The following is a 57,671-nucleotide window of genomic DNA, read 5'->3' as shown; positions in this document are numbered from 1 at the left end:
CCCCTACAATGAACAGCTCATGATTTTCGCCCAGCGCCCGGAAGCCACGGCCTGCGCGGAATACGATCTTTGGAATAAGCAGATGCGCCGCTATGTGCGGCGAGGCAGCAAGGGCATCGCCCTTGTGGATACCAGCAGCGACCAACCCAAACTCCGATATGTATTCGATGTTTCCGATACCAGCGGCGGCGAGAACTCTCGCCGCCCTTATCTTTGGGAATACCGGCAGGAGCATCGTGAGGTGGTATCTGCGGCGCTGGAACAGCGCTTCGACGTTTCCGGTGAAAACGGACTTGCCGATCAGATGGAGCGTGTGGCGGCGCAGCTTGTAGATGAATACTGGCACGACAACTGGCGCGATATTGTCGGCATCGTTGACGGTTCCTTTTTGGAGGACTATGATGAGTTCAACATCGGAGCCGCTTTTCGGAACGCCGCCGTTGTCAGCACCACCTATGCGCTGCTGTCCCGCTGCGGGATGCAGCCGGGAGATTACTTCGAGCATGAGGATTTTCTGAATGTCTTTGATTTCAATACCCCGCAGACCGTCGCCGCTCTTGGAACGGCCATCAGCCAGTCCAGCGAGCTGGTGCTGCGGCAGATCGAAGTCACCATCAAGAATTATGAGCGCGAGAAAATCGCGGAAAGGAGCGAAAGCCATGAGCGAACTGACCTACACCCGCAGCGGGGATTATCTGATTCCCGACCTGAGCCTGACAGAGCAGCCGCAAGCCCCGCTGGGCAAGTACGGCAGGATGCGGAAGGATTACCTGAAGGAGCATCGTCCGGTGCTGTGGAACAGCCTGCTGCTGTCCGAGAAGCTGTACCCCCATCTGCGGGAGATCGACGAGGCGGCGAACAACCGGCTGGAACAGATGATGCCGGAGCTGATGAAGTCGGCGGGCGTGACGGAATCGCTGAAAGCCAGCGACCCGATGAAGTGGGTAGGGCTGATGAACACGCTGAAAGCGCAGGCCGAGGAAACGATCCTCACGGAACTGGTGTTCAGCTAAATATGTTCGATGCCCCTGCTGGGGCGCAGATGTCCTTCTTCCCCTCAGAGGCAGAACAAATTCAATCCATCGCAGAAGCGGAGAGTGTAACACCCTCCGCTTTTTCTATGTTCATTTCTCAGGATGATATTGACCACATCCTGCGCGCGGGCGGTAATGCGGATGCAGCGCGGATGAAAATTGCTGCGGAATTCTCCAAGCAAAAACCTTTAGAGGATTGCGCGGCATTTCTGAAAGCTCTTTACTACGGCGGCAACGGCCTGATTACGGATAACGGCAGGCTTTCCGCATGGTACGGGGACGATGGTATCCATATTGCAACCGGAGATACCTCTCGCTATCTTCGTTCTGCCCAAGTGATAGGCTGGGCAGATGCGGCGGAGCGTATTGAGGAGCTTCTGGACGGCGGCGCATTTGCCACCAATCTTGAGGTCACGGAAGCCCCGCGCTATGAGCGGCTGGGTATTGCTGTGGATGTCTGGAACCTTTATCACGATTTCTCGGATGAAGCAAAGTCGCTGGGGTATCTGTCCTGCTTGGGTAATATCCATAGCACCAGCTTTCCAGAGGAAACGGAGCGTCTGACGGACGATCTGCTGAATCCGGCGTTCCGGGATAGGCTCCTGTCGGAATACAAGGTATTCATGGACGCTTACCGCGAAAACCGTGCGCTGCTGCGCTTCCATTACCACAAGTCGCAGGCACTTCTCACACGTTTGGAAGATTTGTCCCTTCCGCGAAAGGAATTCCGCTCCGATATGGAGGCTATTCCAGAAACCGGCAGGTTTATCACCGAAGATGAAATTGCGGCTTCTCTTGCAAACGGGAGCAGCTTTGAGGGTGGAAAGACCCGCATCTATGCGTTTTTCCAGACTTCGCACACTCCCAAGGAGAATGCCGATTTTCTGAAAAAGGAGTACGGCATCGGCGGGCATACCCATGCCGTATCCAGAGAAAGCGGCAGCTATGAAGATCACGGCAGCAAAGGCATTGTGCTGAAAAAGAACGGCTGTGCAGACATTCAGATGAATTGGAACAAGGTCGCTTCGCGCATCTCGGAGCTGGTTCGGTTGAATCGCTACCTTACGCCGGATGAGCAGGCAGCCTATGACAAGGAAATGGCGCAGGACGCCATGCGGAACGCGGTTTATAACGACTATAACGACGTAAAGGCGGCGCACCCCGATGAAATTGTGCTGTATCAGGTTGGGGACTTCTTCGAGCTGTATGGCGAGGATGCGCGGGCAGTTGCAGATGATCTCAGCCTTGAGCTGACGCGCCGCAATTTGGAGGGAGTAGGCCGTGTTACCATGTGCGGCTTCCCTGCAAAGGATTTGGAGAAATACGTTGAAAAGCTGCGGGAAAAGCATGATGTAACAATTTCGCGCATTGGCGATTCCGGCCATGAACACACGGCATATACGCTTCCGTCCATCGACCACGAGGCAGAACAGGCCATCAATGCTTATGAAGCAGAGTTCGGCGCGGACGGCACAAGGGTGATCCGCGATCCTGCCGCCGACGCGCCGCAGCCCACGGTACGGGAGCTGTTTGACGGGTACAAGCTGACCGTTGGCAACGCGCTTTCCAAAGATACGGCTTTTGTCAATGCCTGCCGCAATTCAGACCGCCAGAACGCTTATCTGGAGGGAGCGGACGCTATCCGTCGTATTGTCACGGCATCTGATGATCTCCAGCTTGTCCGCCTGTACTTTGATATGCCCGCGTTCCATAACCGGCTGCATCAGGAGCTTTTGGAGGAACTGTATCCCACGCTGGCAGCGACGGTCGCACCCTCTCCCTATCAGATCACACAGGAGGACATTGACAACGCGCTTCTGGATTGGCACAACAACCTAAAGGGCAAGCAGGAAGTCGCACTATATATGCAGGCGCATGGGCGAGAACGCAGCACCGCCGCATGGCTGGCTGCAAAATATGGCTGGGAAGATAGCAAAACTCCCATGTATATCCATGTAGGAAACGCCGAGCCGGTGACGCTCACATGGGCGCAGGTACAGCGGCGGTTGGCACAGCTCATCCGCGAGAATAAATTTTACGATGAGAATGAGCGACTGCGGTTATTTTCACCTGACCGATACTCCATTCGTCTGCATCCCGGCGAGGGCGGAATTACCGGCATTTGGGATGAGGTGTTGGAACGGTTCTGCGGAGATGGGGAACAAACGCTCCGCTTTGCAGAACAGAATAACGCCATTGCTTACTTGGATGGCATCAAACGAGATATGGGAATTGAGCTATCCCCTCCGGCGTTTACAACACCGCTTGGCTATACTTATCATATTGGAGATCGCATTTCATCCATAGAGTTAGACCACATAGCAGCAGTCGGCGTTATCGCGCGTGTAGATGAAGATCACGTCTGGCACACGTTACCGAACGTACCCGGACAGGAACCTGTCAGCATCGACCGCAATTCCTTTGAACGCTACCTCGACACCAGATATTTCGAGGTTTCTGAACCGGAGCCGCAGCGCGTCATTGCGGCGCAGCACACAGAACAGCCAACCCCGGAGACGCCGCAAGCGGTTCAAAACCTTATGGGGCAGCGCGTGGAAATTGATGGTAAGCTCTATAATGTTGATTCCGCAGATGAAACTGTCGCGCATCTCAGCGTCGTTTCATCCTCCAGCGAGAGCAATCACGATCCGGAACACAGAACCGAACCGGTTTCTGCTGTCCTCACACGAATTGCAGATCAGGGTCGTGAGCTTGCGCCGAATATTTCGGCATATCAGGCACTTCGTGCAGAGCATCCCGAAAAGCTCATCGGTGTCCGCGTCGGAGAACGGCTGCTTTTTTATGGCGCGGATGCAGAACGAGCCGCCAGCGCTTTGAATCGCCGCCTGCTGCAACGCGATATTCCCGGTATGGGCGAAACCGCTGTGACCGGCTATGATTTTGGACAATGGGCAAGCGCCGCAAAGCGGCTGCTGGAGCATGGACACAGCTTCGTGTTTGCGCAGCCAAATGAAACCGACGGCTATGATGTTATCAACGAGGCCGATGCCAAGGAGTATATCCCCATTGGCATGGAGCTGGAGATTGACGGACGGAAGTTTGTCATTGACAGCGTGAATTTCGGCGCAGATGAAGTATCTCTGCGCGATGTGACTTTTCAAAACAGGCAGGGCTTTCCCATCTTCCGCGCTGAACACATTGCGTTTGTACGCTCGTTTGTTGAAGAACAGGAACAGGAGCAGCCGCAGCCCATCACCAAACCCGTCGCGTTCTATCCCGCCGAGAAAACACACTTGCCCTACGACATAGAAATCCAGACGCTGCACATCCCGGAACCGGAGCATGACCCGCCCTCTGTGGAACCCGCCGAGCCTGAACCTCCCGCCATGAGCGAGGAAGAAGCGCTGATTCTGGAGCAGGAAGGCCGAGCGGCACTCTCGGAAATGGGCGAGTTTGTGCCTGATTTTGATGATGCCATCTCTCAGGCTGAGATCGACGAGCCTCCCGCACACCGTCCTGCGGTATCTATCCCCATTGACGGCGAGTGGCAGGACTTTCCCAGCGTCGCCGCTGCGGAGCAGGCCGCTTATGCTGACTTCAAGGCGGCAAGCCGCCGCAACGCGCAGAATTTCCACATCACCGATGATGCCCTCGGCGTCGGCGGCGCAAAAGCAAAGTTTCGGGCAAATATGGCGGCTATCCATCTCCTGCAAGGGCTGGAGTTTGAGGGCTTACAGGCCAGCCCGGAGCAGCAGGAAATCCTCTCCCGCTATGTGGGCTGGGGCGGTTTGGCTGATGCGTTCGATGAAAATAAACCAAACTGGTCGGACGAGTTTGCAGAGCTGTACGCCACACTTTCCCCGGAGGAATACGCTGCCGCCCGTGCGTCCACGCTGAACGCCCACTACACCAGCCCTACCGTCATCAAGGCGATCTATGAAGCGGTCGGCAATATGGGCTTCCAGACCGGTAACATTCTGGAGCCGTCTATGGGCGTTGGCAACTTTTTTGGCCTGCTGCCGGAGCAGATGCAGGGCAGCAAGCTCTACGGCGTGGAGCTGGACAGCATCACCGGACGTATTGCCAAGCAGCTTTATCCCAAGGCGGACATTACCATCGCGGGCTTTGAAACAACGGACAGAAAAGACTTTTACGACCTCGCCGTGGGCAACGTCCCGTTCGGACAATATCAGGTAGATGACCGGGCTTATAACAAGCTCGGTTTTTCCATTCACGACTACTTCTTTGCCAAAACCCTCGACCAAGTGCGTCCGGGCGGCGTGATCGCGTTCGTGACCTCCCGCTACACGATGGACAAGCAATCGCCCGAAGTCCGCAGGTACATCGCGCAGCGGGCGGAGCTGCTGGGTGCCATTCGTCTGCCCAACAATGCGTTCCGCGCCAATGCCGGTACGGATGTGGTTTCGGACATTCTCTTTCTCCAAAAGCGTGACCGTCCCATTGAGATCGAACCGGATTGGGTACACCTCGGCCAGAACGAGGATGGCTTTGCTATCAACCGCTATTTTGTTGACCACCCGGAGATGATTTTAGGCAGGCAGACCTCCGAAAGCACCCAATACGGCAAGCAGGATTTCACCGTTGTCCCCATTGAGGGGCTGGAGCTTGCAGATCAGCTCCATGATGCCGTGAAAAACATTCGCGGCACCTATCAGGAGGCGGAACTGCCAGAGCTGGGCGAGGGCGAACAGATCGACACGTCCATCCCCGCAGACCCCAATGTGAAAAACTACTCCTACACCGTGGTGGACGGCGAGGTGTACTACCGGGAAAACAGCCGCATGGTCAAACCGGAGCTGAACGCCACCGCCGCCGAGCGTGTCAAGGGCATGGTCGCGCTGCGGGATTGCGTGAATGAGCTGATTGCCCTGCAAATGGACGAGTACAGCGCAGAAAGCCGGATTCAGGAAGCGCAGACCGAGCTAAACCGCCTCTATGATGCGTTCTCCGCAAAACATGGCCTAATCAATGACCGTGCGAACCGTCTTGCGTTCTCTGACGATTCCTCTTACTACCTCCTGTGTTCACTGGAAGTGCTGGACGACGACGGAAAGCTGGAGCGCAAGGCGGATATGTTCCACAAGCGCACCATCAAGCAGCAGCGCAGCGTAGATTCTGTGGATACCGCCAGCGAAGCCCTTGCTGTCTGCATCGGAGAAAGAGCCTGCGTCGATCTCGACTTCATGGCCTCCCTCATGGGCGGCAGCGAGAAAATCCCGCAGATTGTTGAGGATTTGAAGGGCGTCATTTACAAGGAACCCAACAGTGGTCCGTTTGACTTGCAGGACGGCGGCGAGCATTGGGCAAAGGGCTGGCAGACGGCGGACGAATATCTCTCCGGCAACGTCCGGCAGAAGCTCCGTACCGCGCAGCGCGTGGCAGCGCGCGACCCATTCTTCGCTGGGAATGTGGACGCCCTGATTGCTGCCCAGCCGAAAGACCTTGAAGCCAATGAGATTGAGGTGCGGCTGGGTGCGACATGGTTTGATAAGAAGTACATCGAGCAATTCATGTACGAAACCTTTGAAACGCCCCGCTATCTGCGCGGACAGATCGAGATCAGCTATGTCCCGTACACCGCAGAATGGCAGGTTTCCCGCAAGAGCATGGTGCGCTACAACGATGTGGCGGCATTCACCACCTACGGCACAGACCGCGCCAGCGCCTACCGGCTGCTGGAGGATGCGCTGAACCTCCGCGATATTCGCATCTACGATACCATTGAGGACGCAGACGGACGGGAGCGCCGTGTCCTCAACGCCAAGGAAACCACCCTTGCCGCGCAGAAGCAGCAGCTTATCCGGGATGCGTTCAAGGACTGGATTTGGAAAGACCCGGAGCGGCGCGAAACGCTGGTACGGCAATACAACGAGGAAATGAACAGCACTCGTCCCCGCGAGTATGACGGCAGCCACATCGTTTTCTCCGGTATGAACCCGGAAATCACCCTCCGGGAGCATCAGAAAAACGCCATCGCCCATGTGTTGTACGGCGGGAATACGCTGCTGGCACACGAAGTTGGCGCGGGAAAAACCTTTGAAATGGTAGCCTCTGCGATGGAATCTAAGAGGTTGGGACTGTGCCAGAAATCCATTTTTGTCGTGCCGAACCATCTGACGGAACAGTGGGCATCCGAGTTTCTGCGGCTCTACCCTTCGGCCAACATCCTTGTCACTACCAAGAAGGACTTTGAAACCCACAACCGCAAGAAATTCTGCGCCCGTATCGCCACCGGCGACTATGACGCTGTTATCATCGGCCACTCGCAGTTTGAGCGTATCCCCATCAGCCCGGAGCGGCAGGAGCGGCTCCTTCATCAGCAGATTGAGGAAATCACCGATGGCATTCAGGATACCAAGCTCGCAGGCGGCAACAGCTTTACCATCAAGAGCTTGGAGCGCACGAAAAAGGGACTGGAGGCGCGGCTGAAAAAGCTGCAAGCCAGCGACCGCAAGGATGATGTGATTTACTTTGAACAGCTCGGCGTAGACAGGATGTTTGTGGACGAGTCGGACAATTATAAAAATCTTTTCCTCTATACAAAGATGCGCAACGTGGCAGGGCTTTCCACCACCGATGCGCAGAAATCCTCGGATATGTTCTCCAAGTGCCGCTACATGGATGAGCTGACCGGCGGGCGCGGCGTGGTGTTTGCCACCGGCACCCCGGTTTCCAACTCCATGACAGAGCTTTATACCATCCAGCGCTATTTGCAGCATGACCGGCTGCAAGAGATGGGTATGGGCCACTTCGATTGCTGGGCAAGCCGCTTTGGTGAAACCACCACCGCGCTGGAGCTTGCCCCGGAGGGAACCGGCTACCGGGCAAGGACGCGCTTTGCAAAGTTTTTCAACTTACCCGAATTGATGAATCTGTTCAAAGAGGTTGCCGACATCAAAACGGCGGATCAGCTCCACTTACCCACGCCGGAGGTTGTGTATCACACCATCGCCACCAAACCCACGCAGATCCAGCAGGACATGGTGAAAGCCCTCTCGGAACGAGCGTCCAAGGTACACAGCGGTGCGGTCAGCCCGGATGTGGACAATATGCTCAAAATCACCTCGGACGGACGCAAGCTGGGGCTTGACCAGCGCATCATCAATCCCATGCTCCCCGACGAGGAAACCACCAAGGTCAATCAGTGCGTGGCGAACATTCTCCAATACTGGCGCGACGGCGAGGAGGAAAAACTGACACAGCTTGTGTTTTGCGACATTTCTACGCCAAAGTCCACGCCCTCGCAGCGGGCGGCAAAGGCTTCCCCCGGTACGCTGGACAGCCCGGAAATCCATGCGCTGGAGAGCGCGATTTCATTGGAGGAAAGTGCGGAAACGCCGTTCACGGTCTATGAGGATGTGCGCCAAAAGCTCATTGACGCCGGTATGCCCCCGGAACAGATCGCGTTCATCCACGATGCCAATACGGAGGTCAAAAAGCGGGAACTGTTCGCAAAGGTACGCAGCGGTCAGGTGCGCGTCCTGATGGGCAGCACGGCCAAGATGGGCGCAGGAACCAACGTACAGGATCGTTTGGTCGCACTTCACGATTTGGATTGCCCGTGGCGTCCCCGTGATCTCACACAGCGAAAAGGCCGCATTGAGCGTCAGGGCAATCAGAACAAGCTCGTTCATGTCTGCCGCTATGTGACCGAAGGGACGTTTGACGCCTACCTCTGGCAGACCGTTGAGAACAAGCAGAAATTCATCTCTCAGATCATGACCTCAAAATCCCCGGTTCGCTCCTGTGAGGACGTGGACGCTACGGCGCTGTCTTTTGCGGAGATCAAGGCGCTGTGTGCCGGTGATCCCCGCATCAAGGAGCGTATGGATTTGGACATTGAGGTGTCCAAGCTAAAAATTATGAAGGCAGACCACAACAGCAAGCAATTCCGATTGGAGGACAGTCTGCTGAAATACTTTCCGGAAAAGATAGAAGAACACAAGGGCTTTGTTCGTGGGCTGGAGGCGGATATGCAGACCCTCGCAGCGCATCCGCTCCCGGCAGAGGGCTTTGTCGGCATGGAGATTCGCGGCGACCGGCTCACCGATAAGGAAAACGCCGGTGCCGCGCTGCTGGACACCTGCAAGGAGGTTAAGGGCAAAGACCCGGTACAGATCGGGAGCTATCGCGGCTTTACCATGTCCGTTGCTTTTGATTCCATGTGGAAAACGTACACGCTGACGCTGAAAGGCCGGATGACCCATCGCGTTGAACTCGGTTCGGATGCCAGAGGCAACCTTGTCCGCATCGAGAACGCGCTGGATAAAATGCCGGAGCGTTTGCGCAGCGTTCAGGAGCAGCTTGAAAACCTCTATAACCAGCAGGCGGCGGCAAAGGCCGAGGTCGGTAAGCCGTTTCCGCAGGAGCAGGAGCTGGCCGCGAAAACGGCGCGGCTCATTGAGTTGGATATGGAGCTGAATCTGGACGGCAAGGGACAGCCGCAGCCTGAGCAGGCGATTGCAAAATCGGCGCGGCCTTCCGTTCTGGACAGGCTGAAAGCGCCGCCTGTTCATGGCGCACCGGAAAAGCCCCACAAGAAAGAAATGGAGGCACGATAATGAAAAATCTCCCCGTTTACAAACACCCGGCATCCTATGCCAGAGAGCATGACGAGCTTGCCGCCTACCGCGCATCCAATCAAGCGAACACGGCCTGCAAGGAAGCGATTGAAACCGCCATCCGTGACCACTACCGGGATAACCGGCTGGATACAGCGGCGGTCGATCAGGTGGTGCAGCAGTTCGGCTATGACCGCGCGTTTCATATCCTTGCCATCACCGTCTGTCAAGCGGATTGGGACAGGCGCTATTCTCCCGACAACCGGGCATGGGCAAACGCCATGTCCATCCCCGCCAATCCTGACGCATGGGGTACTGACCGCAACTGCTATCTGGCCGTCAACAGCCATCCCGGTCTGGTCGATCTGTTTCTCAGCCAGACCCGCAAAGCCTACGCGCAGGAGCGGCAGAAAGCCTCTGTCCGGGACAAGCTGAAAAAGCCGCCTGAAACAACTTCGCCGAAAATTTCGGCGAAGTCCAAAGCCCCGGAGCGCTGAGCGATGGCAAAACGCAAGCGGGATATTCAGCTTAAATTCCGCGTCACGCCGCAGGAACGGGAAATGATCGAAACAAAGATGGCGCAGTTCGGCACCACCAACATGGCGGCGTATCTCCGCAAGATGGCGATTGACGGATATGTGGTGAAGCTCGACCTTCCGGAGCTGCGGGAGCTGGTGTCCCTGCTTCGGTATTCCAGCAACAACCTCAACCAGCTCACCCGCCGCGCCCACGAAACAGGCCGTATCTACGAAACCGATCTGGAGGACATTCAGCAAAGTCAGGAACGGATATGGACGGCGGCAGAGAAAATCGTTTCCTCGCTGGCGGCGCTGAAATAAGTCGCAGGGGCGGCGGTCACTCCGCCGCCCCTGTTCACACAAAAGCAAAAGCCCCGACGCAAAACAGCATCGGAGCTTCTACGGTTCCAGATTGTTTTCATCAAACAGCGGCGAGGCAAAAAAGCTGCTCAGGTCGATCTCCAATCCCTGACAAAGCTCGTGGATGATCCGCAGCTTCATAGACGGGTATGCGCAGTTCACAAGATTACCGATGGTGGACTTCGGTACGCCGCTTTTCATATAAAGCTGATACTGCGTCATGCCACGCTCCTGCATCAGCTCAACCAAACGCCTGCTGACGGCTTCATTCAACTGCAAGTACCACACCTCCCGTCCCTGTAACTGTACCAATATTATATTTCCCATCTGGAGAAAATTAGTTCAGGTAGCTGTACTAAAGAAGGATTATGTGATATGGTTAGATGTCGGGCAAAAGGCGAAAACTATTCGTATGACTTTGCCGCATCCTTGCAAAACACCAATGGGCAAAGTATTCTAATATCAGAAAAAGATTTGACTGCTTGGAAAGGAGCTGCGGAACGTATGCTGACAAACGAAATTGTGCTAAAAGTATTTTCTGACTACCTCAACCGCGATACGGATTTTGAAGTTGTCCTGACCAGCAGAGGCTACACGGTCATGGGTTTTGACAACCACCGTCAGGACTGGAACACCGTGGACTTTTGCCCTACGCCCGAAGCGCTGCGGGATTCTTTGTTAAACGCCTATGAGAGCTTCCGCGAGCTGGAGATCACGGGCGGTGATCGTGATTTGACCGAAAAGGAAGAAGAAAAGCTCGCCAAAGAGCGTGACGCGCTGACCGCACTTTGTGAAAAGGAGGCCGCAAAATGTTCATCCTGAAAATTCTCTTTGCGCCGCTGTCGCTTATCCTGTCCCTGTTCGTTTGGCTGTGCGCAGGGCTGCTGTCCTGCTCCGGCTTCGTGTTCAAACTGGCAAGCGGACTGCTCTCCCTGCTGGCTTTCGCCGTGCTGATTACCTACTCCGTAAAGAACGGCATCATCCTCCTTATGCTGGCGTTTCTGATCAGCCCGATGGGACTTCCGCTGCTGGCTGTGCAGGGGCTTGGCAAGCTGCAAGACATGAACACCGCCATGAAAAACTTCATTCATAGTTAAAACACAAGCCGGGGCGAACGCCTCGGCTTGCTTTTCTAAAATCGTTGTTTACTTTCTTGCTAATATCGGATATAATATTAGCAAGAAGGAAGTGATAACATGACCGCCTACGACCGGCTTGATCTGCTTTTTCAGCAAAACAATGGGATCGTCAAAACCGCGCAGGTTTTGGAAATCGGTATTTCCAAGTCCACGTTTTACGCCTACGCCAAGCAGCACGGCGTAGAGCAGGCCGCGCACGGTGTTTATGTTTCGCCTGACGCATGGACGGACGCCATGTACCTGCTGCACCTTCGCTGTGCGCAGGCCGTATTCTCCCATGAAAGCGCGCTGTTTTTCCATGACCTGACCGACCGGGAGCCGAATCCGTATTCCATCACGGTCAAGACCGGCTACAATCCTGCCAGCCTGCAAGCAGACGGCATCAAGGTCTACACCATCAAGAAAGAATTGCATGATGTGGGGATCGTCACGATGAACACGCCCTTTGGCAACCCGGTTCCCGTCTATGATATGGAGCGTACCATCTGCGATCTGATCCGCAGCCGCAGTGGAATCGAGATGCAGACCTTTCAGGATGCACTCAAGCAATACGCAAAACGAAAAGACAAGGACTTGCGGAAGCTGATGCGCTATGCGCAGATGTTCCGTGTTGAAAAACTGCTTCGGCAGTATTTGGAGGTACTCTTATGATTAAGACTGCACGGCAGCTCAAAGACCTGATACGCAATCTCTCCAAGGACAAATCCGCAGATGCGCAAATCCTGATGCGCAATTACATGATGGAGCGCTTTCTGGAGCGCATTTCTCTTTCGGAATATCGGGACAAGTTCATCCTTAAAGGCGGGATGCTGGTGGCTGCAATGGTCGGCCTTGACGCCCGCTCCACGATGGACATTGACGCGACCGTAAAGGGTGCGACGGTCGGCATCGAGGACGTGGAGAACATGATTGCCTCCATCATCTCCGTACCGGTGGACGATGGCGTGGGGTTCCGGGTGAAGCGCATTTCCGAGATCATGGACGAGGCCGAGTATCCGGGCATCCGTGTCAGCATGGAAACGGAGTTTGACGGCGTGATAACGCCGCTCAAGATCGACATTTCCACCGGCGACGCCATCACGCCCCGCGAAGTGCGTTACAGCTTCAAGCTGATGCTGGAGGATCGTTCCATTGAAATTTTGGCGTACAATCTGGAAACTGTTCTGGCTGAGAAGCTGGAAACTGTCGTGTCCCGCGCCACCACCAACACCCGCATGAGAGATTTCTATGATCTGCACATTCTGAGCCAGCTCCACGGCCAGAGCATCGTCCCAGCCGATCTCCGTGCGGCGCTCATTGCAACGGCCAGGAAACGCGGTACAGAGAAGTATCTTGCCGACGCGCCTGCGGCCTTTGATGAAGTTGAGGCCGACCCGAACATGGAAAAGCTGTGGCGGGCTTATCAGAAGAAGTTTTCCTATGCCGCCGACCTGTCGTGGCATACGGTCATGGAATCCATCCGCAGCCTATATGAACTGGCACGGGAGTAATAGAGAGCAGCAAATCGGAATTTATATATAAAGGAGAATATTGATGAAACTGTTTTTATGTTCGCACTTTTCAAGTGTAGGAAGTCTGATAAAGGAAGAAATTGAAAATAAAAAAGTCGCATTTATTCCAACAGCTTCGCTGCGTGAAGGCTACACCGGTTATGTCGGCTCGGCTCGAAAATTATTCAAAAAGTTGGGAGCAATCGTAACTGAAATTGATATTTCAACGGAGGCTTATTCAACGATACAGTCTGTTTTTGAAGATGCGGATGTGATATATTTTACCGGCGGAAATTCTTTTTTCCTTATAGACCAGCTCCGTAAAACGGGAACGGATGAGCTGTTGAAGAAAGAATTGGCAAAGGGAAAACTGATGATTGGTGAATCGGCAGGTGCGATTATATGCGCTCCAAGCATCCAATATATCGAGCAAATGGATGAAAAGCCGGAGGACTACTCACAAGAAGATGATGCAGGGATTGATTTGATTGATTTCTATGTTCTTCCGCATTATCTTACAGCACCATTTAAGAAAGTTACCGAGAAAATAATGACTGAGTTTTCGGATTTGAATCTATGCCCAATTAACAACCGTCAGGGAATTGTAATTGATGGTGAAGATTCAAAGGTTATTTGCAAAGACTAATTTGAAAATTCCAGTTTGTCGAACTATCAGTTTGCTTTTACCTCTTGCAAATTAACACATTTCAAACGGTCTGCTTCGGCAGGCCGTTTTACTTTTCAAGGAGGTGTCCAACATGGCAACCACACGCCTGATGCCTCTCCACACCGGCAAAGGCCGCACGGTGGGACAGGCCATCAGCGCTATCATCGACTACACCAAAAATCCGCAAAAGACAGACGGCGGCAGGCTGATAACAAGCTGGCAGTGCGACAGCAGGATCGCCGATGCCGAGTTCCTTTTCGCCAAAAATCAATACACCCAAAAGACCGGCAGAGTGCGCGGCGAGGATGATGTGATCGCCTACCATCTGCGGCAATCCTTTGTTCCCGGAGAGATCACACCAGAGGACGCGAACCGTTTGGGCTGTGAGCTGGCCAAGCGCTTCACCAAGGGCAATCACGCCTATATCGTCTGCACCCATATCGACAAAGCCCATATTCACAATCATGTGATCTGGAACTCCACCGCACTCAGCCAGACCCGGAAATTCAGAAACTTTTGGGGCAGCAGCCGCGCCGTGCGGCGGCTCAACGATACCATCTGCATCGAGAATGGCTACTCCATCGTGGAGAATCCAAAGCGCCACGGCAAGAGCTACAACAAGTGGCTGGGCGACAAAAAGAAGCCCTCCCACCGGGAGCGAATCTGCGCGGCCATTGACGATGCGCTGACACAAAAGCCCGATAGCTTTGAAACGCTGCTGGAGCAGCTGCGGCAGGCCGGGTATGAGATCAAGGGCAAGAAAGTCCCGTCCCTGTTAGGCGGCGAACAGAAAAAGTCCATTCGCATGGATACCCTCGGTGACGGCTATACTCCCGCAGATCTCCGCGCGGTGATTGCAGGTGAAAAGGCGCATACGCCGCGAAAGAGCGCCGCACCGCCAGTCAAACCGCAAAAGCGCAGCGGGAATCTGCTGGTGGACATTCAGGCCAAATTACGCGCTGGCAAGGGTGCCGGTTATGCGCGTTGGGTGACGTTGTTCAACCTGAAACAGATGGCACAGACGGTGGCCTATCTGCAAGACCATGAGCTTTTAGATTACGCCGTTCTCTCGGAGAAAGCGGCGGCAGCGTCCGCTCACTTCAATGAGCTTTCCGCAAGGATCAAATCTGCTGAAAAACGCATGGCCGAGATTGCGGTGCTGCGGGAGCATATTGTCAATTACGCCAAGACCCGCGATACCTACGTTGCCTATCGCAAGGCAGGGTACTCCAAGAAATTTCTTGCAGAGCATGAAAGCGAGATCACGATCCACAAGGCCGCAAAGGACTATTTTGATGGACTGGGCTTCAAGAAGCTGCCCACCATCAAGGCGCTGAATACCGAGTACGCCGAGCTGCTGGCGGAGAAGAAAGCGGCCTACGCCGAATACCGAAAAGCCCGTGAGGAAATGAAAGAGCTGCTGACGGCCAAAGCCAATATCGACCGTATTCTGGAGCTGGACAAGGAGCAGGAGGAAGCGAATGAACGACGGGAAAAAGAGGCGGAGCAGCGCTGAGCTACCCGCCCACAAGCGATTTGCAAAATCGCGCAGCCGCAGGATTTATCCTGCGTTCCAGAACACACATTTTGTGTTCTGCGGGGATTGGGGCAGCGCCCCAACAAGCATGAAACAGGCGGGCTCCGTGTAAACGGAATCCGCCTGTTTTCGCAAAGTGGGTACCGCTTTGCATTGCTTGCCAGTTTCTTGTTCCCGTTCGTAACCCCTCTGAAGCCGTGGTTTTCGATGCCGCATATAGCGTAACGCTTCGCCTCGCACGCGGCCGGTTGACCGTGTCTGCGTCTGCGCCTCGTCGTACCCGAACTGCGCGACATGGCACTCTGCCCCTGCGGGAACGTCCCTGATTTTTTCTGTAGCAGCTTGCATTCGTGCTGAAAATTGACTTTCAGGCGTAAATCGTGTAAACTATATTAGTACATTAGTCACTGCTAACCGAAAAAAGGAGGGCATCCAATGACAAGCGAATACATGAACAACCTCTATCGGGATCTGCTCTCCAATTCACCGCAGACCGTAACGATCCCGATTCCTTCTGATATGGGAACCGGACAAATTGCGCAGGTGGTGACAAAACAGGGTGCCGTTGTTTCAGACTGGAAGATGAATTATTTTTCTGACATGAATGTGCGCGGGATTAACAGCGAGGACTATATTCAAATGCTGTTCTGCCTGAACGACGGCGTGTCGTGGAATATTGCAGGCAGCAGAGAGGGCGCTTGTCTTGCAAAGGGAGAATCCTGCATTTACCGTGGACACGGGAAAATGGAGTCTCTCTGTTATGCGCAAAACAGCGACTTCTATTTTAAGAACATCAAAATTCCCGTTCCATATTTCAAACGTTTATTACAGGACTACTTCGAGGATGGCGAGATTACCGTCTATGAAAAGAAACTGCTGACCGGAATTTCAAAGGTGAGCATAACGCCCTATATGGAGCATATTTTCGCAGAGTTACAAGACTTTACACATTATCGGGGTGGGCTTGGGTATCTGTTTCTGGAAAGCAAAATCCACGAATTGCTGTCAGTATATTTGAGCGAAGTGTTGGAGCTGCGAATCCTCTCGCCGGAATACTGCTGCATATCAAAAAGTGAACGTGATTGCATCATCGAGGCAAAGAGAATCATTGACAGCGAGCTTGCCTTTGCGCCAAGCTGTGAAGGACTGGCAAGGCAGGTTCAAATCAGCGTCTCTAAATTATCAAGGGGATTCTCCATGATGTACGGCATTTCGGTTCATGCGTATGTTATTGAGCAGCGGTTAGAGCGAGCCGCAGGATTGTTATTGGAGAGCAATATGAACATTGGGCAGATAGCGGTTCTTGTGGGTTATACAAAGCCCAGCAACTTTTCTGCTGCATTTAAGAAAAAGTATGGAGTTATGCCAAAAGATTATCGAGAGGCCAGCCGAATCAAATAGGTGCTTTGCATACCCAAAATAAATACCGATTTTGGGTAGAATGAAATTGCTTTTGGGTTGGATATTGGACATGAAATTGCTAAAATGCGTGGTGTGGTTAGAACACTCTAACCACACCACATTTTCATTTTCTCAGAGGAGGATACTGGTATGAGTTCCCAGAAAAAAAGTTCCCGGCTTGAGGGAAAAGATTTAATTACTATCGGCATCTACACCGTCATCTATGTCGTGATTGTTATGCTGGTGGCGATGCTTGGCTTTATCCCCATTTTTATTCCGCTGATGGCGGTACTGTGCCCTTTGATTGGCGGCATCCCCTATATGCTGTATGTTACAAAGGCTAAAAAATTCGGGATGACTGCAATCATGGGTTTCCTGATTGGCCTAATCATGGTGTTCTTCGGCAACGGCTATCTTACTATGGTAACTGGTCTCGTTGGCGGCCTGTTGGCCGACGTGATCCTGAAAAAGGCGGACTACAAAAGTGCAAAGAGTACAGTTCTTTCCTGCGGCGTGTTCAGCATCTGGGTGTTTGGCAACTTTGCTCCCATTTTCCTGAACCGTGAAAGCTATATGGTAATGTTGACTGAAGGATACGGCGCTGAATATGCAGCTACCCTTAATACATATATGCCTATGTGGATTGCGCCTATTCTGCTGGTTGCCTGCTTTGTGTTTGGCCTTGTCGGAGGTGTGATTGGGAAAGCTATTTGCAAAAAGCACTTCCAGCGTGCCGGTATTGCATAATGGCGCGGGAAATTCTGCTCAGCAAAAAAACAGAACAAGGGTTACGGCTCGATCCGCGTACAAAACTGTTGCTCATCTTCATCATAAGCATTTTTGTCATGGGTGGAACAGGCGGAGAAGCTATGGGGCTGATCCGCCTTGTTCTTTGTACGGTTCCGGCTATATTGCTGCTTACCTCGAAACAATGTGCAAAAGCTGTGGGCTATATTGCTGTGTTTTCTGCTTTTTATGCTGTTCAAATTTATGTTTTACCGCACCTTACGGGAATATTGAATTTCCTCGTTCTGTTTACAACAGGATTCTTCTGCCGAATCCTTCCCAGTGTTGCGATTGCTGCCTATGCAGTGAAAACAACAACGGTCAGTGAATTGATTTCCGGCATGGAAAGAATCCATATGCCTAAAGAAGTGACGATCCCCTTAACGGTCATGTTCCGCTTCTTTCCAACTGTCTTTCAGGAGTCAGAAGCAATCAGTGACGCTATGAAAATGCGTGGGATTAAACTTGGAGGGAAAAAATCTTCAAAAATATTGGAGTATAAGCTGATCCCGATGATTACCTGCTCCGTGAAAATCGGTGAGGAACTTTCCGCTGCGGCAATTACCCGTGGCCTCGGTGCTCCTGTCAAACGCACAAACATTTGCCAGCTTAAATTCAATTTTGCCGATGTGGTGCTGATCTTGTTTTGTTGCTTTGTAGTGTTTTGGGCGATTGCTTCCCCGATAATTTCCGCAGGAGGGATTTTGCCATGATAGATTTTCAAAATGTTTCTTTTTCTTATGGTGAAGAATCCAGCGGCGGAGGGATTAGAAATGTCAATCTCACCATAAACACAGGGGAATTTGTTTTACTCACGGGAGAATCCGGCTGTGGGAAAACAACGATTACCCGTTTGGTAAACGGGCTGGTGCCTCATTATTACGAGGGCAATTTAGAGGGTGATGTCCTTCTGGACGGAAAAAGCGTATCAGATACGCCGCTTTATGACTTGGCTGCTATGGTGGGATCTGTATTCCAGAATCCCAAAAGTCAGTTTTTCAACGTGGATACGGATAGTGAATTAGCCTTTGCCTGTGAAAATTTAGGCTATCCCCAGGAAGATATCCTGAAAAGGATTGACCGTACAGTTTCCGATTATCATATTGAAGATTTGATGGGGCGAAGCGTGTTTGCTCTGTCCGGGGGCGAAAAGCAAAAAATAGCCTGTGCTTCATCAAGTGTATTGCTACCGGGAATTATGGTCCTTGACGAACCATCTTCTAATCTGGATATGGCTGCTATTGATGACCTGCGGCAGGTCTTGAGCCTCTGGAAAAAGCAGGGCAAAACAATTCTGATTGCAGAACACCGCCTTTACTACCTTCACGATCTTGCAGATCGTGTGCTGTATGTAAAAGATGGGGAGATTGAACGGGAATACACGCCTGCTGAATTTGACAGTTTATCGGATAGCACTCGAAAAGAAATGGGGCTGCGGCCGTTTTCTCTCTCGAAGTTGAAACCCGCGAATCAGTATCAGGCGCATACAGCTAAACTGATGGAATTTCAAAATTTCTGCTTTGCGTATAAAAAGCGGGAACCGGAAAGCCTCCATATTCCGAGTGCTGAACTGCCTGTTGGAGAAACGATTGCCATTATCGGCCTGAATGGCGCTGGAAAATCTACTTTGGCCCGCTGTATTTGCGGACTGGAAAAGAAGTGTGGCCTTTTGCAGGTTGACGGGAAAACCCTTGATTGGAAAGCCCGGCTCAAACATTGCTACATGGTAATGCAGGATACCAGCCATCAGCTATTTACCGAAAGCGTGATGGATGAAGTGCTTCTGAGCATGGACAACGAGGATGAAACTGTTGCAGATGAAATCCTTAAACAGTTTGATCTGCTGGAATATAAAGACAGGCACCCGCTTTCTCTTTCCGGCGGGCAAAAACAGCGGGTAGCGATCGCATCTGCCATTGTGAGTAACCGGGAGATCATTGTGTTTGACGAACCAACCAGCGGGCTTGATCTCAAACATATGTGGGAAGTTGCGCGGAGTTTGAAGTCACTCGCGGATCAGGGCAAAACGCTTCTTGTTATTACGCATGATCCGGAGTTGGTGATGGCGGGATGTTCGTATGTAGTCCATATGGAAAAAGGGCAAATAAAAGAAAGCTATCCATTGGACGAATCCGGCAGTAAAAAGGTTTTGGATTTTTTCCGAATCCGCCAGTGAATTTTAGAAATTATGAATGTCAGGGCCGCCTTGACTGGACAGAAAGATAATGATAAGAGGCCGCTTTACTTTGGCGGCCTCTTGTTTTTGAAGCACAGACAGTACGGCTCAATATAAGGAGGGCTTATGTTCAAAAAAATCTTTGAGTACGCAGGGCCATATAAGAAAAATATGTATGTGGCCACGGTTGTCGTACTGGTCAGCGTTCTTATGGGCGTCCTGCCTTTTGTGCTGGCCTATCAGGTCATTTCACCATTGGTTATGGGCGATTCTGTTGAGACAGAATTTGTTTTATTGCGTGTTATAGGGGTTTTGATCTGTCTTGTTTTGCAGGCGGTTTTATATGGATGGGGATTATCAATTTCTCATAAAGCAGCATATAACACATTGTTCCGGCTGCGGGTATCTCTGCAAGAGAAGTTTGAGAAACTTCCCCTTGGCATTGTGGAGGAAAAAGGGACAGGGACAATCAAAAAGCTGTTTGTCGATGATGTGGACAGCTTGGAATTGCTCCTTGCTCATTCAGTCCCGGAGGGTATCGCAAATTTGCTGATCCCGCTGGTGATTTATGTTGCTATGTTTTGTGCGGACTGGAAACTGGCTCTTATGTCTTTGGCCTCTATCCCGATCAGCCTGCTCTCCATGGTCATTATGTACTCTGTTGGAATGAAGCGCATGGGTCCCTACTATCAGTCTGCACAGAAAATGAACAACACGATCATTGAGTACATCAATGGTATGGAGGTTGTCAAGGTTTTCAACCGGGAGAGTGAATCTTACGAGAACTTCCGCAAGGATGTAACGGACTATCGGGATTATACCTTGGCATGGTATAAGGCCGCCTGGCCCTGGATGGCGATATACGGAAGTCTGCTGCCCTGCACTGTTATTCTGACTTTGCCTCTTGGGGCATGGTTTGTTCTCTGTGGCATAAGCACTTTACCTGATTTGATTTTAGTCCTCTGCCTTTCCCTCAGCATTGGGATTCCTCTCCTGAAAGCACTGGGCTTTATGGAGACGATTCCGAATCTGAATTATAAGATCACGGCACTTGAACAGATGTTAAATGCGGCACCGCTGCAAGCTGCTGAGGATGATTTCCACGGACAGGATTTTAACATTTCTTACGATCATGTTTCCTTTGCGTATCAAACGACACAGCCTGGCCCAGATGGGAAACCGATAATAGCGGAAAACGAAGTCCTCCACGATATTACCCTTGTGGCAAAAGCAGGACAAAAAACTGCCCTGGTTGGTGAATCCGGTTCTGGCAAGAGCACCCTTGCAAAACTGTTGATCCACTACTATGACCCGCAGAAAGGGAGCATTTCCATTGGCGGGCAGAAACTTTGTGATATGAGCCTGGAGGCATTGAACAGCCGCATTTCCTATGTGGCTCAGGATCAGTACCTGTTTAACACCTCCCTGCTGGAAAATATCCGTCTTGGACGTTTGGATGCTACCGATGAGGAAGTAATGGAGGCGGCGAAGAAAGCCCAGTGTATGGAGTTTCTGGAAAAGCTGCCGCAAGGTATTCACTCCATGGCGGGCGATGCGGGGAAAATGCTTTCCGGGGGGCAGCGCCAGCGAATTTCCCTGGCGCGAGCAATATTGAAGGATGCCCCGATTGTAGTGCTTGACGAGGCCACGGCCTATGCTGATCCAGAAAATGAGGAAAAAATGGAGGCTGCTATTGCGGAGCTGGTGAAGGGAAAAACCTTGGTAGTTATCGCTCACAAACTTCCCGCTATAATGAACGCAGATCAAATATGCGTTATGGATCACGGAAAGATGGTGGCAACCGGAAAACATCAGGAGCTGATTCAAGCTTGCCCAGAATACCAAAAGTTGTGGAAAGCGGCTCAGGACAGCGCCGAGTGGAAAGTATCTACTGCAAAGGAGGGAAGATAAATGTTTGCATTGATTTCAAGAATCCTGAACCTCTCCGGGAGGTATAAAAGCCGTATTCAGGCTGCATTTCTATGTGCATTTGTCGAGTCCATTCTCTCCAAAATGCCGATCTTCATGGCGTTTATTGTCTTTGCCGGGTTTGCTGATAATACGCTGACTGGAAAGACCTGTCTGTTTGTCGGACTTGGATTATTAGCTGTTGTAGTGGTTCAGACAGTGGTTCACTATTTGAGCGACCGTCTGCAAAGTGCCGCTGGATTTATGATCTTTGCTGATAAACGGATGGAGTTGGGAAATCATTTAAGAAAAATGCCGATGGGTTACTTTACATCGGGGAATATTGGCAAAATCAGCTCTGTTCTCAGTACGGATATGGTTTTCATTGAGGAAGTTTCTATGAGTACCATTGGCAACATGATGAGCTATATGCTGTCTACTTTGGTTTTAGCTGTTTTTATGTTCGTACTGGATTGGAGACTTGGGCTGATTGCGGTAATCATTACCTTGCTGGCATCGCTGGTTGCAAAATATATGAATAAGGTTTCCTTCAAGGAGGCTGTCGGGCGTCAAAACCAAAGCGAGAATTTGACGGATGCGGTCTTGTCTTTTGCTGAAGGAATTGGGGTTATCAAAAGTTACAATCTGCTCGGAGAAAAATCTGACGAATTAACGGAAAACTTCAAAAAATCAAGGGATGTCAATACGAAGTTTGAGCAGAAAATGACACCGTGGACCACTGGCTTAAACATTCTCTATGGCGTGGGTATTGCCGCTATCTTCGGTTTATCCGTTTTTTTACATCAGGAAGGCGTACTCTCCCTGGCTTATCTTTTGGGCGTGCTGCTGTTTGTCTTTGATCTCTTTGGACCTCTGAAAGCTCTTTATGGAGAAGCAACCCGACTGACCGTGATGAATGCCGCATTAGACCGCATTGAAGCTGTTTTGGACGAGCCCGAACTTCCCGATAACGGAAATCAACATATTCTGTCACAGGCACAGCCGGATCAGCCAGAAGTACAATTTAGCGATGTGGCCTTCGCCTATCAGGACAAGGAAGTCCTGCACAACATCAGCTTCTCTATGCAGAAGAATACCATGACCGCACTTGTGGGACCGTCTGGCGGTGGCAAATCCACGATTGCGAACCTTCTGGCGCGGCTGTGGGATGTGAAATCCGGCAAAGTGACAATCCGTGGTACAGATATTCGGGATGTACCTCTCGCCGAACTGATGGAACAGATCAGCATGGTTTTCCAGAGGGTGTACTTGTTCCAGGATACCATTTACAACAATATCAGCATGGGTAAACCGGACGCTACCGAGGAAGAAGTCTATGAGGCTGCAAAAAAAGCCCGCTGCTATGATTTTATCATGGCGCTGCCAGATGGATTCCAGACAGTCATCGGTGAAGGCGGCGCTACTCTGTCCGGCGGCGAAAAGCAAAGAATCTCTATCGCCCGCTGCATTTTGAAGGACGCACCGATTGTCATTTTGGATGAAGCGACTGCAAGTGTTGATACCGATAATGAAAGCTATATCCAGGAGGCAATCAATGAACTGGTAAAGGGTAAAACATTGCTTGTGATTGCACACCGCCTGAATACCATCCGTCAGGCAGATCAGATTTTGGTGATCTCCGATGGACGGATCAGCGAACAGGGAACCCATGACGAGCTTATGGCAAAAGCCGGGATTTATCAGGATTTTGTAAATATCCGTAAAAAGTCCTCCGGCTGGAGCCTTGCATAAAGGAGACAATAGTGATGATTCATGCGTCCGGAGAGGATTATCTGGAGGCTGTGCTGGTTCTTCAAAAGAATCACGGTGCTGTCCGCTCTATTGATGTTGCACGGCGTGTTGGAGTTTCAAAAGCCAGTGTAAGCTATGCGGTGTCGGCTTTGCGTGAAGGGGGCTTTTTAACGGTAGATAGTGATTACGTTTTGCATTTGACCGAAACAGGCCGGAATGTTGCCGAAAAAATTTATGAGCGGCATCAGTTCTTTACAGAGCAATTTATCGCAGCTGGCGTTGACCCTGAAATTGCAGAGCGAGATGCTTGCCGGATTGAACACGCCATCAGTCAGGACACCTTTGAAAAGATCCGGGATGCACACAAACAGGAAAAATAGGATACTAATGCCCGTCGTTCCAACTGTGCGGACAAGAGCAGCCAGTGGGGAAAATATAAGCCCACTGGCTGCTCTACATGAAAGACAATCATCGGCCCTTTTGTTTTCCCCTGTACATCACTTCAGCTTATCTGCGCTCATGCACAGGTCTATGTACCGTTGCGACTCTTCTTCACCCTTTCCTGCAAAGTAATCAAGAACGCACTTGGCAACGGTCTGCGGCGCTCTATCGTGGAACACGATTCCATCCAGACTGATGTCCATTTCTTCTGAGATCAGCGCAACCGTTTCAAATTTCGGATTGCTCTTGCACTTTTCAATCTCAATGACAGTTCGGGTACACATATTAAGCCGTTCCGCTAATTCGCGCTGCGTGATCTTTTTCTGCTCCCGCTTTTCGCGAAGCTTTTGGGCGAACAGGTCAAGAAAGTTCATTGTAAATCACCTCTACTACATTGTAGAGTGAGCCTCAATTCACTTAAATACACATGAAGCTCACATTGAATGAGCCGCAAATCACATTCAGCGAGTTGGAGGTAATTTTATGATGTCACGGATGAACAGGAGATACTGCTAAGGCCGCTCGCGGTCATGTAAAAAAGCATAAGCACCGATTAGCCGTCCACTTCAAAAAGCACGCGGCTATCCCCCAGACGAGCTGCACTCACGAAAGCGAGTTGCAGCTCTCTTTTTATGCGGTTTGGTTCATCCGTGATTTAGCCCCTCCCGGTACAGTATTCGTTACTCATGTTTTCACTCGCACGCAAGGCGCTCGTTCAGGTCATCATGCCTGTTCGAGCGCCTTTTTACGTTTTCCTGTCGGCTGTCGTTCTCCGCCGGTGTTGGTCTGGTTCACCACCCACCCAACACCGAAACGGAGGACATATTATGTTTAACAGAAAGAGCAGCTATGCGCTGAACAAGAAAGACCCCAACGCTATCGTTTACATGGATGCCAACGAAGCCATCATCCGCCTGACCCGCGAGGACTTTGCCAGCGAGGAAGAATTTCTGAAATGGAAGTCCCTGTCGGATGCAGACTATCATGCTTCCGAGAAAGAGGATCATGTCTACGCTAATCATACCCTTGCACTGGACGAGCTTTCCGAGGAAGCAGCATCTATTCCCGCTGCGGATATCTGCATGGAGCAGGCGCATGACCGGGTGGCGGAAATCCGCCGTAGCACCCAAAAGGTTACGCAAATCAGGAAGCACCTGACGGACACTCAGTTCCGCAGGATGTGGATGTATTTCGTGGATGGAATGACGATTGACGAGATTGGAAAAGTCGAAGGCGTGTCGCATCAGGCTATTTCTCTCAACATTACAGCAGCAATCAGAAAAATCAAAAAATATTTCTGAGGTTTTTCAAAAACACCTTGCAAAAGTGGCCCAAAATCGGCGATAGGTGAAGGGACATTCTCCACGAAGCCTTTCGTTGAACGTTGAAAACTGAATAGACCATGATGCAGGCACAAAACCCGCGTGATAGCGGCATAAGGTGCGCCGCCACGACGATGGCTTCAAGGAGGTGATTCCGGAAAAGCCATCCGAGCGATCTACGCAGCCTTAGACCCGATTCGGCAAATCGGGCGCGATGACAGCGCGGCGGATAATGAAACTTGCTCACGCCCTCCCACAGACTTGAGGGGGAACCCTGCGGTATGCGCCAGCTCTTTGAGGCAGCGGTATCGTGGAGTTATGACAGCCCTGCCAAGGGCGGCCTGCATCATGCCCACTATCCGGGGCGCGTGGCAAATAGGATGGATCTTCTCAAATGGACAAGCAGAGCGGCTGCGCCGGTATTCGCCATTATGTTATGTGGCTCCAATTCTACCCGCGCAGCCGCCTCTCAAAGTCAGATACCATGCGCTGACGGCCTTTCCGTCAGCGCATTCATGTGACCTTGAGGAAACCCACCAAACCGAGAAAGGAGATCGCCATGATGCAGCCGACGCCAAACGAAACCCAAATCCACACGGATGAACTGGTGGACATCCGGGAAGTATCCGTAGACAAAAATCTTCCCAAGGAAGAACGCATTGTCGCCTTTATCCGCCAGATCAAAAATCCTTACCGCTTCCGCTGCGGCGATTTTGTGGTAAACGCCTGCTTTGCCGGGAACGGCGTTACGTTGGAGGAATGTCTGCAAGGCATTTTGCGCTGAGCGACATCCTCGCTTTTTTCCGCAGAGAGTGCTATGATCGGTGTGGAAAAGGATGAAAACCTAATAGCCAGATAACCACTCTTTTCATGCGGGAGCAGTCCGGGAGAAAGGAGTGCTTTTTCATGCCTAAATACAAAGCTACCGCTTACATCCGCCTGTCCTACACCGACGATCATTCCAGCGAAAGCGACAGCGTTTCCAATCAGCGCAAGCTCATTGAAAACTTTGTAGAGCGTAACCCGGATATTGAGGTCGTTTCCGAAAAGATCGACGATGGATACAGCGGCATCATCTTTGACCGCCCCGCGTTCAAGGAAATGATGCAGGATGTCACCGATGGCAACATCAACTGCGTCATTGTAAAAGACCTCTCCCGCTTAGGGCGCGAGTACATCGAAACAGGCCGGTATCTGCGCCGGGTATTCCCGGCCTACGGGGTGCGTTTCATCGCTATCACCGACAGCATCGACACCGCCCACGACAGCGGCGATGATCTGACCGTATCGGTCAAGAACATTATGAATGAAGCCTACTGCCGGGACATTTCCATCAAGACCCGTTCTTCTCTGGACGTGAAGCGGCGCAATGGCGATTTCGTCGGCGCGTTCCCGGTGTACGGCTACATGAAAGCCGAGGACAACAAGAATTTGCTCGTCCCTGACCCCTACGCTGCCTGCGTTGTCTGCGACATTTTCCGTATGCGGCTGGAGGGCGCAAGCGCCTCCAAGATCGCATCTGAGCTGAACCGGCTGGGTATTCTCTCCCCGCTGGCGTACAAGAAGAACAACGGTCTGCCCTACGCGAAAAAGGGCTACGCGGACAAAGCCGACTGCAAGTGGTCAGCAACCACCATCATCCGCATCTTGCAGGACGAAACCTATACCGGAACGCTGGTGCAGGGCAAACAGGGTACGCCGCATTACAAGATCAAGCAGATGGAGCAGCGCCCCGCCTCCGAGTGGGTGCGCGTCCCGGATGCCCATAAAGCGCTGATTGCCCGTCAGGATTTTGAGCTGGTGCAGCGCATTAAGGGACTGGATACCCGGACTTCTCCCAACGAGGATACGGTTTACCTGTTCTCCGGTATTCTGATCTGCGGGTGCTGCGGAAGCCGCATGACCCGCAAGACCAACCGTGCGAACGGCAAGGAGTACCACTACTATTATTGTCCAACCGGCAAGAAAAAGGGCTGCGCCCATCCGGTCATGCTGAAAGAAAGCAGCCTGATCGACTGTGTGCGGGACAGCCTGAAAGCCTATATCGGCAATATTGCTTCTCTGGAGGCGCTGCTGACCGGCATTGACCAGACCAGCATCAATCAGGCGCTTGCCAAGGAATACAGCGACCACATCACCGACAACGAGCGCCGGTTGGAGCAGGTGCTGGAGTTCAAGGCACGGCTTTATGAGAGCCTTGTGGGGGGTATGCTTACCAAGGAAGAATACGCTTCCTATAAGGCAAAGTACACCAAGCAGGCCGAGGACATCCGAGAAAGCGTCCGCGTTCTCAAGGAAAAACTCACGGAGGTGCTGGAAAACCGGAGTGAGCGCAACCGCTGGATTTCACAGTTTACGCAGTTCTCCACGCTGGAAACCTTAGACCGCAGGGCGCTCATTCACATGGTACAGAGCATCCGCGTCCGTGGGAAGAAGGAGCTGGATATTACCTTTACCCATGAGGACGAATACAAAAAGGCGTTGCAGCTTCTGGCGCTGGCAGCGCAGCAGAAAGATTACGAACAGAGAAAGGTGGGCTGAGCATGGCAAGGAAAAGCAGAAAAGAAACGGCTGCGGTGGCCGTGCAGGAGGCTGACGCCGCTTGCCGCGCCGCGATCTATGTCCGCCTTTCGGTGGAGGATACCCACACGCACAGCGTATCCATTGAAACCCAGCAGATGATTATTGCCCGCTATCTGGAGCAGTACCCGGAGATCAGCGTGTACGATACCTACATTGACAACGGCGCGACCGGGACAAACTTCCACCGTCCGGGCTTTCAGCAGATGCTCTCAGATATTGAGGCTGGTCACGTCAACTGCGTCATTGTGAAAGACCTCTCCCGTTTGGGGCGGAACACCATCGACACCGGCTACTACATTGAGCAGTATTTCCGCATCCGCAACATCCGCTTTATTGCGGTCAATGAAAACTTCGATACCGTCGCCCCGGAGGACGCCCATTCCGGTATCATCATTCCGCTGCGGAACATGATAAACGAAGCCTACGCTTTGGACATTGGGCGAAAGATCAGAGCGCAGCAGCGGCAGGCCATGAAGGACGGCAAGTTCATCGGGGCGCGTACTCCCTACGGCTATCTGAAAGCCGAGGACGATTGCCACCAGCTTATCATCGACCCTGTTGCCGCCGTTGTGGTGCAGCGGATGTTCCGCTGGGCTTCCGAGGGCGCTGGCCTCAATACCATCGCCGTGCGGCTGAATGAAGCGGGCGTTCTCACTCCCAGCCACTATAAGAAGATGCAGGGCAAGATCACCCACGAAAATTTGCTCGGCAGCGGCAAGTGGCAAACCCGAACAGTCGGCGTTATTCTCCGCTCCGAGGTCTACACCGGAGATCTCGTTCAGGGGCAGACCAAAACCGTGGATCACCGGCAGGTCAAGGCCGATGCCGAGGAATGGACGGTGGTACGGGACACCCACGAGGCCATCATCAGCCGGGAACAGTTCGCGGCGGTGCAGGAAATACTCAATCAGACCGCCAGCCGCGCCAAGGCACGGGAGGTCAAAGCCTACACGCCGAATCTTCTCAAAGGCAAGGTGTTCTGCGCCCATTGCGGCGGCAGCCTGCACCGGCAGAGAAACATCCGCAAGAAGTCCGACGATGTGTACTTCTACCATTGTCTGAGCCAGAGCCGAATCAGCAAGGATGCCTGCCCCGGCGTGACCATCCGCGAGGATGCGTTGCTGGATATGTTGGCAGATATGCTTCAGGACTCGCTTGATACGGCGCTGGGGCAATACACCCTCTCTCTTGCGGAGCTGCCCCGGCAGGCCGCTGACCGCGCTGAGCTGCGGGAGAAGATCACCAGCCGCAAACAGGAAATCCAGCGGCTTCGCAGTATCGTGCGGAGTTTATATGAAAACCTCGTCCAAGGCGTTCTCACCAAGGATGAATACTTTGACTACAAGGAGAAGTACGAAAGCCGCATTGCCGACCTCGCCGTGGAAATGGAACAGTTGGAGGACGGCCTGCGAACGATGGATGCTCAAGCAGAGCAGCACCGGGTGCTGGAACAGGATGCCGCACAAATCAAGACCGACCGGGCGCTGACCGGCGCACTCATCGAGCGGCTGATCGACCGCATCGAGGTGTCCCATGATAAGCAAATCACGGTGCGCTATCGTTTCCAGAGCGAGTTTGAAACCTATGCGGAGGTGCTGGAACAATGCAGAAATATGTGATTGCTCTCTATATCCGCCTCTCCATTGAGGACTACAAGTATGACAGTCTGAGTATCGAAAACCAGAGTCTTGTCCTCCACGAATATGCGGCCTCCATGCCGGAAGCCCTGAACGCGGAGATCATGGAGTTCATCGACAACGGGTACAGCGGCACGAATTTTGAGCGTCCGCAGGTACAGAAGCTCATTGAGCTGGTGCGGGCCAATCAAATCGACTGCATCATCGTCAAGGATTTTTCCCGCTTCGGGCGAAACAGCATTGAAACCGGCTACTTTATCGAGCGCGTGTTCCCGCTGTTCCATACCCGCTTCATTTCCATCAGCGACGATTTTGACAGCAGCAAATTCAAGGGTGACACCGGCGGCATGGACGTAGCATTCAAGTATCTCATCAGCGAATATTACAGCCGCGATATGTCCATCAAGACCAAGAGCGCCAAGTACGCCAAGATGCAGCGCGGCGAGTATCAGAGCAAAATCTGTCCCTATGGCTACCGCAAAAGCGCCGATGGCAGAATGGAGCCTGACCCGGAGGCCGCTGCCGTTGTGCAGCTCATCTTCCAGCTTGCCGCCGAGGGCATCAACGCCACCGCCATCACGCGAGAGCTGTTCCGCAGAAACATCCCCACCCCCGGCCAGTACAAAGCGGCGCGAGGCAATCACACACACGATATTTCCCGCTGTCACGGGATTTGGAGTACATCCACCATTCTCCGCATTTTGGAGGACGAACGCTACACCGGCGTGTATGTGATTGGCAAGCGGGCAGTTCTCGAAGTAGGCGGCAACAGAAGCCGCCTGAAGGACAGAGAATCATGGTACATCATCCCCGACCATCACCCGGCCATCATTGAGAAAGCCGTGTTTGATACCGCGCAGGCCAGTCAGCTCCGCTTTTCACAGCCCAACAAAAAGAAGCGGGACTACCCGCTGAAGGGCAAAGCCTTCTGCGGCTGCTGCGGCCATGCACTGTCCCGCACCATGCAGAAAACCTCGTATTATTACTGCCGCCATTCCGAAGCAGACGAAGAAAGCCGCTGCCACAAGATGCGCCTGAACGCCGCAGAGCTGGAGCAGGCGGTATTCCTGACGCTGAAAAAGCAGATGGAAGCCGCCGCGCCACTTGCCCCTGACGGTACGCTCCGGGTGGATGCTTCCGTACCGGAACGCACCGAATATGAGCAGCAGATCGAGGCACTGCAAGACGGTAAGCGCGCCTTGTATGAACGCTATCTCATGGGCGAGATTGACCTGAACACCTACAAGGCGGAAAAGACTGCGTGTGACGAGCTGCTTTTGAAAACGAAAAACGCCTATGCCGCAGTATTGGCACAGGCGAAGCAGAAACGGGACGAACAGGCACGGCAGGACAGCCGCATGGAAGCGTCCAAGGCAATTTTCGATGCGGACACGCTGACCACCGAGCTGGCCGAGCTGCTGATCGACAGGGTGCTGGTGTACCCCGACAAGCGCATTGAGATCGCATACAAAATCCAGGACATTTTTGATTGAGGTGGCAGTCATGAAAATTGCTTTCTATTGCAGAGTGGACGGACAGGGCTTTGGCTTTGTCCTCCCCGATGAAGCTGACAAGCTCCGCGAGTTTTTCGCCGAGCATCAGGATAAGCCTGCGCTTGAAAATCCATCAAGCGCAAGCTAAAAATTTTTGTCGTGTGCTTGACATACGGGTGGCGCAGGCCGTGGAACGTGATCAGCTCGTCGTTGGTGCCCATGAGGCCGTTGGTCTCCGAGAACGTCTTGAACGCCCTGCGGATGTAACTGGTGGTGGCGAAGGAGCCGTCCGGCCGCGACACGACGTAGCTGTCCGCGAGGTCGCGCAGGCCGAGGGCCGATGCCTCCCGGAGCCTCTGCGAATCGATCTCGTGGATCTCTTTCAGGAAGGGGAGCAGGCCCACCGGATCGACGGGGATCGTCCTCAAGTCGTGGTTCTTGGTGTCCTTGATGAAGGAGCCCCTGTCCTTGACGTAGGCCACCGAGTGCCTGACCGTGATGAGCCCCGACTCGAAGTCGACGTCACACCAGCGCAGGCCGCAGACCTCGCCGATGCGCATCCCGGTGTGCAGGGCGAGCACGACCGCCCGCCTGAAGGTCGAGTCCGGCATCATCGAGGTCACCGAGTTGAGCTTCGGCACGAGGTCGGAGCGCAGCGCGTTCCTGGGCCTGGCAATGACCCTGGGCGCGAGGGCGCCGTCGAACGGGTTCCTCCCGATCGTGTCGTTGCTGCGCTTCAGCAGGACGGCGTAGAGCCGCTTGCCGAGCTTGAATGACTTGTTGAGCGTGTCCGGCGCCGTGCCCAGGGCGATCCTGCGCCTCGACCACGCGTTGACGTCGTCGGTCGTCACCTCGTTCACGGGGACCAGACCCAGCTCGTCTCGCTCGATGTGCAGGGCGCTGTAGTGGTAGTCGTCGCGGGTCGTCGGGGTGATCCTGTTCATCTCCAGGCAGAAGTCGATGAACTTCTCGAGCGCCTCGGAAAGCGGCAGCGCGGCGTAGTCATCCCGCTGTTCGGCGGGAAGCCCGGCGCCGATAGCGGCCCTCGCCTCCTCGGCCTCGGCGAGTTCCAGCTCGACCTCCGACCTGAATTCCGCGAGGACGCGCATCGCCGCCGCCTTTCCCCGCGCGCTCTGCTTCAGACAGGGCACGCGGGTGTTCCTGGTCCTCTGGACCTTCTTCCCGGTCATCTCGTCGGCCACCGTCACGACAGCCTGCCATTTGCCCTTGTTCTTCCTCACGCCGCCGGCTCCGCATACGCGTAAGGTTTTATTGCTGCATTTCTCGTTCTGCATGTCTGCTCCTAAATCCGCAGTTGATTAGAAACAGGCGGGCCCACCTGCGGGAACCCGGAGAGGCGACGATTCGGGGCTCCTACCCCCGTTGATTAAATCATCGGCTGCACCGCGCTCCTCGAAGCCGAAAATATGCTATCTGGACAGACCGCGCTGAGCTGGTAAAATATGCAAATGCGGAAATGCGCTACTTGCGCTATCTGCGCGTGTTTTAACAAAATAAGCACAGGTCAGGGTCATTCTGACCTCGCTGGGGGTCAAGGGGTCGCTGGTTCGAATCCAGTCGTCCCGACCAGAAGTTTGCAGGTCAGGCACCTAGTGCCTGACCTTTTTTGTTTTAATCACCATGATTATTTTGCTTAAAGCAACAACGTTCCCGCTCGATGTAATCACCGAATCAAAACGTGTACATCAGCCACCAAAATCGACATTTTTCGACATGTTTGGAGGCTGATGTACACGAATGCGAAATCCCCGCCGCCTAAAAGCGCCCTCCACATGTCTGGACTCTCTATGCTTACGCTGGATAGACATCGCCGGAACGGGTATAGTATCGAAAGTTTTGTCGTTAACCAGCGGGGGAGTCCTGTGGGCATCAAAAAGAAGATCAAAAAGGAGCTTATCGGCACTTCCGATTACCCGTCGAATAAGATCTTTACGATCTCCAATTTCATCACCTTTACGCGCCTGATCCTCACCCTGGTATTTCTGTACCTGTTTGTGACGGACAACAACCGCGTCATCGCCATCGTTATCTACGCCGTTGCCGCCTCCACCGACTGGATGGACGGTCAGATCGCTCGCATGACTAAGACGGTCTCATGGCTCGGCAAGGTCATGGATCCCATTTGCGACCGTGCGCTGCTGTTCACCGGCGTCTTGGGGCTGGTGGTCCGCGGAGAGCTGCCCATCTGGGTCTGCGTGCTCATTATTGGCCGCGACATCTATCTGGGCATCGGCACGCTTATCGTGCGCCATTATCACCGTCGCCCCATCGATGTTGTCTTCCCCGGAAAGATTGCCACAGCGCTGCTCATGACCGGCTTCTCGCTCATGCTGCTCGGGTTCCCCGTTATTGACGGCCTGCATCTTTTACCTTCAGCCCTTACGGCCTTCCCGGGCCTCAACGGAAGCTCGATGCCCCTCGGCATCTTCTTTGTGTACGGCGGCGTGATCTTCTCCATGCTCACCGCTGTCATCTACTCCATTAAGGGCGGAGCGGCCATTAAACAGGCTCTCACGCATCCCGAGGACGAGGACATCGACTTTCTGAACCCTGAAATCGAAGACTGATTCGTTGGGGTATGATTACGTACGGTTCATTATTTGCGGCACGTCCGCGATAAGTTAGGGGTTGTCATGGACAACATGGTTAACAATATGCCTCAGAATGATAAGACTGCTGACGCTACCTGCGTATTCCGCGTGCCTTCAAGCGACGTCACCGTTCCCGACCTCATGGCCAACGTGCGCATCACCGCCCCCGTTCTGTCCATCGTCAAGGGTCCGCAGACTGGTGCCGCTTTTGAGCTCGAGGATGACGTGACCACCATTGGCCGCGATCCCGCGAACGGCATCTTCCTCAATGACATGACCGTTTCGCGCAGCCACGCGCGCATTATTCGCGAGGGCCTCGGCGCTCGCATCGAGGACTTGGGCTCGCTCAATGGCACCTGGGTCGACGGTGCCATCGTCAATGCAGCCCCGCTGCACGACGGTTCTTCCGTCCAGATCGGTACGTTTACGCTCATCTACCACGAGAGCACGCCGGAGCGCATCGAAACCGGTGAGTAGGGCATGGCCGAACGCAACTATCTGAGTATCGGCCAAGTCGTCAACCTACTTCGAGGCGCATACCCCGATCTTTCGAACTCAAAAATTAGATTTCTAGAGGATGAGGGGCTCATTACCCCTCATCGTACGCCTAAGGGATACCGTCAGTACTCCAAGGAGGACGTTGATCGCCTGGAGGTCATTCTGCACCTGCAGAAGACCCGCTATATGCCACTCAACGTGATTAAGCAGCGCTTGGAAAACGCCACGGACCTGTCAACGCTCGCTTACGAGGTGGGCTTGCTGTCCGATGTTCCGCTCAAGACGGAGCCCAAGGAGACTAAGCAAAAGCTGCATCCTATCGAGACCATTCCCGATATGCTGGGCGTCGAGATTTCGTTTATCCGCTCGCTCGCCGAGAACGACCTCATTCGCATCATCAAGAGTCCGCAAAATCGTGAGCTCGTCGATGGTCGCGATTTCCCGATCATCCGCTACTGCTCCGAGCTGTCACGCTTCCATATCGAGCCGCGCAACCTGCGTCAGTACGTGTCTTCCGCCAACCGCGAGTCCTCGATGTTTGAGCAGGTGCTCGTGAGCATGCTCGGCATGGACACCTCCGATGACGAGCGCGACGCCAAGCTCGAGCGTGCGTTTAAGAAGCTTCACGACCTGACGGAGGGCGTGCACACCGCGCTGCTCAAGAACCGCGTTTTTGAGTCGCTCAACGCCGTGGTCGAGGACGCCGACATCGATGCACTCGATGAGGAAATCACTCGCTCCGAGTCAACCAAGGCCAAAAACGAAGAGATAGGCGCGCCGGCTTCGCACGAGGATTCCCTCGTAAAGCCGCTCAAGGTCGTCACCCCTTCGCAATCCGGCACCGCCACCGCGGGCAAATAACAGCTGCCGCTTATCCGGCAACCCATTGAAAGGTCATGCAATGTACGACTTCGAATCTCAAATCGTCGACATCCCCGACTATCCCGAGCCCGGAGTCATCTTTAAAGACATCACGCCGCTCTTTGGCAATCCCGAGGCGCTCAAAGCCATGACCGATGCCCTCGCCGAGCACTTTGCCGGCATGGGAATCACCAAGGTCGTGGGTCCCGAGGCTCGCGGCTTTATGGTTGGCGTACCGGTGGCTGTAGCCCTTGGCGCCGGCTTTGTTCCCGCACGTAAACCTGGCAAGCTACCGCGCGAGACCGTAAGTCAGAGCTACGAGCTCGAGTACGGCACCGATTCAATTGAGATCCATGCCGACGCTATCAGCTCTAAAGATACCGTGTTGATTCTGGACGACTTGGTCGCGACGGGCGGAACCGTCGAGGCAACAGGTAAACTGGTGCGAGATATGGGCGCAAAGCTTGTCGGTTACGGTTGTATCCTTGAGCTTGCGTTTCTCAACCCGCGCGAGAAGCTCACACCGTCTAATGACGATGTGGAGCTCTTTAGCCTGGTGACGGTGGACTAGCCGTTACCCTTAGTTACTGGAAAGGAAGCTACATGCGCACAGCAAACACGCACAAAAACATGGCACGCTGCGCTGCTACGGCAACCCTCGCTTGTGTTTTGGGCTTGGGCCTCGCGGCTCCTGCCTACGCCGATACCGCATCCGACCTTGCCGCTGCTCGTACGAAGCTCGAGCAGATCGGTACCCAAACTCAGCAGATTTACGATGAGCTCGCCACGCAGACGCAGGCGCTCGATCAGACTGCTGGCGAGATCACGCAAAAGCAGCAGGAGATCGCCGATGGTCAGGCCAAGCTCTCGACCTATGTCGCCGGCGAGTACAAAACCGGCGGTCTGAGCCTGCTTCAGGTTCTGACGGGCGTCGATGACCTGAGCGATATGCTCAACCGTCTGTTCTACTACGGCAAAGTTTCCGATAAGCAGGCTCAGACCATTCAAGAGGTCAAGGAGCTCAAACAGCAGCTCACCGATAAGCAGGCCGAGCAGGAAAAGAACGTCGCCACCACGCAAAAGAAGGTCGACGAGCTTAACGCCCAGCAGGCTGAAGCACAGAACGTCGTAAACTCTCTGGATTCACAGCTGCAGGCTGAGCTTGCCGCTGAGGCCGAGGCCAACGCCGCGCTGCAGGCCGGCATCAACGCCAGTACCGCCGAGAAGGCCACGGTGAGCAACGAGACTGCCGGTGCGACCGAGAACACCAACAACGGTGGCCAGACCAGCAATAACAACAACCAGGGCGGCAACACTCCGGCTCCTACGCCGGCACCTGCTCCGACACCGCAGCCCTCCACGCCTGCCCCGGCTCCGACGCCTTCTGCTCCGAGCCAGTCCGTCGATGGCGGTTCTGTTGTCTCGCGTGCATACAGCAAGCTTGGTTGCGCCTATTCCTGGGGCGGAATTGGCCCGAACAGTTTCGACTGCTCTGGTTTTGTTAGCTATTGCCTCACTGGTCGCTATTGCCGCCTGGGCACCACGGGCACCTTTATGGGCTGGACGCGTGTGTCCGATCCGCAGCCCGGTGACGTTGTGGTCAACTCGTACCACACCGGCATTTACATCGGTGGTGGTCAGATGATTCATGCTTCCGACTACAACACGGGTGTTATCATCAGCTCCGTTGCCGCCGGCATGAACAACAACTACATTTTCGTGCGCTACTAAGTATTCAGATAAAGCAAACGGATATGGACCTCGTGGCTTTGAGTCATGGGGTCCATTCTTTTGCCTTTAGTGCAGTCCGCTATCTAGTTTTGAATACTAGATAGCGGCCCAATCGGTCTGCAAGATGGCTATAATTGAATGGGAACGATTAGAAAGGACCCTCTATGAGCTGGGCACTTATCTCCGATTCAAGCTGCAACCTCCGCGATTGGCAACCGATCGCACCCCATACCACCTTTGCATTTGCTCCCCTCAAAATTCGAGTGGGGGAGCGTGAATTCGTCGATGACCTTTCGCTCGATGTTCATGAGCTCAACTGCGCTGTTCAGGCGGAGACGAATGCCTCTTCGAGCGCTTGTCCCAGCGTGGGGGAGTGGGCCGAGCTCTTCAAATTGGCAGACAAGACCATCTGCATGCCGATCTCTGAGGGCGTGTCGGGCAGCTACAACGCGGCAGCCACGGCTCGCGATATGGTTCTTGCCGAGGAGCCCGACCGACAGATTCATCTAGTCAATTCACGCGCAGCTGGCGGCAAAATGGACCTCATTTTCTTGCTGTTCGACCGCTATCTTGCAAGCAATCCGAATGTCTCATTCGAGGATGCTTGCGCATACTTCGATAGCCTTGAACAGAACAGCAAAATCCTCTTCAGTTTGTGCAATTACGAAAACCTCGCCAAAGCCGGACGTATCCCTAAGGCAGCCGGCGTCATTGCCAACAAGCTCAATATCCGCATTTTGGGCACGGCGAGTGAGGCCGGTAAAATCGAACTCGTCGGGCACACGCGTGGCGAAAAGAAGATGCTCAACAAGATCATCGACACTATGGAAGCCGAGGGCTTTACGGGCGGTGAGGTCATCATCGATCACGTTGAGAACGAAGCTGGAGCCCAGGCGCTTACTGATCGCATAGTCGAACATTGGCCCTGCTCCAAGACCATCATCATGCCCTGCAACGGCCTGGATTCCTATTACGCCGAGATGCACGGCCTGATCATCGGCTACGGCATGGGCGTAGCTTCGGGCAAATAAAGTCCAACCAAGCAAAAAAACGGGCGGGACAAAGCGACAGATGGCTCTTTGTCCCGCCCGTTTTATACGTCGGCTAGCTATTAAACCCGTTGAACTTGAGATAGCTCATCAAGTAAGCCTTCGAAACAAAGGATGAAACCGCGCTGCGCACAAGCAGCGACTCACGCGTTACCTGATGCGCCGTATCGGGAACCGGCGTCTGCTCGACGGAAAACGCCGAACGAATCGATGCCTCGAGCTGATCGACCACATAATCAAAGGCCGTCGGGGCATCGTAGCTCAAACGCTGAATGTTAAAGAGTGCCTGCACCGCAGCAATAGGTAGCACCTGCTTAAAGATGCAGATAGCGATCAGGCGGGCAATCTGCTCGCGGCCATATTGCTTTTTGACCGGAGCAGGCACCAGGCCGACCTTCACGTAGTTATTGATCATCGATGGCGTAATGACAGGCTGCTCAACGCAAATGGACAGCGGCTCCATCCACAGCGCAACATACTCAATAACCTGGTCGCGGTAGAGCGTCACATTGGGCAACTGGTTATAGCGCGGCAGACTCAACGTATTAAGTTTGCGCACGATATCGGACTGAATAAATGCATCGGGCAGCACAGTGGGCTGAATATCCTCAGGCTTAATGCTGACCGATGTATCGGACATCGGGATAACGCGTTTGGCGTGGTTCATAAGGATCCTCCGTTCATTAGCTATATTGTATTCTAGGTTATCTAGTTTTTCATACCATATAGCCGGCAAGTAAAAGTGGTTGGACAGCACATTGATGCACCGTCCAACCACTTTGTTTTAAAGATAGCAACCTTACATAAGATATATTATCGTACTTATCCACGGAGAAACGCGTATACGCTCGTTGCCGCTATGGCTCCATCAGAAACGGCAGTCACAACCTGGCGTAAACGCTTGGAACGGATGTCGCCAGCGGCAAATAGACCTGGCGTGCGGGTCGCCATGGAATCATCAGTAACAATACCGCCGTCCGGCGCCAGATCGACTAGATGCTCAACGAGCTCGGAATGGGGCTGCGTTCCGGTAAAGACAAAGATACCAAACGAGCCAGGGACAAATGACTCGGTGTGAGTTTCCCCGGATGCATTGTCCTTAAAGGTAATCGTCGTTGGCATGGCTTCGCCCGAGAGCTCGACAATACTAGTTTGGTACCTAACTGAAATATTATCTTTTGCAAGAACTTTTTGAACCACACCATCGGGGGCACGGAACTGATCGCGGCGCAAAACGATGGTCACGCTGCTGGCGATTTCTGACAAGAACAGAGCTTCCTCGCAGGCAGCATTGCCGCCGCCGATGACAAAAACCTGCTTGCCGCGAAAGAACATGCCGTCGCACGTCGCGCAATACGAAACGCCGCGACCGCGATACGCATCCTCGCCAACAAAACCAGCAGATCGCGGCGTGGCACCCATGCAAGCGATAACGCTCGAGGCCGACGTATCGCCCAAATCGTGATGCACCGTAAACAGCGCTGCATCGGCATCGTAATCGATACCCGTAACCATGCTCCATGTAACCTGTGCTCCCAGGCCCTCTGCATGCTGCTGAAAACGCTCACCGAGTTCGGCGCCACTCAAGAGCGGAATGCCCGGATAGTTCTCGACTTCATTGGTCGTGGCGATCTGCCCTCCCGACATGCCCTGTTCAATCACGGTCGTCGTTAGGTTGGAGCGCGCCGCATAAATGGCCGCAGCATAGCCCGCAGGGCCGCCACCGATAATCGCAACATCGATCGGCTGATGGGTAGTCATGAAGAGACCTCCTGTCGAAAGATTGGCGTTCTTTGCGCTCATACCCAAATTTACGTGAACATGACACTCATGCACTACAATGATAAATCGCGTAACAAAGCTGAAGGGGAGTTATCGATGGATCAAACGCAGATGAGCAATAGCGCTCCCCTGCCCATGCAAGCCACTCCCCAACCGGAGCAAATGACCGTTTCACCTGCACAAAAACCCCTAGTAACCATTGTGCACGCATCGGTTGGATCGGGCCACAAAGCCGCCGCCAACGCGATTGCACAAGCATTTGAACTTATCCGCGGCACCAAGGGAATCCCTGAGGATATTGAAATTGAAGTGCTCGATATCCTTGATTTTGGACGTATTAAATTCGACGGCAATAAGACCGCGGCTTCTTTTACGGGAGCCACACGCCCCATTTACGACCTGACCTGGCGATATACGCTTACGGGACATCTTCTCTGGGGTGGCGGCACGGCATGGTCGCGTATTATGTTCCCCGCCTTCAACGAATATATTCGTCGCCGCAGGCCTATAGCCGTGGTCGCAACGCACATCACAGCAGCCAATGTTGCCGTGGGCGCCCGCGTAATTACGGGTATCGATTACCCGGTCATCTGTGTGCCGACCGATTACGAAGTCGAAGGCTTTTGGCCCCACAAGGACACCGACCTATTCTGTGTAGCCAACGAGTTTATGGCCGAAACGCTGCGCCCGCGCAAGGTTCCCGAGTCAAAGATCCGCATAACGGGCATCCCCATCCGAGCCGGTTTCGATTCAGATTACAAACGCGAAGATGAGCTCAGCAAGTTCAATCTCCCCATAGACAAAACCGTCGTATTGGTGATGGCCGGTGCCAGTTTACCCCAACCATACGTGCGTTTCCGCGCCGCGATGGACCACACGCTCCCCTTCTTACGCAGCTTTGAGGACATGCACTTTGTCTTTTTACCGGGCAAGGATAAAGAATACGCCACCCGACTCAAGACGCTCTTCGACGCCATGAAGCTCGAAAACGTCACGGTTCTAGACTACGTGGACGACATGGCGGCCCTCATGCACGGCTGCGACCTGGCAATTCTCAAATCGGGCGGACTCACCGTCACCGAGTGCCTGTGCGCGCATCTGCCGATGATCCTGCTGGGCAAGTCCTATGGCCAGGAAAAGGCAAACACCACGATGCTCACCGGCATGGGCGCCAGCATGCATGTCACCACCGCACGAGAACTCATCGTGACGTTGCGCCATCTCCACGATCATCCGGAGTCGCTCAAGGCACTGCTCATCAATGGCGAAGTCCTGCGCCGTCCACACGCAGCCGAGGACATCGCCATCGCCACCATGGAGCTTGCAGGTAAGCCCCAAAAACGTAAACGAGCCTTCTGCCGCTTCTACTGGGGAGGAAAGCCCGCGCATATCCGCTAGTCGAATGTCCGCCGCTCTGCCGGAGCCGCCCTTATATCATTCCATGCTCAAACATTCTCGCTTCGCTGCGAAACTGCGCGTGGAACGATATAAGGGCGGCTCCGGCAGAGCGGCTGCGTTTACTTACTAGCAGCTACTTCGGTATCCCCTCCATTAGAACCTGCAAAGGTAAAACAGGAAAATATAAATACAGTAAGCCGATGCGACAAAGGGACAGCCCCTTTGTCGCATCGGCTTACTAGAAAAGTAAATATTGTTTCAAGCGAGTAGCCGCCCGCCCGGGGCTTACCTATATCGTTCCACGCGCAGTTTCGCAGCGAGCGAAGCGACGCGAGAATGTTTGAGCATGGAATGATATAGGTAAGCCCCGGGCGGGAGGGATACGAGCGCCCCTAGGCGACGCCGCTGGAGCCGAAGCCTCCGTTGCCTCGGTCGGTTTCGTCTAGTTCTTCTACTTCTATGAGGTTGACCGTGGGGACTTCTTGGATGACGAGTTGGGCTATGCGGTCGCCTTTGTTGATTTGGATGTTGTTGGAGGGATCCAGGTTGATGAGGATAACCTTGAGTTCTCCTCGGTAGTGGGCGTCGATGAGGCCCGGCGTATTGACTATAGACAGGCCCTGCTTGATGGCCAAACCGCTTCGGGGCTGGACGAAGCCGGCGTAGCCATCGGGCAGGGCGATGGCCAGCCCAGTAGAGACCAGACGGCGTTCGAAGGGCTTCAGAATGCAGTCCTCGTTGGAGCGCAAATCCAAGCCGGCATCGGTGGGATGGGCGTATTTGGGAAGCTCGACGGTGGGGTCGAGACGCTTTATGTTGACGGTAATGTTGGACATGGAATCACCTTAGCTTGTCGAGCTCTTGCAGAAACTCATCGACGTCTTTGAAATCGCGGTAGACCGAGGCAAAGCGGATGTACGCCACCTTGTCGATCTTGGCCAAGCGCTTGAGTACCATGTCACCCAACTCATGGGACGTAACGGCCGTCAGCGTGCGAGAGCGCAGCTCGACCTCGATGTCATCGATAATCTCATTGAGCTTCTTAGTGTCGATATCGCGCTTGATAGTGGCGCGCATCAAGCCGACGAGCAGCTTATTGCGATCGAACCGCTGCTTGGTTCCGTCCGACTTAATGACCTCGATTGGGTCTTCGCATCGTTCGAACGTTGTAAAGCGATAGTTACACGAGCAACATTCGCGGCGACGCTTAATGGTGTTATTTGACTCCTGCATACGGGAATCAACGACGCGGGTATGTGCCTTGCCGCATTTGGGACAGCGCATGGTACCTCCTCTTAAACGATAACAAGGGTACCATGCGCAGCGCGATAATGATTACGAACGAGCAGGAACCTTAAGATGCGCACCGGCGGCGAGCGAACCATGCTCCAGATGATTGACGTTACGGATCATGTCGGAAGTCTCTTGCGTGGAAAGGCCTTCGATTGGATATTCCTCGGCAAGCGACCAAAGAGAATCACCAGACTGAACGCGAATGGTCTCATAGGTAACGTTGGAAACGGACTCGGCATACGCGGCGTGACGAGCGCTAAAGACCGACGTAGCGAGGACAAAGAAGAGCGTAAGCGCAACGGCAACGGCGACAATCGTCGGAACCTTCAGGGCAACGCGGCCCGGCGCGGCTACAGCCTGCTGATTGCGAGCAGGCTTTACGGTCAAAGGCTGAAAGCCGGAGCAGCCACCCTGAACAACCGTAAAAGTGTATTCTGCAGACGTCTCGAGCTTAAGGGCGAGGTTTCCCTGGACCATATTCGTTGCGTTCATCATGTTCTCCTCTCGCGTGTTTTGCTGAGAACAGTTTTATCAAGCCGCGCGGACAAAAATGTCTAGCGCGAGAACGAATGTTCGGTTATTATTATCTTCGAACAGTTGTTCCTGTCAAGCAAAATTCGAACATTTGTTTGACATGGGTAGAGAGGATGCCCTGATGGCTCGCAAAATTACCAAGCGTCAGCAGCAAATTTACGACTTCATCAAGGAATATCAGCAGGAGAAGGGTTATCCGCCCAGCGTGCGCGAGATGGCTTCTGCCGTGGGCCTTTCCTCCCCCAGCACCGTGCACGCCCATCTATCTGCCCTGGAGGCGCGCGGGCTACTCAAGCGCGATGCCACCAAACCGCGCGCTCTGGAACTCTTTAACGAGGACGGTTCCTCTGTCTCAATTTCTAAATCTGACGAGACCACCGCACCTCGCGGAACGGTCTCACTACCGCTCGTTGGTCGCGTCGCGGCTGGGATTCCCATTCTGGCCGAGCAGAATATCGAAGACACATTTACTATCCCGACCGAAATCGCCACTGATCAGGGTTCCTTTATCCTTGAGGTGCATGGGAGCTCAATGATCAATGTCGGTATCTTCAATGGCGATTACATCATCGTCCGTGAACAAAAGAGTGCCATGAACGGCGAAATTGTCGTGGCTATGATTGATGGTTCAGCGACCGTCAAGACGTTCTACAAGGAGCAGGGACGCGTACGCCTGCAGCCTGAGAATGACACCATGGAGCCTATCTATGCAACGAATCCCGTTATCTTGGGCAAAGTCGTCGGCTTGATGCGCCGGTTCTCGTAATGCAAAAACGCATCACCATCTTTGATACCGTCCGCGGGCTTACGATGATTTCAATGGCAGGTTTTCACGCTTGCTACGATCTTGCCTACCTGTACGACTGGGATATGCCCTGGTTTACCCAGACTGTCTTTCAAGACATCTGGCGCGCCAGCATCAGCTGGGTATTTTTGTTTATCGCGGGTTGGATGTGCACCCTTTCGCGCAACAATATCAAACGTGCCGCCAAATACGCCTTAGCAGCACTCGTCGTCTGGTTGGCAACAACACTTGTCTCAGTTGACGATTCTGTTAATTTTGGCATCATCTACTGCATGGCCGCATGTACCGGCATCGTGGCGTTGACCGATCCCGTCCTTAAGAAGATATCGGCGAGATGGGGCATGTCCCTATGCCTTGTGTTGTTCGCCCTCACCTGGAGTATCCCCAAAACGATCTATCCTGTCCCCTACCTGGCGTGGCTGGGATTTCCGAGCACTGGGTTTGTTTCAGGTGATTACTACCCCATCATCCCGTTTTTCTTTATGTATCTTGCAGGATACTTCGCCGCACACATAGCGCAGGGAATCGATAAGACCGTCCCAAGCTGGGCCTACGCCAATCCCATCCCGGCGCTCGCCAGCCTTGGACGTCACGCACTCCCCTTTTATCTACTGCATCAGCCCACTATTCTGGGCTTTTTGGAGCTCGTCTACTCGGTGCGATAACGCTTGAGCCGCGGCGCGATGCGAGCCGGCAGCTTCGCAACAATACGAACGCCGCCCTCAAGATATTCCTCGTGCAAAAGGGTTCCCTGTTCATGCACCAGCGTGATGAGGGCGCCCTCGCGATACGGGATATCAGCGGAGAGCAACACATCGGTGGCAGCCGCCTCACGAGCAATACGGTCGACGAGATCGTCGAGTCCCTCGCCCGTCTGGGCCGAGAACAGCACGGCCTCGGGATAGCGACGACGGAAACTCAATCGATCAACGCTATCGAGAAGATCGATTTTATTGAACACCGTAAGCGTCAAACGCTCGCCGGCACCGATCTCGTCAAGAACGCGATCGACTGCCTCGAGCTGGCGCTCGTAGTCCTCGTCAGAGGCATCCACAACTTTAAGGATCAGATCGGCACCAAGAACCTCAGACAGCGTGGACTTAAAGGCATCAACGAGACCATGCGGTAGCTTTTGAATAAAGCCAACGGTATCGGTAATCGTCATGCCGCGACCGCCGGGCAGGCGATACGAACGCGTCGTCGGGTCGAGCGTAGCAAACAGCTTGTCCTGCGAAAGTACCGTAGAGCCGGTCAGGCGATTAAGCAACGTCGATTTACCGGCATTGGTATAACCGGCTAACGCGACTCGAAACGCCGGTGACTCAATGCGGCTCTTGGACTGGACATCGCGACGCTGTTCAACCTGCTTGAGCTCACGACGAAGCGCAGCGATCTTATTACGAATGAGGCGACGGTCGACCTCGAGCTGACTTTCGCCCTGACCAAAGCGTGAACCGATGCCGCCGCGCGTCTGCTCCTTGGCAAGATGGCTCCACATACCGCGCAGACGAGGCAACAGATATTGAAGCTGCGCCAGCTGTACCTGTAGGCGTCCCTCACGCGTCTGAGCATGCAGGCCAAAGATATCCAGGATCAGTGCTGTACGATCGATAATCTTTACCGGCTCGCCCACGGCTTTCTCCAAATAGGATTGCTGCGAGGGCGATAAATCGTCGTCGAAGATAACAACATCGACATCCATACGATGCACGAGCCCGCAAAGCTCCTCAACCTTACCGGAACCGATAAACGATTTTGGATACGGCTTAACCAGACGCTGTGACAAACGCGCCACGCACTGGGCGCCAGCCGTATGGGCCAGGCGCTCAAGCTCGTCAAGCGAACGATCGAGCGGCCATGCATTGTCGCGCCACTCAACACCAACTAAAATGGCACGCTCGGGCTCGGGTGCCGTGGGAACAAGGGGGAAACGGGCCATTAGGCAGCCTCAATACGATGCAGGATGTCCTCAACGACCTCATCGATCGTAAACTCGTCCATATCAAACCACACGATACGGTCATCGCGCTTAAACCACGAAAGCTGACGTTTGGCATAGCGACGCGAACGCATCTTGATGAGTTCGCGAGCCTCATCCATAGAAATCACGCCATTGAAAGCATCAATGATCTCTTTATAGCCAATTGCCTGCATCGAAGTCAGGGCATCTCCCAGCCCCTGGTCCATAAGACCGCGAACCTCATCAACAAGACCCTGTTCAAACATCAGATCGACACGCAGGTTAATGCGCTCGTAGAGCACCTCGCGATTACGCGTCAGACCAAACCATAGAGCATGATAATGCTCGCGCGGAACACTAAACTGACTTTTTTGCTGTGCATAGGAGATACCATCATCATGCATCTCGAGCGCACGAATCACACGGCGCACGTTATGGGGATGAATAACAGCAGCCGATTCTGGGTCGCGCTCGGCAAGCAGGGCATGCAGTTCTTCCTCGCCAATACGCTCGGCAAGCTCCTGATAGCCCACACGGCGATCGTCCTCAAGTTCACCCGAGGGAAAGTCCATCTCATCGAGGGCGGCCTTGAGATATAGCCCCGTACCTCCGCAAAAAACCGGCAGACAACCCGAACCAATGAGACGTTCAACATGCGCGCGAGCGTCAGCCTGATAAAGCGCAGCAGAATATGCCACACCCGGCTCCACAATGTCGACGAGACGCAGCGGCGCCGTACACTCATCGGGCGTCATCTTTGCGGTACCGATGTCCATGCCACGATAGATTTGCATCGCATCGCACGACAGCACTTCGGACGAAAGACGAGCGGCCAAACGGTCGGCAACATCACTCTTACCAACCGCCGTCGGACCGACGATCGCAACGGCGGAAAGACCTGCCCCGGAAGAAACCATTAGCGCGGCTCGCCCACAACGGAGCCGGACAAATACCAGGTCTTGGCAACGTCAACGTCAACATCAACGATCTTGCCAACAAGCTGATCGATGCTGTAACCCTCGGGGATAGGCGCATGCACGGTCTGATTCTTGGGACTCTTGCCCAGCAGGACCGCGTCGTTCTTTTTACTCGTTCCCTCAATGAGCGCCGGAACCACAGTATGAAGTTCACCCTGGTTATACTCATGTGCCGTGGTCTCGATAACCTTAACCAGGCGGTTGAAACGCCCGAGAATAACCTCATGCGGCGTAGGATCGTCAATCTCTGCGGCCGGGGTACCGGCGCGCTTGGAATAGATGAAGGTATAGGCCTGGGCATAGCGGACCGTCTCGGCAAGTGAAAGCGTCTGCTCAAAGTCTTCTTCAGTCTCGCCCGGGAAGCCAACGATAATGTCAGTCGAGAGCGCGATATCGGGCATGCGGTTGCGAATGCGATCGACCAGGCCCAGATAGTCCTCGCGTGTATAACGGCGATTCATCTCTTTGAGGATCCGCGTCGAACCTGACTGGACGGCCAGGTGCAGCTGCGGCATAACAGCAGGCGTCTCGGCCATGGCGTCGATGGTCTCGGGCAGCAGATCCTTGGGATGCGAAGACGTAAAGAAGATGCGCTCCACACCCGTATCGCCCACGGCACGCAGCAAATCGGCAAAACGCGGCTTGCCAAACAGATCGCGACCATATGAGTTAACGTTTTGGCCCAGCAGCGTAATCTCACGCACGCCCTGGCGCACCAAACCGGTCACCTCGTCGACAATCTCCTCGAAGGAGCGGCTCTTTTCGCGACCGCGCACGTACGGAACGATGCAATAGGTACAGAAATTATTGCAGCCCGTCATGATGGGCACCCAAGCGTGATACTGGGTCTCGCGATGCCACGGCATGCTCATGGCATCCGTATCCTCATGCTCATTGGTGCGGATATGATGCTTGCCATCAAGGAACGCCTCGGCAATGAGCTCTGCCACATGTGCGATGGAATGCGTACCAAAGATGACATTGACGTTATCGACGTTGGTGAGCAGGCCCTCGCCATCGCGCTGCGCGATGCAACCACCAACGGCAACCACACGCTTGCCCGAAGGCGAAGGCGGCAGGCTTTTACAGGAATTGCACTGGCCGTACAGGCGAGAATCGGCGGCCTCACGCACACAGCATGTCATGAAGACAACGATATCGGCATGCTCGGGATCGAGCGCCATGAGACAGCCATACGAATCAAGCAGACCGCTCACGCGCTCGGAATCGTGCTGATTCATCTGGCAGCCAAAGGTGCGGATAAAGTAGGTTTTACCGGCAAGAATATCGCGTACGGAACGCTGGTCCATGTGCATAAGTCCTAACGATGGAAGGGAGGCGAATCGAGGCAAGCAGAAGCTATGCCACAGGCTTAACATCATCCATGACGACGTTATCCATAGCAGCCCGATTGATCTGGTGAACGTAGATAGAAAGGCGGATAGCCGTGCGCGACTCCCCGTTAATGAGGATGTCGGAGAACACGGGCGCACAGGAAATATCAAAACCGGTTGGAATCAAAAAACCGCGCGCGATAGCAACGGCCTTAATGGCCTGGTTGACAGCACCGGCACCGACACACTGGATGTTGACGGGCACACCATCCTTGACCATGCCGGCGATGGCGCCGGCAACGGACGCGGGCGATGATTTGCTTGATACCTTCAGGCAATCCATGAAGAAACTCCTGCGTTTAAAAGTACGTTTTAACTGCAATAACTGTATCGTACCGAGTGGACTCGGTAAAGGCACTATTCCTCTTTGGCAAGATCGAATGTCACGGTGATTCGATCACGCGAAACGCGAATCTTTGGGTCGCCGCAAAGGTTGAGATAGTACCGGGCGGCAAGGTCATTAAAGTCGCGCTCCACAGCACGCGAAAACTGTGCCATGTCATCCTTGGCAATACGTAGCCCACGACGATCCTTCGCGAGATCGACAGGAGCCGGCGCATGCGAGGATGAGTCACGCTCGCGCAGCAGACGCGCAGTCACACCGCGAACGGGCTTAATCTGCCCTGCCAAAATGCGATGGGCCGTGCGCTCGGACATTTCAAGACCCAAACCCGAACAAATACGGATAAAGTCCTCGGCATCAGAGGCAAGGCCTAGACGATCAACAACCGGAAGCTCGCTCTCGTCATCAATGAACAGGAGACGCGACGTATCGAGCCGACTTGACGCCTGAGCATAAAGGGTCGCGGCAATCTCAGACGGAGAACCAAGATAGACATCGCAACCACGCAACTCCTCGAGCGCAAACTCACAAGCAGCGCGAATAATATTATGCGGGCCCCGAGCACAGACATAACGTCCGTCCTCATCCTTGACGGCCTGGGGCCAGCTGGACTGATCGGCACGCTCACTGAGGCGGTCGGCCGCAACGCTCACCTTAAAGGCTGAACCAAGATCGACACCGGACGTGACCACACGGGCCTCGTCGGTGTTCTGCTTGATCGAAAACAATGCCATGCCACGACCGTGAACGCCCCAACGGTCCATCTTCATGCTCTCGAGCTTGGAGGTAACACGGGCATCGAAGATTCGCTCTTGCATATCTTGCGGAACGCCCGAACCGTTATCCAGAAAGACAAGCGTGCGGACGCCATCTTCCTTGGTCGTAGCGAGATAGACTTTGTCGGCGCCAGCATCGCGAGCATTACGGAGCATTTCAATGACGATATCCTCGACATGCTGAATGTCGTGCTTTGCCTGGCGCCTCTCGGCCTCCGAAACGCGGAGGCGGACATAACCCTCGCCAAGGTTCTCCTCGACGCGAAGGTTGCCCTCCCCCGACATCGACGCGATAAATGAGATGAGCTCGTTCGCGTCGCTCATGTTATTTAGCGATATCGACAGCGCGGCTCTCGCGAATCACGACGACGCGCACCTGACCGGGATACTCCATCTCTTCCTCGATCTGATGGGCGATATCGTGAGCCAGGACCGTGGACTGGGCATCGGAGATCTTGTCCGGCTGAACCATGACGTGGACCTCGCGACCAGCCTGCATGGCATAGGTACGCTCGACGCCATCATGGGAGTTGGCGATCTCCTCGAGCTTCTCAAGACGCTTGATGTAGTTCTCGGCAGACTCGCGACGGGCACCGGGGCGAGAGGCAGAGACAGCATCGGCGGCCTGTACCAGGACATCGAGCACCGTGTTGGGGTCGACGTCGGCATGGTGAGCCTCGATAGCGTGGACGATAACGGGCTTCTCGCCATAACGGCGGGCAAGCTCGGCGCCGATGACGGCATGCGGGCCCTCGACGTCATGGTCGATTGCCTTGCCCAGGTCGTGCAGCAGGCCGGCGCGCTTGGCGGTCACAACGTCCAGGCCAAGCTCGGAAGCCATCACGCCGCACAGGTCAGAGACTTCGAGGGAGTGCTGAAGCACGTTCTGACCAAACGAGGTACGGTAGCGCAGGGCACCAAGGGTCTTGACGATCTCGGGATGCAGGTCGTGGATGCCGGTATCGAAGGCAGCCTGCTCGCCAGCCTCGCGCACGCGCTGCTGAACCAGGTCGGCAGCCTTGTGATACATCTCCTCGATGCGGGCGGGGTGAATGCGGCCGTCGGCGATGAGGTTCTCGAGGGCAACACGGGCGGTCTCACGACGGACCGGGTCGAAGCTCGAAAGAACGACAGTCTCGGGCGTGTCGTCGATCACGAGGTTGACGCCGGAAACCTGCTCGAAGGTCCGGATGTTGCGACCCTCGCGACCGATGATACGGCCCTTGAGGTCATCAGAGGGAATGTGCACGGAGGTAACGGTGACCTCGGCTGTGTGGTCGGCAGCGCAGCGCTGAATCGCCAGGGACAGAATCTCCTGGGCGGTCTTGTGGCACTCGGCGCGAACCTGCTGCTCGGACTCGCGAATGATCGTGGCAGCCTCGTGGGTGACCTCGCCGCGAACCTTATCGAGGAGCTCCTTGTGGGCGTCCTCGCGGGTAAGGTCGGCAATACGCTCGAGCTCGGAGGTCTGCTTTGCGCAGAGCTCCTCGAGCTCACGGGAGCGCTTCTCGACCTGACCGGCCTGGCTGGACAGCTGATGCTCGCGCTTGTCGAGAGCGTCGTTGCGGCGATCGAGGGATTCCTCGCGCTGCATCACGCGGTTCTCGAGCGTACGAATCTCGTTCTTACGCTGCTTGTCCTCGGCCTCGACCGCCTGCTTGTTCTTGATGATTTCCTCTTTAGCCTCGAGCAGAGCCTCTTTTTTGAGGGTCTCGGCCTGACGCTTAGCATCACCGATCAGGGACTCAGCCTGTGCGTGTGCCGACTGAATCTTTTCGTCGGCCTCGTGAAGACTACCCTGCTTGGCGGTGCGCATGAAGGCAATGGCGGCGATGGCACCCAAAACGATGCCAACGAGCGCTGCGATGATAGGCATGCTCACTCCTTTTTATGGATTCGTTACACAACAAAGCGAACCATCCTTACGAACGGCTCGCGACATTTGAGTAATATGGGCGCAGCTTATGCGGGTCGGATACAGATAAACATATAAACAAACTCATCACAGATGAGCACATATCACAAAGCAAATGACAGTGTTTATCGTACGTTGAACCACAACAACTGTCAAATAAATGGCCCCAGCACGGCGGCTAAAACGCGGTGAACGGCAGGACCACAAAACGCATATGCCTAAACCGCACATTCCTCGCATTCGGCATCGAGGCGTGCCTTAACGGCATCGGCGGCGATGTGATACGAGAAGCCCTTGCCCATCAAAAACCGAACCAGTTTTTCGAATCCGCGCGTCTCTGGAACACGTCGCTTGGCGAGCAGGGCTGACGCACGCGCCAAATCGTCTTCGACGGCAAAATATTCCTCGGGATAACCGGGAATGTCATCGAGCACGACATGACGACGCTTGAGCTCGGTCTCGATTTTGCGCTGTCCCCAACCACGCCGTTTGCGTTCCTCGATAAAGTACGAGCAAAAGCGGTTCTCGTCTAAAAAGCGATACTCGGTGGCGCGCTCGACGGCGAAATCAATCGCTGTCTGGTGAAAGCCGTAGCAAGCCAGCTTGTCACGGACCTCACCCGTCGCATGGTCGCGGCGCGATAACATCTCGGTCACCATGGTAAGTGCACATTTACGCTCGATGAGCTGCACCGCCTCACGAAAGTTGTCCCAATCACAGGGAAGATCTGGGCGGTTTTTGACATACAGGCGCGCGACCCGCACGGGAATCCAAATAGAACGCTCAAAACCGCCCTCAAGCTCACAATCGATATGTGCGCAAGGCTTTTTGGACGCATACCCGCTCGAGAACGAGGAGGCCGCCTTCTTATCGGGAAAGACGACCGTGGCCTCGGTCACCGTATACGACATGAGCGTAACCGCTACTCGTCGTCATCATCGAGCATGGCGGAACCATCGATGGCGTAAAGCTCGTCAAACTCCTCAGGCGCAGGCTGATCGGTCAGCTCGACCTCGGACGGAGCATCGTCATCAAACTCAAGTCCGCAGGCAAGGCGGACCTTATGCTCAATCTCGTCGGCGCAATCGGGGTGTTCGCGCAGGAAAGCCTTGGCGGCCTCGCGACCGTTGCCGAGCTTGTCCTCGCCATAGGCAAACCAGGAGCCCATCTTCTTGCAGATGCCGCACTCGACAGCCATGTCCAGAATCGAGCCTTCCTTAGAGATGCCCGTACCGTACATGATGTCGAACTCAGCAGAACGGAACGGAGCTGCCACCTTGTTCTTAACGACCTTGGCTCGCACGCGGTTACCGATAACCTCGTCCTTAAGCTTAATGCTGTCGATACGGCGAATGTCGATACGCACCGAAGAGAAGAACTTAAGGGCGCGGCCGCCCGTCGTAGTCTCGGGGTTGCCGAACATGACGCCAATCTTCTCACGCAGTTGGTTAATGAAGATGCACGTCGTGTTGGACTTGGACAGCGAGCCGGCGAGCTTGCGGAGCGCCTGGCTCATCAGGCGAGCCTGAAGACCGACCGTAGTGTCGCCGATCTCTCCCTCGATCTCGGCACGCGGGGTCAGCGCGGCGACGGAGTCGACGACGATGGCATCGATGGCGCCGGAGCGCACGAGCATGTCAACAATCTCGAGCGCCTGCTCGCCCGTATCGGGCTGGGAAATGAGCACCTCGTCGATATCCACGCCGATGCGCGCGGCATACGTGGGATCGAGCGCGTGCTCGGCATCGATAAATGCAACAACGCCACCCATTGCCTGGGCCTCGGCCAAGATCTCGAGCGAAAGCGTCGTCTTACCGGAGGACTCGGGACCGTAGATCTCGACGATTCGGCCGCGCGGCACACCGCCGATACCCAGAGCGGCATCGAGTGCCAGAGCGCCCGTAGGGATGGCCTCGACCTCGAGCTCGGGGCCACCGTCGCCGTACCTCATGATGGAACCCTGGCCGAATTTCTTCTCGATCTCGGCCTTGGTGGTGGCGATCATCTCATCGCGCTCTTTACCCGTCGTGCGAGCATGAACGGTACGTACGGGACCTGAATTCTTGGCCATGAATAGCCCTCCTCTTAACAACCTGCATCGATAATAAACGAACGGCTGTTCGTGGTCAACCGTTCAGATAAATCATATGCAGCCGACCTTTCCAAAACCCAACCAAACGCCGACCAAACACTGACCAAATGCTTGACCACAAAGGACCAAAAATGAACAAGGCAGGCAAAAATACACCCATGAACAGCACAAACGCTAAATTCTTCTGAGGTCCCTATCTCCACAATTAAGGGGCCCGGAGGCCCCTTAAAACACGTCTATTCCATAGAGTTGAGCACAAGGGCAATGCGTCCCAATGCCTCCGCGACCGCATGGGCACGAACACACGAACGGTCGCCCTCATAGTGGCAGCGCACAGAGTCCACGACCGGCACGCCCCCATCGGCGGAGCGATACGCCCAGCCAATATAGAAAGTGCCCGCCGGATCTTCCTCAGTGCCACCGCCGGGGCCGGCATAACCCGTTGCGCTCACTGCAATATCGCTCTGGTACAGCTCCAGCGAACCCGCCGCCATCTCGCGCGCGGTCTGATGCGACACCGCGGTATAGCGGTCGAGCGTCTCCTGCTCAACACCAAGAACGCGATGCTTGATCTCATCGCAATAGGTCACCGCACCGCCACGCAGCACCGCCGAGGCGCCCGGGATATCGGCAATCGTCGAGGCGATCATACCCGCCGTCAGCGACTCAGCCGTCGAAACCGTCACGCCCCGAGCGCTCGCGCGCTCGACAATATCGCGCGCCAGCTCCTCGTTATGTGCGGAAATCTGCTCAAAAGAGTCCGTCATACCCACCAGGACCTAGACCGAAAAGACGATCTTGCGGCAGTTCCAGAAGTACTGGGCGCCCGAGATAACGGTCAGGACAACGGCAACGGCGTACAGGAAGCGCGACACCGAGTAGATGCCGAGCGTCAGCGCCACCGGGCCAAGGTGCAAGCCGGCCATCGCAAAGACGCACAGATAACCGCAGATGGAGACCATCGTGGTCGCCGTCTTGTACTTGCCGAGCTTATCGGCCGCAACGACCACACCAGCAGCACTCGCGACCATGCGAAGAGCGCTCACCAGCAGCTCGCGGAACAGGATAATGAACACGGACCACACGGTCACCGCGCCAAAATCCAAGAACAGCAGCAGGGCCGAGAACACCAGCAGCTTGTCCGCGATGGGGTCCAAGAACTTGCCGAAATCGGTGATCTCGTTGCGCGAGCGCGCCAGATAGCCGTCGACCTTATCGGTGCACGACAGAATCACGTACAGAATAAAAGCGGCGGCGGCGAGCGGGCCGTCGAAGATGCTCCAATCCGTACCGGCAACACTCGTGTGAGACAGCGCCGACACAATCATGAACACCGGGATAAAGACGATGCGCACGCACGTCACGATATTGGCGGGCGTCCAAACACTCGTCAGTTCCTTATTGCTCTCGTTTGCCACGACGCTCTCCTACTCCACAACATGGCCGATAAGCTCATAGCAGAAGCTATCGGTAAACTCGACAGTCAGAATATCGCCCACGGACGCCTCGCTGGCGTCCAAGTGCACAGCGCCATCGGAATCGGGCGCCTGGAACCAGGCATGGCCGATCAGCTCGGCGCCGTCCTCGGTCTCTTCGATACCGTCGACGATCACCTGGGCGCGCTCGCCCACATGTGCGGCGGTAGCGGCAAAACCGAGCGACTCGGCCAGATCCATGGCCTCCTGGGCGCGCTCAAGCTTGACCTCTTCGTCGACCTGACCCTCCATCTTGGCGGCCAGGCTGCCTTCCTCACGCGAGTAGGCAAAGACACTCGTGTAGTCGAAGCCGACGGTGTCCATAAAGTCGATGAGGTCGCGGAACTCGTCGTCGGTCTCGGTCGGGAAGCCGACCATGGCCGTGGAACGGATCACGATGCCGGGGATACGCTCACGCAGATCGCGGAACAGATCCTCGAGCTCTTGACGCGAACCGGAGCGACGCATGGCCTTAAGGATGCGCGCGTCACAGTGCTGCACGGGGATATCGATATAGGGCAGCACCTCGGGCGTATCGCGAATCGTATCGATAAGCTCGTCGGTCATGCCCTCGGGCTGCAGATAGAGCACGCGGACCCAGACGTTGTGCGGGCGCACGGCCTCGGCGACGGCACGCAGCAGCTGCGCCAGATTGCGCGGCGAGCCCTCGGTGACGTCCTCGTCGGCAAAGTCGGTACCCCAGATGCCCGTGTCCTGGCCAATCAGCACAATCTCGCGCACGCCGCCGGCAACCAGGTCGCGCACCTCGGAGATAATGCTCTCGGCATTGCGCGAATGATAGCGACCGCGAATATAGGGGATCATGCAGAAGCTGCAGAAACGGTTGCAGCCATCGGAAATCTTGACGTAGGCAACGGCGCCCTCGACGGTACGCTTGACCTGCGGGATATAGGCTGCGATCTCACGCTCGACACCCAGCACGCCATCGATGACCGCCACGATGCCGTCCTCCTCGTCGGCCTTCACAAAGGCAGCGACCTCGGGCAGCTCGTCAGGCAGGTCGTCGCCATAGCGCGACGGCACGCAGCCGCACATAACGATGGGGCAAGAACGAACGCCGTCCTGAACCTCGTTGGCGAGCTCGAGCGTGGTCTCGATGCTCTCGGACGTTGCGGAGGCGAGAAACGAGCATGTATTGACGATGGCGATATCGGCATCCTGCGGGTCGAATGCCTCTTCGTAGCCCGCGGCGGTCAAAAGAGAACGCATGCGGTCGGTGTCAACCTCGTTCTTAGCGCACCCGAGGGTGATGTAGAGCACGGAGCCCAACGGTGTATCCATGTTGGAGAGCGGTCCTTTCGAATGATATTAGCGGTAGTTGGTGAACTGTAGCGGCTGGCCGTAGTCCTGGTCGCGCAAGAACTGGATCACGGTCTGCAACGCGTCCTTCGAAGCAGAGGAAACACGCAGCTTGTCGGCCTCGATGGTCACCTTGACCTTAAGCTTTTGGTCCTTGATGTCCTTATTGATCTTCTTGGCGGTCGCCTGGTCGATACCCTCGACGACATGGCCGAGCACGCGCACGGTGCCGCCCGACGCCGCCTGTGGAGCATCCCACGAGACAGCCTTGAGGTCGATGCCGCGCTTGATGAGCTTGGAGCTCAGCACGTCGATAATCTGCTTGGAGACAAAGTCGGCCGGGGCGTTGATCGTAAAGAGCTTGTCGCCCTTCGAAAGCTCGATCGTGGCGCCGGAATCCTTAAGGTCATAGCGCTGGGAAATCTCGCGCGTGGTCTGCTGGAAGGCGTTGTCGACCTCTTGCATGTTGACCTCGGACACGACGTCGAAGCTGGAATCTTTAGCCATGATGTTTCCTTTCGCGTACGAGCGGCTTAGTAGCTATCGTACGAATAGTCGGTAGAATCGGTGGGCGTCTGACCGTCAGTTGCGGTATCGGCGCCATCCGCGGACTGGGCACCGGTGCGGTCGGTGGTATCGGTACCATCGGTGGTGTCGGTGCCATCAGAACTTTCACCATTCTCGGAATCAGTCGTCTCCTTCTTAGGAACGGTGATCGTCACACGAGCCACGCCCGAGGTCTTGGTATCGTAACGGACCTTTTCACCGTTCTTGGTAACGGTAACATCGGAAGGCTTGGACGTGGTGATCTCGATCGAGGACTCGGGCGTGTACTCCTGCTCAAAGGGGCCAGTCGCCTGAGCGCCATAGACCGACTTGCCGTCGACCTTGACCTCAATCCACGCGGTCTTTCCCTTGGCAACGGAAACTTTGACCTTCGTGACCTCGTTCTCTTCCTTCTTGGCCGTCGTCTTGGTAGCGTCCGAATCAGTCGACGCATCCGTCGCTTCATCGGTGTCTTCGTCCTCGTCGACCGTTTCGGACTTCTTAGAAGACTTCTTGGTCGTCGTCTTGGTAGCAGCGGGCGTCTCGGGCGTGGTCTCGGGCGTCGAAGATGCGCAGCCGCGCAGAAGCACCACGATGAGCACAATCAGCAGCAACACCACGGCACCGATGCCGGCGTAGACGATACGCGGATCGAGCCCGTTGTTTTGAGGAGTACGGGATCCGCCGCGTCCACGACCGGAACTGCTGCGGCCGCTTCCCTGAGGCATACGGCCGCGATTGCTATCGGAACGGCCGCGATAGCCGCCCTGGCCCTGAAGGCTGCGCTGACCCGAGCGGAGCGCAAGCTCACCGCGGCCTTGATAGCCACGCTGGCCCGAACGCGAAGCCGAAGAGCGCTGGCCATACGGCTGTGATTGAGAGCGAAGACGCGGCGTTACCTGCGTGGTATCGGCATCCGCATAGCCACCGCGAGAGCGTCCCGTAGAGGCACCACGGTAACCGCGATCGGAATAGCCGCCGTCGCCGTAGCCGGCACGAGGGTCACGCGCCACGCCGCGGGCAGCGGGAAGCGCACGGTCCTCAGGCATCGGCGTACTGCGGAACCGGTCACGCTGTGAGCGAATCTCCTCGCCCGAACCCGTCTCGGTAATATAACCGGCCTGCTGAGGACGCTGTCCATAGCGGGTCGAACGACCGCCCTGAACCATCAGGAAGCGCCCGTTATCGACCGAGGAGCGCGAATTGACGTAGCCAGCGGCGTCCTGAAAACGACCGCCCTGCTGAGACGTCTCGCGTTCGTATGCCATCAGGTCGTCAAAGTAGGCATTGACGACCTCGCGCGGATTGAGGCCCAAAAAGCGAGCATAGCTCGAAATCATGCCCTGCGCATAGCCGCGCGGCGGCATCGAAGCAAAGTTACCGGTCTCGAAAAACTCGATGATCTGCGGCCTGATTTTGATGGTGTTGGCGACCTGCTGAATGGAAAGGCCCATTCGGCGACGCTGCTCGAGCAGCATGTCACCAAAGCGTGCAGCCATCAGAATCCTCCAAACTCACGATCT

At 54.6% G+C, this 57,671-nt stretch carries 53 protein-coding genes (1 of these 53 only partly in view); 31 read left to right on the top strand and 22 right to left on the bottom strand.

What is annotated here, in order from left to right; genetic code table 11:
• The first annotated feature begins 518 nt into the window (after window positions 1-518).
• Genes FGQ61_RS00520 through FGQ61_RS00505 form a run of 4 tightly spaced genes read left to right on the top strand, consistent with a single transcriptional unit; the run spans window position 519 to window position 10,416 of the window.
• Window positions 519-1,013 carry a TnpV protein gene (locus FGQ61_RS00520; RefSeq protein WP_334203708.1) on the top strand — a complete coding sequence of 165 codons (495 nt, stop codon included), beginning with the start codon at window positions 519-521 and terminating at the stop codon, window positions 1,011-1,013.
• 2 nt (window positions 1,014-1,015) lie between these two features.
• The gene (locus FGQ61_RS00515; protein WP_138374216.1) at window positions 1,016-9,577 is read left to right on the top strand and encodes a MutS N-terminal domain-containing protein; all 8,562 of its coding nucleotides are present in this window, start codon (window positions 1,016-1,018) and stop codon (window positions 9,575-9,577) included.
• Window positions 9,577-10,074, top strand: coding sequence for a DUF3849 domain-containing protein (locus FGQ61_RS00510; protein WP_138374215.1), 498 nt, complete (start codon window positions 9,577-9,579; stop codon window positions 10,072-10,074). The genes FGQ61_RS00515 and FGQ61_RS00510 overlap by 1 nt, the downstream gene beginning before the upstream one ends.
• Window positions 10,075-10,077: 3 nt before the next feature.
• Window positions 10,078-10,416 carry a plasmid mobilization protein gene (locus tag FGQ61_RS00505; RefSeq protein ID WP_055270735.1) on the top strand — a complete coding sequence of 113 codons (339 nt, stop codon included), beginning with the start codon at window positions 10,078-10,080 and terminating at the stop codon, window positions 10,414-10,416.
• A gap of 78 nt (window positions 10,417-10,494) precedes the next feature.
• On the opposite strand, the gene FGQ61_RS00500 is transcribed toward FGQ61_RS00505, so the two are convergent.
• Window positions 10,495-10,734 carry a helix-turn-helix domain-containing protein gene (locus tag FGQ61_RS00500; protein ID WP_035301310.1) on the bottom strand — a complete coding sequence of 80 codons (240 nt, stop codon included), beginning with the start codon at window positions 10,732-10,734 and terminating at the stop codon, window positions 10,495-10,497.
• Between the two features lie 96 nt (window positions 10,735-10,830).
• Between FGQ61_RS00500 and FGQ61_RS00495 the strand changes: the two genes are divergently transcribed.
• From FGQ61_RS00495 to FGQ61_RS00435, 13 genes are all read left to right on the top strand, one after another.
• Complete coding sequence (locus tag FGQ61_RS00495; protein ID WP_212745422.1) at window positions 10,831-11,277, top strand: hypothetical protein; 447 nt, start codon at window positions 10,831-10,833, stop codon at window positions 11,275-11,277.
• The gene (locus tag FGQ61_RS00490; protein WP_138374213.1) at window positions 11,265-11,552 is read left to right on the top strand and encodes a CD1845 family protein; all 288 of its coding nucleotides are present in this window, start codon (window positions 11,265-11,267) and stop codon (window positions 11,550-11,552) included. The genes FGQ61_RS00495 and FGQ61_RS00490 overlap by 13 nt, the downstream gene beginning before the upstream one ends.
• A 99-nt stretch (window positions 11,553-11,651) precedes the next feature.
• The gene (locus tag FGQ61_RS00485) at window positions 11,652-12,245 is read left to right on the top strand and encodes a type IV toxin-antitoxin system AbiEi family antitoxin domain-containing protein (protein WP_138374212.1); all 594 of its coding nucleotides are present in this window, start codon (window positions 11,652-11,654) and stop codon (window positions 12,243-12,245) included.
• Entirely contained in the window at window positions 12,242-13,084 is an 843-nt protein-coding gene (locus FGQ61_RS00480) for a nucleotidyl transferase AbiEii/AbiGii toxin family protein (protein WP_136890932.1), read from the top strand. Before FGQ61_RS00485 ends, FGQ61_RS00480 begins: the two co-directional genes overlap by 4 nt.
• Before the next feature lie 43 nt (window positions 13,085-13,127).
• Entirely contained in the window at window positions 13,128-13,730 is a 603-nt protein-coding gene (locus FGQ61_RS00475; RefSeq protein WP_138374211.1) for a Type 1 glutamine amidotransferase-like domain-containing protein, read from the top strand.
• A 112-nt stretch (window positions 13,731-13,842) separates the two neighbouring features.
• A complete protein-coding gene (locus FGQ61_RS00470; protein ID WP_138374210.1) occupies window positions 13,843-15,267 on the top strand; it encodes a relaxase/mobilization nuclease domain-containing protein in 1,425 nt (474 codons plus the stop codon).
• A gap of 456 nt (window positions 15,268-15,723) precedes the next feature.
• On the top strand, window positions 15,724-16,689 hold the full coding sequence (locus FGQ61_RS00465; protein WP_055270723.1) for a helix-turn-helix domain-containing protein: 966 nt from the start codon (window positions 15,724-15,726) through the stop codon (window positions 16,687-16,689).
• Between the two features lie 150 nt (window positions 16,690-16,839).
• Window positions 16,840-17,436 (top strand): MptD family putative ECF transporter S component, encoded by a 597-nt coding sequence (locus FGQ61_RS00460; RefSeq protein WP_005601664.1) that lies wholly within the window; start codon window positions 16,840-16,842, stop codon window positions 17,434-17,436.
• Complete coding sequence (locus tag FGQ61_RS00455; protein ID WP_229025888.1) at window positions 17,400-18,188, top strand: energy-coupling factor transporter transmembrane component T; 789 nt, start codon at window positions 17,400-17,402, stop codon at window positions 18,186-18,188. Before FGQ61_RS00460 ends, FGQ61_RS00455 begins: the two co-directional genes overlap by 37 nt.
• The gene (locus FGQ61_RS00450) at window positions 18,185-19,651 is read left to right on the top strand and encodes an ABC transporter ATP-binding protein (protein WP_009249996.1); all 1,467 of its coding nucleotides are present in this window, start codon (window positions 18,185-18,187) and stop codon (window positions 19,649-19,651) included. The genes FGQ61_RS00455 and FGQ61_RS00450 overlap by 4 nt, the downstream gene beginning before the upstream one ends.
• Window positions 19,652-19,777: 126 nt before the next feature.
• On the top strand, window positions 19,778-21,562 hold the full coding sequence (locus FGQ61_RS00445) for an ABC transporter ATP-binding protein (RefSeq protein ID WP_009249997.1): 1,785 nt from the start codon (window positions 19,778-19,780) through the stop codon (window positions 21,560-21,562).
• On the top strand, window positions 21,563-23,311 hold the full coding sequence (locus FGQ61_RS00440; protein ID WP_138374209.1) for an ABC transporter ATP-binding protein: 1,749 nt from the start codon (window positions 21,563-21,565) through the stop codon (window positions 23,309-23,311).
• Window positions 23,312-23,325: 14 nt separating this feature from the next.
• Window positions 23,326-23,691, top strand: a complete 366-nt coding sequence (locus tag FGQ61_RS00435; RefSeq protein WP_212745421.1) for a metal-dependent transcriptional regulator — start codon at window positions 23,326-23,328, stop codon at window positions 23,689-23,691.
• Between the two features lie 117 nt (window positions 23,692-23,808).
• On the opposite strand, the gene FGQ61_RS00430 is transcribed toward FGQ61_RS00435, so the two are convergent.
• Window positions 23,809-24,126, bottom strand: coding sequence for a helix-turn-helix domain-containing protein (locus FGQ61_RS00430; RefSeq protein WP_021633225.1), 318 nt, complete (start codon window positions 24,124-24,126; stop codon window positions 23,809-23,811).
• A 453-nt stretch (window positions 24,127-24,579) separates the two neighbouring features.
• Here FGQ61_RS00430 and FGQ61_RS00425 point away from each other — a divergent pair, with 453 nt between their 5' ends.
• The 5 genes from FGQ61_RS00425 (at window position 24,580) to FGQ61_RS00405 (ending at window position 30,787) form a co-directional block, all read left to right on the top strand.
• Window positions 24,580-25,053, top strand: coding sequence for a sigma-70 family RNA polymerase sigma factor (locus FGQ61_RS00425; RefSeq protein WP_138374207.1), 474 nt, complete (start codon window positions 24,580-24,582; stop codon window positions 25,051-25,053).
• 580 nt (window positions 25,054-25,633) lie between these two features.
• Complete coding sequence (locus tag FGQ61_RS00420; protein WP_212745420.1) at window positions 25,634-25,858, top strand: DUF6870 family protein; 225 nt, start codon at window positions 25,634-25,636, stop codon at window positions 25,856-25,858.
• A 122-nt stretch (window positions 25,859-25,980) separates the two neighbouring features.
• Window positions 25,981-27,615 (top strand): recombinase family protein, encoded by a 1,635-nt coding sequence (locus FGQ61_RS00415; protein WP_138374206.1) that lies wholly within the window; start codon window positions 25,981-25,983, stop codon window positions 27,613-27,615.
• A gap of 2 nt (window positions 27,616-27,617) precedes the next feature.
• Window positions 27,618-29,276 (top strand): recombinase family protein, encoded by a 1,659-nt coding sequence (locus FGQ61_RS00410; RefSeq protein WP_138374205.1) that lies wholly within the window; start codon window positions 27,618-27,620, stop codon window positions 29,274-29,276.
• Window positions 29,261-30,787: a recombinase family protein gene (locus FGQ61_RS00405; RefSeq protein ID WP_138374204.1), complete on the top strand. Its 1,527-nt coding sequence runs from the start codon at window positions 29,261-29,263 to the stop codon at window positions 30,785-30,787. The genes FGQ61_RS00410 and FGQ61_RS00405 overlap by 16 nt, the downstream gene beginning before the upstream one ends.
• Window positions 30,788-30,795: 8 nt before the next feature.
• Here FGQ61_RS00405 and FGQ61_RS00400 read toward each other — a convergent pair whose 3' ends face one another.
• Entirely contained in the window at window positions 30,796-32,082 is a 1,287-nt protein-coding gene (locus tag FGQ61_RS00400; protein ID WP_138374203.1) for a tyrosine-type recombinase/integrase, read from the bottom strand.
• Window positions 32,083-32,670: 588 nt separating this feature from the next.
• Here FGQ61_RS00400 and FGQ61_RS00395 point away from each other — a divergent pair.
• The 6 genes from FGQ61_RS00395 (at window position 32,671) to FGQ61_RS00370 (ending at window position 37,520) form a co-directional block, all read left to right on the top strand.
• Window positions 32,671-33,375, top strand: coding sequence for a CDP-alcohol phosphatidyltransferase family protein (locus FGQ61_RS00395; RefSeq protein ID WP_138374202.1), 705 nt, complete (start codon window positions 32,671-32,673; stop codon window positions 33,373-33,375).
• A 66-nt stretch (window positions 33,376-33,441) separates the two neighbouring features.
• A complete protein-coding gene (locus FGQ61_RS00390; RefSeq protein ID WP_006236002.1) occupies window positions 33,442-33,876 on the top strand; it encodes an FHA domain-containing protein in 435 nt (144 codons plus the stop codon).
• Between the two features lie 3 nt (window positions 33,877-33,879).
• Window positions 33,880-34,758, top strand: coding sequence for a transcriptional regulator FtsR (ftsR, locus tag FGQ61_RS00385; RefSeq protein ID WP_138112611.1), 879 nt, complete (start codon window positions 33,880-33,882; stop codon window positions 34,756-34,758).
• A 40-nt stretch (window positions 34,759-34,798) separates the two neighbouring features.
• On the top strand, window positions 34,799-35,329 hold the full coding sequence (locus tag FGQ61_RS00380) for an adenine phosphoribosyltransferase (RefSeq protein ID WP_118227237.1): 531 nt from the start codon (window positions 34,799-34,801) through the stop codon (window positions 35,327-35,329).
• Between the two features lie 32 nt (window positions 35,330-35,361).
• Window positions 35,362-36,489 (top strand): coiled-coil domain-containing protein, encoded by a 1,128-nt coding sequence (locus tag FGQ61_RS00375; protein WP_138374201.1) that lies wholly within the window; start codon window positions 35,362-35,364, stop codon window positions 36,487-36,489.
• Window positions 36,490-36,653: 164 nt separating this feature from the next.
• Entirely contained in the window at window positions 36,654-37,520 is an 867-nt protein-coding gene (locus FGQ61_RS00370) for a DegV family protein (protein ID WP_138112615.1), read from the top strand.
• A gap of 73 nt (window positions 37,521-37,593) precedes the next feature.
• Here the strand turns inward: FGQ61_RS00370 and FGQ61_RS00365 are convergent, their stop codons facing one another.
• The gene (locus FGQ61_RS00365; RefSeq protein WP_171021459.1) at window positions 37,594-38,205 is read right to left on the bottom strand and encodes a DUF1836 domain-containing protein; all 612 of its coding nucleotides are present in this window, start codon (window positions 38,203-38,205) and stop codon (window positions 37,594-37,596) included.
• A 155-nt stretch (window positions 38,206-38,360) separates the two neighbouring features.
• On the bottom strand, window positions 38,361-39,299 hold the full coding sequence (locus FGQ61_RS00360) for an NAD(P)/FAD-dependent oxidoreductase (RefSeq protein WP_138112617.1): 939 nt from the start codon (window positions 39,297-39,299) through the stop codon (window positions 38,361-38,363).
• A gap of 69 nt (window positions 39,300-39,368) precedes the next feature.
• Between FGQ61_RS00360 and FGQ61_RS00355 the strand changes: the two genes are divergently transcribed.
• Complete coding sequence (locus FGQ61_RS00355) at window positions 39,369-40,718, top strand: MGDG synthase family glycosyltransferase (RefSeq protein ID WP_229025869.1); 1,350 nt, start codon at window positions 39,369-39,371, stop codon at window positions 40,716-40,718.
• Window positions 40,719-41,110: 392 nt separating this feature from the next.
• Here the strand turns inward: FGQ61_RS00355 and dut are convergent, their stop codons facing one another.
• Genes dut through FGQ61_RS00340 form a run of 3 tightly spaced genes read right to left on the bottom strand, consistent with a single transcriptional unit; the run spans window position 41,111 to window position 42,503 of the window.
• Window positions 41,111-41,554, bottom strand: a complete 444-nt coding sequence (dut, locus tag FGQ61_RS00350; protein ID WP_138112619.1) for a dUTP diphosphatase — start codon at window positions 41,552-41,554, stop codon at window positions 41,111-41,113.
• A gap of 4 nt (window positions 41,555-41,558) precedes the next feature.
• Entirely contained in the window at window positions 41,559-42,002 is a 444-nt protein-coding gene (nrdR, locus tag FGQ61_RS00345; RefSeq protein ID WP_022093781.1) for a transcriptional regulator NrdR, read from the bottom strand.
• 51 nt (window positions 42,003-42,053) lie between these two features.
• Window positions 42,054-42,503, bottom strand: a complete 450-nt coding sequence (locus FGQ61_RS00340) for a LysM peptidoglycan-binding domain-containing protein (protein ID WP_161144708.1) — start codon at window positions 42,501-42,503, stop codon at window positions 42,054-42,056.
• Between the two features lie 163 nt (window positions 42,504-42,666).
• Here FGQ61_RS00340 and lexA point away from each other — a divergent pair, with 163 nt between their 5' ends.
• Together lexA and FGQ61_RS00330 are read left to right on the top strand one after the other, a co-directional pair.
• Window positions 42,667-43,311, top strand: coding sequence for a transcriptional repressor LexA (gene lexA, locus FGQ61_RS00335; RefSeq protein ID WP_138374200.1), 645 nt, complete (start codon window positions 42,667-42,669; stop codon window positions 43,309-43,311).
• Window positions 43,311-44,015, top strand: coding sequence for a heparan-alpha-glucosaminide N-acetyltransferase (locus FGQ61_RS00330; RefSeq protein WP_138374199.1), 705 nt, complete (start codon window positions 43,311-43,313; stop codon window positions 44,013-44,015). The genes lexA and FGQ61_RS00330 overlap by 1 nt, the downstream gene beginning before the upstream one ends.
• Here FGQ61_RS00330 and hflX read toward each other — a convergent pair.
• The 14 genes from hflX to FGQ61_RS00260 all read right to left on the bottom strand — a co-directional run.
• Window positions 44,000-45,289, bottom strand: coding sequence for a GTPase HflX (gene hflX / locus FGQ61_RS00325; protein WP_138374198.1), 1,290 nt, complete (start codon window positions 45,287-45,289; stop codon window positions 44,000-44,002). The genes FGQ61_RS00330 and hflX overlap by 16 nt on opposite strands.
• Complete coding sequence (gene miaA / locus FGQ61_RS00320; RefSeq protein WP_138374197.1) at window positions 45,289-46,227, bottom strand: tRNA (adenosine(37)-N6)-dimethylallyltransferase MiaA; 939 nt, start codon at window positions 46,225-46,227, stop codon at window positions 45,289-45,291. The genes hflX and miaA overlap by 1 nt, the downstream gene beginning before the upstream one ends.
• The gene (gene miaB, locus FGQ61_RS00315) at window positions 46,227-47,597 is read right to left on the bottom strand and encodes a tRNA (N6-isopentenyl adenosine(37)-C2)-methylthiotransferase MiaB (RefSeq protein WP_138374196.1); all 1,371 of its coding nucleotides are present in this window, start codon (window positions 47,595-47,597) and stop codon (window positions 46,227-46,229) included. Before miaB ends, miaA begins: the two co-directional genes overlap by 1 nt.
• Before the next feature lie 49 nt (window positions 47,598-47,646).
• Window positions 47,647-47,964 carry a stage V sporulation protein S gene (locus FGQ61_RS00310; RefSeq protein WP_006235982.1) on the bottom strand — a complete coding sequence of 106 codons (318 nt, stop codon included), beginning with the start codon at window positions 47,962-47,964 and terminating at the stop codon, window positions 47,647-47,649.
• A gap of 74 nt (window positions 47,965-48,038) precedes the next feature.
• Entirely contained in the window at window positions 48,039-49,124 is a 1,086-nt protein-coding gene (locus FGQ61_RS00305; RefSeq protein WP_006235981.1) for an ATP-binding protein, read from the bottom strand.
• Between the two features lies 1 nt (window position 49,125).
• Window positions 49,126-50,676, bottom strand: coding sequence for a ribonuclease Y (rny, locus tag FGQ61_RS00300; protein ID WP_138374195.1), 1,551 nt, complete (start codon window positions 50,674-50,676; stop codon window positions 49,126-49,128).
• A gap of 257 nt (window positions 50,677-50,933) precedes the next feature.
• A complete protein-coding gene (locus FGQ61_RS00295) occupies window positions 50,934-51,626 on the bottom strand; it encodes a regulatory protein RecX (protein WP_138374194.1) in 693 nt (230 codons plus the stop codon).
• Between the two features lie 11 nt (window positions 51,627-51,637).
• Window positions 51,638-52,786 (bottom strand): recombinase RecA, encoded by a 1,149-nt coding sequence (gene recA / locus FGQ61_RS00290; protein ID WP_022094695.1) that lies wholly within the window; start codon window positions 52,784-52,786, stop codon window positions 51,638-51,640.
• A 257-nt stretch (window positions 52,787-53,043) separates the two neighbouring features.
• The gene (locus FGQ61_RS00285; RefSeq protein WP_138374193.1) at window positions 53,044-53,574 is read right to left on the bottom strand and encodes a CinA family protein; all 531 of its coding nucleotides are present in this window, start codon (window positions 53,572-53,574) and stop codon (window positions 53,044-53,046) included.
• Window positions 53,575-53,586: 12 nt separating this feature from the next.
• Window positions 53,587-54,135 (bottom strand): CDP-diacylglycerol--glycerol-3-phosphate 3-phosphatidyltransferase, encoded by a 549-nt coding sequence (gene pgsA / locus FGQ61_RS00280; protein ID WP_229025873.1) that lies wholly within the window; start codon window positions 54,133-54,135, stop codon window positions 53,587-53,589.
• Window positions 54,136-54,234: 99 nt separating this feature from the next.
• Window positions 54,235-55,584 (bottom strand): 30S ribosomal protein S12 methylthiotransferase RimO, encoded by a 1,350-nt coding sequence (gene rimO / locus FGQ61_RS00275; RefSeq protein ID WP_138374192.1) that lies wholly within the window; start codon window positions 55,582-55,584, stop codon window positions 54,235-54,237.
• A gap of 27 nt (window positions 55,585-55,611) precedes the next feature.
• Window positions 55,612-56,109, bottom strand: coding sequence for a YajQ family cyclic di-GMP-binding protein (locus FGQ61_RS00270; RefSeq protein WP_138374191.1), 498 nt, complete (start codon window positions 56,107-56,109; stop codon window positions 55,612-55,614).
• Between the two features lie 26 nt (window positions 56,110-56,135).
• Window positions 56,136-57,647: a helix-turn-helix domain-containing protein gene (locus FGQ61_RS00265; protein WP_138374190.1), complete on the bottom strand. Its 1,512-nt coding sequence runs from the start codon at window positions 57,645-57,647 to the stop codon at window positions 56,136-56,138.
• Window positions 57,647-57,671, bottom strand: partial view of an FtsK/SpoIIIE family DNA translocase gene (locus tag FGQ61_RS00260; RefSeq protein ID WP_229025870.1) — the end only. 2,753 nt of this gene lie beyond the right edge of the window; only the last 25 of its 2,778 coding nucleotides appear in the window; the start codon falls outside the window, past its right edge; it ends in the stop codon at window positions 57,647-57,649. The genes FGQ61_RS00265 and FGQ61_RS00260 overlap by 1 nt, the downstream gene beginning before the upstream one ends.

The sequence above is a fragment of the Collinsella aerofaciens genome, from assembly GCF_005844325.1.
GTDB lineage: Bacteria > Actinomycetota > Coriobacteriia > Coriobacteriales > Coriobacteriaceae > Collinsella > Collinsella aerofaciens_G.
This window is presented reverse-complemented; position numbering and strand designations above follow the sequence as displayed.

Bases quoted from the DNA above. Each gene is read 5' to 3' on its own strand.
- FGQ61_RS00520 (WP_334203708.1), top strand. From the start codon at position 519: ATGTCTTTGATTTCAATACCCCGCAGACCGTCGCCGCTCTTGGAACGG.
- FGQ61_RS00515 (WP_138374216.1), top strand. From the start codon at position 1,016: ATGTTCGATGCCCCTGCTGGGGCGCAGATGTCCTTCTTCCCCTCAGAG.
- FGQ61_RS00510 (WP_138374215.1), top strand. From the start codon at position 9,577: ATGAAAAATCTCCCCGTTTACAAACACCCGGCATCCTATGCCAGAGAG.
- FGQ61_RS00505 (WP_055270735.1), top strand. From the start codon at position 10,078: ATGGCAAAACGCAAGCGGGATATTCAGCTTAAATTCCGCGTCACGCCG.
- FGQ61_RS00495 (WP_212745422.1), top strand. From the start codon at position 10,831: ATGGTTAGATGTCGGGCAAAAGGCGAAAACTATTCGTATGACTTTGCC.
- FGQ61_RS00490 (WP_138374213.1), top strand. From the start codon at position 11,265: ATGTTCATCCTGAAAATTCTCTTTGCGCCGCTGTCGCTTATCCTGTCC.
- FGQ61_RS00485 (WP_138374212.1), top strand. From the start codon at position 11,652: ATGACCGCCTACGACCGGCTTGATCTGCTTTTTCAGCAAAACAATGGG.
- FGQ61_RS00480 (WP_136890932.1), top strand. From the start codon at position 12,242: ATGATTAAGACTGCACGGCAGCTCAAAGACCTGATACGCAATCTCTCC.
- FGQ61_RS00475 (WP_138374211.1), top strand. From the start codon at position 13,128: ATGAAACTGTTTTTATGTTCGCACTTTTCAAGTGTAGGAAGTCTGATA.
- FGQ61_RS00470 (WP_138374210.1), top strand. From the start codon at position 13,843: ATGGCAACCACACGCCTGATGCCTCTCCACACCGGCAAAGGCCGCACG.
- FGQ61_RS00465 (WP_055270723.1), top strand. From the start codon at position 15,724: ATGACAAGCGAATACATGAACAACCTCTATCGGGATCTGCTCTCCAAT.
- FGQ61_RS00460 (WP_005601664.1), top strand. From the start codon at position 16,840: ATGAGTTCCCAGAAAAAAAGTTCCCGGCTTGAGGGAAAAGATTTAATT.
- FGQ61_RS00450 (WP_009249996.1), top strand. From the start codon at position 18,185: ATGATAGATTTTCAAAATGTTTCTTTTTCTTATGGTGAAGAATCCAGC.
- FGQ61_RS00445 (WP_009249997.1), top strand. From the start codon at position 19,778: ATGTTCAAAAAAATCTTTGAGTACGCAGGGCCATATAAGAAAAATATG.
- FGQ61_RS00440 (WP_138374209.1), top strand. From the start codon at position 21,563: ATGTTTGCATTGATTTCAAGAATCCTGAACCTCTCCGGGAGGTATAAA.
- FGQ61_RS00435 (WP_212745421.1), top strand. From the start codon at position 23,326: ATGATTCATGCGTCCGGAGAGGATTATCTGGAGGCTGTGCTGGTTCTT.
- FGQ61_RS00430 (WP_021633225.1), bottom strand. From the start codon at position 24,126: ATGAACTTTCTTGACCTGTTCGCCCAAAAGCTTCGCGAAAAGCGGGAG.
- FGQ61_RS00425 (WP_138374207.1), top strand. From the start codon at position 24,580: ATGTTTAACAGAAAGAGCAGCTATGCGCTGAACAAGAAAGACCCCAAC.
- FGQ61_RS00420 (WP_212745420.1), top strand. From the start codon at position 25,634: ATGATGCAGCCGACGCCAAACGAAACCCAAATCCACACGGATGAACTG.
- FGQ61_RS00415 (WP_138374206.1), top strand. From the start codon at position 25,981: ATGCCTAAATACAAAGCTACCGCTTACATCCGCCTGTCCTACACCGAC.
- FGQ61_RS00410 (WP_138374205.1), top strand. From the start codon at position 27,618: ATGGCAAGGAAAAGCAGAAAAGAAACGGCTGCGGTGGCCGTGCAGGAG.
- FGQ61_RS00405 (WP_138374204.1), top strand. From the start codon at position 29,261: ATGCAGAAATATGTGATTGCTCTCTATATCCGCCTCTCCATTGAGGAC.
- FGQ61_RS00400 (WP_138374203.1), bottom strand. From the start codon at position 32,082: ATGCAGAACGAGAAATGCAGCAATAAAACCTTACGCGTATGCGGAGCC.
- FGQ61_RS00390 (WP_006236002.1), top strand. From the start codon at position 33,442: ATGGACAACATGGTTAACAATATGCCTCAGAATGATAAGACTGCTGAC.
- ftsR (WP_138112611.1), top strand. From the start codon at position 33,880: ATGGCCGAACGCAACTATCTGAGTATCGGCCAAGTCGTCAACCTACTT.
- FGQ61_RS00380 (WP_118227237.1), top strand. From the start codon at position 34,799: ATGTACGACTTCGAATCTCAAATCGTCGACATCCCCGACTATCCCGAG.
- FGQ61_RS00375 (WP_138374201.1), top strand. From the start codon at position 35,362: ATGCGCACAGCAAACACGCACAAAAACATGGCACGCTGCGCTGCTACG.
- FGQ61_RS00370 (WP_138112615.1), top strand. From the start codon at position 36,654: ATGAGCTGGGCACTTATCTCCGATTCAAGCTGCAACCTCCGCGATTGG.
- FGQ61_RS00365 (WP_171021459.1), bottom strand. From the start codon at position 38,205: ATGAACCACGCCAAACGCGTTATCCCGATGTCCGATACATCGGTCAGC.
- FGQ61_RS00360 (WP_138112617.1), bottom strand. From the start codon at position 39,299: ATGACTACCCATCAGCCGATCGATGTTGCGATTATCGGTGGCGGCCCT.
- FGQ61_RS00355 (WP_229025869.1), top strand. From the start codon at position 39,369: ATGCACTACAATGATAAATCGCGTAACAAAGCTGAAGGGGAGTTATCG.
- dut (WP_138112619.1), bottom strand. From the start codon at position 41,554: ATGTCCAACATTACCGTCAACATAAAGCGTCTCGACCCCACCGTCGAG.
- nrdR (WP_022093781.1), bottom strand. From the start codon at position 42,002: ATGCGCTGTCCCAAATGCGGCAAGGCACATACCCGCGTCGTTGATTCC.
- FGQ61_RS00340 (WP_161144708.1), bottom strand. From the start codon at position 42,503: ATGAACGCAACGAATATGGTCCAGGGAAACCTCGCCCTTAAGCTCGAG.
- lexA (WP_138374200.1), top strand. From the start codon at position 42,667: ATGGCTCGCAAAATTACCAAGCGTCAGCAGCAAATTTACGACTTCATC.
- FGQ61_RS00330 (WP_138374199.1), top strand. From the start codon at position 43,311: ATGCAAAAACGCATCACCATCTTTGATACCGTCCGCGGGCTTACGATG.
- hflX (WP_138374198.1), bottom strand. From the start codon at position 45,289: ATGGCCCGTTTCCCCCTTGTTCCCACGGCACCCGAGCCCGAGCGTGCC.
- miaA (WP_138374197.1), bottom strand. From the start codon at position 46,227: ATGGTTTCTTCCGGGGCAGGTCTTTCCGCCGTTGCGATCGTCGGTCCG.
- miaB (WP_138374196.1), bottom strand. From the start codon at position 47,597: ATGGACCAGCGTTCCGTACGCGATATTCTTGCCGGTAAAACCTACTTT.
- FGQ61_RS00310 (WP_006235982.1), bottom strand. From the start codon at position 47,964: ATGGATTGCCTGAAGGTATCAAGCAAATCATCGCCCGCGTCCGTTGCC.
- FGQ61_RS00305 (WP_006235981.1), bottom strand. From the start codon at position 49,124: ATGAGCGACGCGAACGAGCTCATCTCATTTATCGCGTCGATGTCGGGG.
- rny (WP_138374195.1), bottom strand. From the start codon at position 50,676: ATGCCTATCATCGCAGCGCTCGTTGGCATCGTTTTGGGTGCCATCGCC.
- FGQ61_RS00295 (WP_138374194.1), bottom strand. From the start codon at position 51,626: ATGTCGTATACGGTGACCGAGGCCACGGTCGTCTTTCCCGATAAGAAG.
- recA (WP_022094695.1), bottom strand. From the start codon at position 52,786: ATGGCCAAGAATTCAGGTCCCGTACGTACCGTTCATGCTCGCACGACG.
- FGQ61_RS00285 (WP_138374193.1), bottom strand. From the start codon at position 53,574: ATGACGGACTCTTTTGAGCAGATTTCCGCACATAACGAGGAGCTGGCG.
- pgsA (WP_229025873.1), bottom strand. From the start codon at position 54,135: ATGATTGTGTCGGCGCTGTCTCACACGAGTGTTGCCGGTACGGATTGG.
- rimO (WP_138374192.1), bottom strand. From the start codon at position 55,584: ATGGATACACCGTTGGGCTCCGTGCTCTACATCACCCTCGGGTGCGCT.
- FGQ61_RS00270 (WP_138374191.1), bottom strand. From the start codon at position 56,109: ATGGCTAAAGATTCCAGCTTCGACGTCGTGTCCGAGGTCAACATGCAA.
- FGQ61_RS00265 (WP_138374190.1), bottom strand. From the start codon at position 57,647: ATGGCTGCACGCTTTGGTGACATGCTGCTCGAGCAGCGTCGCCGAATG.